Raw genomic sequence first — 57,671 nt, forward strand, 5'->3', positions numbered from 1 at the left:
AGTCAAAGCGCCCCTGGCGGTAGTGGTAATCCGCTTTCGGCAGCGAATCCGCCAGGTCCTTATCCGATGGCAACAGGAGCACCAGCGCCACCTTACCCAGCTTGCGGTGTGTGGCTAGCCAACCGGGGAACTCTTCCGTTGAGACAAACCGGCCTTTTGCATCCGCATAGCCGAGGCCATACTCGATCTCCCCTTTCTGCGACCAGAACATAATGTCGCTGCGTTGCAGATGCCAGGCTACCGTTGATCCCACGCCCGGATTGTTCACCAGGATATAGCGACTTCCAGCCAGATGGCTCGCCGTAGCTGCCACAAATTCCTGTGGCAGCTTCGAATCCCGCACCTTCTCAGGAATGGCTGAACCCACCACTAACGCCAACACCAGCGGGCAAAGTGCTGCCAGTTTCCAGTGTTTTTCCGGCTGGCGCAGGGTGAAGTACCCCACCAGCGCCCAACCCAGAAATGCCGCTGCCGCCAGCACCACTCGCCAGACTTCATTCTCGTGATAAACCGGGTGATGCGTTACGCCCCAGGGAGCCAGCACCACCAGAACCACCGCCGCAGTGAGCGCGCCAAAAAGCAGGTTAATCCAGCCGTTCCAGCGTAATACCGCAGTCCCGGTCAGATGGCGACCATAATGCGCTAACAGCAGTGCCAGCGGCGCGAAGCAAGGCAAGATGTAAGTCGGTAACTTGCCTTTTGCCACGCTGAAGAACAGCAGTGGCATCACCACCCAGCTCAGTAAATACAACCCGCCGCGCTGCTCCTGACGCTGCTGCCATGCCTGCTTTAATGCCCCTGGCAAGAAGGCAAGCCACGGCAGGGTGCCGCCAATCAGCACGGGCAGGTAGTACCAGAATGGCGCTTTGTGTTGCGCATCTTTTTCGGCAAAACGCTGGATATGCTCAACCCAGAAGAAGTAGTGCCAGAAGTCCGGTTCTTGCTGGTTTATCGCCAGCGCCCAGGGCGCACTGATTACTGCGGCGCTGACTATCGCCAGCGGGCCATAGCAGATCAGCTGTTTCATCCGCCCGCTCATCAGCGCCCAGGGCACAATCGCCAGTACCGGCACCGCCAGCGCCAGAAAACCTTTGGTCATAAAACCCATACCGCAGGCAAAACCAAACAGGACAAACCCACCCAACCGCCCAGCGCGGCTGCGGGCTTCCGTGGCTCCCCAGTAACAGCACATCGCCGCAGTCAGCCACAGCAGCAGCATGGGGTCCAACACCGCATAGGTGCCGATGGCATACACCAGTAACGACGTCAGGAAGATAACCGCACCCAACAGTGCAGTAGCACGATCCTGCCACAGGCGACGCGCCAGCCAGTAGATCAACAAGGCGCTGACACTGGCGCAGAATACCGATCCGAAGCGTACGGCAAAGTTGTTGTGACCAAAGATCCACTGGCTAATGTTGTTGATCCAGTAACCGGCGATCGGTTTTTCGAAATAGCGGAGATCGAAGAAGTGCGGCACGATCCAGTTGCCGCTTTGTAACATCTCACGGCTGATCTCCGCATAACGGGTTTCATCTGGCTGCCATAAGTCACGAAACGCTAAGGGCAGCAGATAATAGAGAACAAAAAGGACGCCGAGCAGCGTCCCCTTAGCAGCTTTACTCATGCAGACTCACCTGTAATGTGCTCACAGCCTAACCAACCCTCGCGGCCTGGGATTTCGCCGCGCACAATCTGCCCTAACGGGAGCTGGCTGATATCCTGCGGTAACAGCTCAATCAACGGACAGAAGGTCAGCCCCTCCACCGCCATGCGCTGTAGCAGCTCATCAAATGCCGCCAGCCCGCTGATCCCCTCCACTTCAGCATGGATGGTATACACAGGTGTGCCGGTATCGGCGTGCATTTTTGCGAGAATAAAATCGTTGAAATCCCGTGCACTGACCTGCTGCCCCACCACTTCATCCCAGGTGGGTAACGTTACCGGAATCTGTACGGTACCCGCGTGGCCGTTGGCGAGCAGGGGGCGAAAAGGCGTGGTGCCACGGCAGTCGCTGTTGTAATGGAAGGCGAAAGGCTGCTTGGCCGCGACCACTCGAGCATCTGCCCGCCAGCCCGCCACCGCTGAGCAGCGCACCGGTTGCTGAATGATCGCCTCTAGCGCCTCATGGCCGCGTTCAATCTGCTGGCGCAACTGCGCTTCAGACCAGACGCCCGCCCAGGTTTGCCAGGCAAAGTGATCCCACGCGTGCAGACCGACTTCATGCTCCTGTGCTGTTGCACGCAGCACGTCCGCCAGCCCCTGGCCAATTTGCCTGCCCGGCCACGCAGTGCCTGCCAGTAAAATATCCCAGCCATACAGCGAGACGGCGCGCGAGCGCAGCATTTTCCACAGGAAGCGCGGTTTTATCAGACGCCACAAGTGGCGTCCCATATTGTCCGGTCCCACACTGAAGAAAAAGCTGCCGCGTATCTGATGCTGGCGCAACAGCGTCAGCAGCGCGGGCACGCCTTGAGCCGTGCCACGCCAGGTATCTACATCAATGCGTAGACCGATTTTTTTCATTGATGCCCATCCTGCAGCTCAACCGTGCGCAGGAAGAAATCAAGGGTATTGTCGATAGTGGTTTCCATTGCCACATCGGGTTTCCACTCCAGCAGGCGGCGCGCATTACGGATGGAAGGCTTGCGGTGCTCAACATCCTGGTAGCCTTTGCCGTAGTAGCTGCTGCTCTCGACTTCACGGAAACCGGCAAACGGTGGGAAGCGATCGCGCAGAGGATGGCGCTCAAAGCTTGCCAGCAGCTGCTCCGCCAGTTCACGAATGCTGGCTTCGTTTTCCGGGTTACCGATATTGATGATCTGCCCGTCGCAGTTGTTACTGCGGTTTTCAATAATACGGAACAGCGCTTCAATGCCGTCTTTGATGTCGGTAAAGCAGCGTTTCTGCCGGCCACCGTCAATCAGTTTGATCGGTGAACCTTCCACCAGATTGAGGATCAGCTGGGTGATAGCACGAGAGCTACCGATGCGTGCCGCATTGAGGTTATCCAGACGCGGCCCCATCCAGTTGAACGGACGGAACAGGGTAAAGCGCAGACCCTCTTTTTCACCGTAAGCCCAGATCACACGGTCCAGCAGCTGCTTCGAAACCGAGTAGATCCAGCGCTGTTTATTGATCGGTCCCACCACCAGATTGGAGTGATCTTCATCGAAGTTGCTGTCTGTGCACATGCCGTACACTTCGGAAGTCGATGGGAAAATAATGCGCTTCTGATATTTAACGCAGTCGCGGATGATCTTCAGGTTCTCTTCGAAATCCAGCTCAAACACGCGCAGCGGATTACGGGTATATTCGATCGGCGTGGCGATCGCCACCAGCGGCAGGATCACATCACATTTTTTGATGTGGTACTCGATCCACTCAGAGTGAATGCTGATGTCACCTTCAACGAAGTGGAAACGGTTGTGCCCAACGAAACGGCTAATCGCATCAGAGCCGATATCCAGCCCGTAAACTTCGAAGTTATCATCCTGCAACAGACGCTCGGTCAAATGGTTACCGATAAAGCCGTTAACACCGAGGATCAGCACGCGCGTGCGACGTTTAATGGCCGCGACCGCCTGTGAATAGAGCAGTGCGCCCGGCACCAGGCCCAGGCTTTGCGCCAGCTGAACACCGTTCATGTAGACGCCGTTCTCAGTTTGCCCGGTTTGGATCTCCAGCGCACCTTCACCACAGGCAACCACTAAAGGATCAACCGACAGCACCGTACCTGCGCGTGCCTGGCTATTGTCCGCCTGGACTTTGCCACGCCAGACGATGAATTTCTGCGTACCGGCAAACGCAAACGCGCCCGGCCACGGGTCTGTCACTGCGCGTACCAGGTTATTGATGGTTTGCGCTGGCTTCTGCCAGTCGATACGGCCATCTTCAGCACTGCGACGCCCCACCACGGTGGCTTCGGCTTCGTTCTGCGCCTTACCGTGCAGTTCGCCCTGTTTCAGCGCTGGCAGGCTCTGCGCCAGCAGGCTTTCAGCGGCCTGGAGCAGCTTACGGTGCAGTGATGGTGCGTTATCGGTTTCTTCAATCGCGACGCGTTGCTGCGCCATGATCTCGCCTGCGTCCGCGCGCTTCACCATACGGTGTAACGTCACACCGGTTTCGCGTTCACCGTTCACCAGCGCCCAGTTCAGCGGAGCACGGCCACGGTATTTCGGCAGCAGTGAGCCATGCAGATTGAATGCGCCCTGCTTCGCGCTGTTCAGAATGTTGTCGCTTAACAGATTGCGGTAGTAGAAAGAGAAGATCGCATCAGGTTGCAGCGCTTTAATACGGTCAACCCACAGTGGGTGATTAACCTCTTCCGGCGCGTACACCGGAATGCCGTGATCCGCCGCCAGACGGGCAACTGAGCCAAAGAAGTGATTCTCAGCGGCATTATCCGCATGGGTAAAAATGGCACTAATGGTATAGCCGGCTTGCAGCAGCGCAGTAATGCCCACACAGCCCATATCGTGATAGGCGAAGACGACAGTTTTCATTGCTCAGTTTCCTCTACGGACAGCTTTTGTTGTTGTGGGTTAATCACACGCTGGATGAAGTAACGCGGGCGCGCCCGCACATCGTTATAAATTCGGCCGATATACTCGCCAAGCAGTCCCATACCGACGAACTGCGCACCAATAAAGATGAATAACACGGCAAACAGCGTGAAGACGCCGTTCTCGGCCCACTCAGACCCCAGGAACAACCGCAACACCAGCAGCACCAGCGCAAAAGCAAAACCGGCCAGCGCGATCATGCTGCCGACCACGCTCAGCAGGCGCAGTGGCGTGGTGGTCAGGCAGGTGACCAGATCAAACATCAGGTTGATCAGGCGCATGAAACTGTATTTCGATTCACCAAACTCGCGCTCTGCGTGGGTAACCGGCAGTTCAATGGTGCGACGGGCAAAGGTGTTCGCCAGAATCGGGATAAAGGTGCTGCGTTCGTGGCAGTTGAGCATCGCCTCAATGATGTGACGACGATAGGCACGCAGCATGCAGCCGTAATCCCCCATCGCTTTACCGGTCACGCGCTGAATCAGGTGATTGATGGTGCGTGAAGCACGACGGCGGAACCAGCTATCCTGGCGGTTCTGACGCACGGTGCCGACCACGTCATACCCCTGCTGCGCCGCAGCCACCAGGTTCGGGATCTCTTCCGGTGGGTTTTGCAGATCGGCATCCAGAGTGATGATCAGATCGCCGCTGACGTGGCTAAAGCCCGCCATGATCGCCGAGTGCTGGCCATAGTTGCGGTTCAGTAGTACCCCAACCACATGGCTGCCCGGTTCGCTGGCGGCCGCATCGATCATTTCCGCCGAACGATCCTGACTGCCGTCATCGATCAGCACGATCTCATACTGTAAAGCGACCCGTTCACAGGCCTCTGAAGTACGGCGGATCAGTTCCGGCAAGCTCTCCTGCTCGTTATAGACCGGGATCACCACCGAAATCTTTTCAATTGGTTTTTCATTTAACATGTCAGACTCCGGCCAGTTGGCGGAGCGCCGCAATAACGCGTTCAACATCATCGTCGCTCATATCAGGGAACAAGGGGATCGAGCAGATACGTGCAGAGTTCCACTCGCTGTTGGGCAACGACAGATCCGGGTAACGCTCGCGGTAATACTTGTGGGTGTGGGCAGCACGGAAATGCAGGCCAGTGCCAATATCCTGCGCTTTCAGCGCCTGCATCAGTGCATCGCGCGTGATGCCACAGCGGGCTTCATCTACGCGGATAATAAACAGGTGCCATGCGTGCTGATGCGGCCATTCCGGCTGCGTCAGCGGTAAAAATGGGGTGTCCGCCAGGGCTTCAAGGTAACGCTGGGCGATAGCAGCTCGCCGCTGGTTGATCTGCTCCAGCCGTGAGAGCTGCACCAGCGCAATGGCCGCGCTGATATCCGGCAGGTTGTATTTAAAGCCGGGGGTGATGACTTCCGCTTGCGGCTGGCGTCCGTGGGTATCGCGATCGTAGGCATCGACGCCCAGACCGTGGAATTTCAGGCTGCGGATTTTGTCCGCCAATGCGGCATCATCGGTGACGATCAATCCGCCTTCAGCACAGCTCATATTCTTAATGGCGTGGAAGGAGAAGATTGCGGTACCGCGATCGCCCACGTGACGGCCTTGGTAGTAAGTTCCGGCGGCATGAGCGGCATCTTCAATCAGGGGGATATTCTGCTGCTGTGCAAGGGCGCGTATCGGCTCAAGATCAACAGGAGCGCCAGCATAGTGAACCGGAATAATGGCTCGAGTACGCGGGGTGATAGCAGCGGCAATCTGCTCTGGCGTGACCATCAGCGTATCGCGATCAACATCAATCATGACTGGCGTTGCGCCGAGCAGCGTAATCATATTCAGGGTCGAAACCCAGGTCAGGGAGGGGGTAATTACCTCGTCACCCGGCCCAATGCCCAGCGCCATTAAGGTGACATGCATACCGGCTGTCGCCGAACTGACTGCAATGGCGTGCTGATTGCCGGTAAGCTGACAAAACGCTTTTTCCAGCTCCGCACACTTTGGCCCGGTGGTGATCCAACCGAAAGCAAATACCGTTTTTACCGCTTCAAGTTCTAACTCACCCAGTGAAGGGCGCGAAAAGGGAAGGAATGGCATTGTAAAGATTCCTTAATATTTGACGTCGATAATTTTAGCAAAAAGTGCGCACAGCAAAAGCCAGACATGTCTTTTTTATTATGTCGATCAAACCTTTATATAGCTAAACAAAAGCCAAATAAAAGTTCAATATGTAATCAGTAATTACTGCACATTACCGTTAGACATACCTTCGAAAAATCTTAAGTACGCCTACATGGTTTTGGTGCGTGAAGGGTAAATCACAAACCTTAAGGGAACATTAAACTGTAGTGAATGAGGCGGGAATTATGCGATTGATTGATGATGGGTTTAACTGTGGCGGGGAGCCGCAGGGCACGGTTCCCCGCCTGGAGCACTACCAGACGCGATACACTTTACCGGTTTCAATGCCTTCCAGGCTGCGGCGATAAGCCAGTGCCACGCGTTTGGCATCTGCACTTTCAAACCCTGGGAAGAAAGCGCCATATTTGCCCAATGACTCGGTGAGCACAGTAGGGCTGACGGCATTGATGCGCAGTCCAGAAAGCTCATTGGCCGCTGCCAGCACAAAGCCTTCCAGCGCCCCGTTGACCGCGGTGGCATTTACCCCGGTGCGGATCGGTTGTTGAGCCAAAATGCCGGTGGTCAGGGTGAACGATCCGCCAGGATTAAGGATTTTCTGCCCCAACAGCACCAGGCGCACCTGGCCCAGCAGCTTGTTCTGTAAACCACTGTTGAACTGCTCGGTAGTGGTTTCGCTTAGCGGGCCATAGTGCACACCGCCGGTGGTGGAGATAATCGCATCGACCTTGCCAGTTTGAGCAAACAGCGCAGCCACGCTGGCTTCATCGGTGATATCCACCTGAAAATCGCCCTGGGTTTTCCCCACGCGAATGATCTCGTGGTCTGCCTGTAACTGCTCAGCGACCGCTTTTCCGATGGTGCCGCTGGCACCAATAATGATCACTTTCATCTTAAAATCCTCGTGAATGGGTGTGAATCCATCCTCTCGTATTGCAATCCCGAGAAAAACAGGCCATTTATTAAGTCATTCCGAACTTTTGGTTTGTAATCATGAATAAACTGCGTGCTATGGAGATTTTTGTCGCGGTCGTGGAGGGGGGCAGTTTTACCGAAGCGGCAAAACGTCTGGAGATCTCAGCGGTGATGGTAGGCAAAAGCGTAGCCCAACTGGAACAACAGCTACAGGTGCGGCTGCTACAGCGCAATACCCGCAGCCAGACACTGACAGAAGCGGGACAGGCATGGTACGAGGAGAGCCAGGCGATGCTTCAGGCGCTGCGCAATGCAGAGGGGCGAATCGGCAGCTTGCGGCGTTTCCCGGCAGGCAGCCTGCGCATCAGCGCCCCCTTTACATTAGGGGCTTGTGTGGTCGCCCGCCTGTGCAGTGAATTTCAGCAGCAGTTTCCTGAAGTACGAATTGAACTCAGCCTGAGCGATCGCTTTGTTGATCTTCTGGCTGAGGGATTCGACTTTGCTTTACGCGTGGGCGAAATCCCGCCAGACAGCCCATTGGTTGCGCGTTATCTCGGCGAGTATCGCATGGTGATTGCCGCCGCCCCTGCCTACCTTGCGGCACACGGTGCCCCCGCTTCCATTGATGACCTGCCGCGCCATCGCTGCCTGCGTTACAGTAACTGGAACAAACGCAATGCGTGGCGCAGCGGCGAACAGCTGATTTGGCCAGAGAGCGTAACGTTCAGCTGTAACGATAGCCAGGCACTGCGCCGGGCAGCGCTGGCGGGCGCGGGCCTGATTCTGCAATCCGATTTGCTGTTGCAGGAAGATATTGCCGCAGGCAAGCTAGTCACCCTGCTGGACGACCAACTGCCCGATTCGCGCCCGGTCCATCTGCTGTGGCGACAGGATCTTCAGGCCAGCGCCAAATACCGCAGCTTTATCAGTTGGGTAAGCGAACAGTGCCCGCAGGCACTGCTATAAACACCACATTCAGGATTGTGTATGCTTCTGACCACGCTGGAATTCACCCTGTTAAACCCGGAAATTGCGCAGGTGACGCTGAACCGTCCGGCACAGCACAACGCCTACAATGCCGCGATGGTGGCAGAGCTCGCGCAGGTGGTTGATCACTGTGAACAACAGCCCGCACTGCGGGTGGTGATCCTGACTGGTAAAGGGGAAAAGAGCTTCTGCGCCGGGGCCGATCTCAACGAGGCCCTGGTGAACGGCGGCGATACCTTGCGTAATCGGCACGGTGGGTTTAGTCCGCTTCAGTATCTGGCCCGGCGTAAAATCTGGATCGCGGCCCTGAATGGCACTGCCGCAGGGGGTGGGCTGGAATTGGCGCTACAGTGCGAAATGATCGTCGCCGCCGAAGACTGCCAACTGATGCTGCCAGAGGTGCGTCACAATCTGCTGCCCGCAGGTGGCGGTATTGAACGGCTAATGACGCGGCTCCCGCCTGCTGTAGCCCGTGAAATGTTGCTCACTGGCCTGCCCATTTCCGCGACCCGCGCGCTGGCGTTGGGATTAATCAATCGGGTGGTGAGCGCAGAAAACGTCGCCTGGGAAGCACTGGCGCTGGCTCAACAGGTGGCGGCTAACGCGCCGCTGGCCGTGCAGGCCTGCAATGCGTTGGCAAACATCGTCTTAGACGGTGACCGCAGCAGCTTGCAGCAACAGCAGGAACAAGCACTGGCGCAGTTGGCCCAAAGTGAAGATGCGCAGGAGAGCCAGCAGGCCTGGCAACAACGCCGCAAGCCACAGTGGCGCGGACGCTAGCCCCCGCCACGCTTTTACACGGTGGGTGATAACTCAACGTGTTTAAACAACGCACTCAATCCCAGGCCACCGGCAATGCCGAGCATTGCCAGCGCATAACCGCTGTTTTCGCCTGACGCCGCTCGCTGGTGGAACAGCCTCGTCACCAGAATCGCCCCGGAAGCACCATAAGGATGGCCCAAAGCAATCGCCCCACCCTGCTGATTGACGCGCTGTTCATCGACGCCTAAGAGATCAAGGGAAGCCAATACCTGAGAGGCAAAAGCCTCGTTAAACTCGATCAGCCCAACGTCGGAGAGATCGGCCATTTTCTGACGCTGCATCAGCTTCTGCGTCGCGGGCACCGGGCCAATGCCGAGATAGTGAGGATCCACCCCTGCGCTACAACCATCAATAAACTGTAAGCCAGAGCTAAAACCCGCTTCCCGAGCCTTACGGCGACTCATGATCAGCACCAGTGCAGCACCATCATTCAGCGGACAGCAGTTACCCGCGGTAACGCTCCCTTGCGCCACAAAGGCCGCTGGCAGTGCTGCCAGTTTTTCCAGTGAGGTCGCAGGCCTTGGGCACTCATCCTGGTTTACCCACTGCTCGCCCGCCCTCAGTGGCACCAGCTCCGCGTTAAACAGGCCGTTTTGCTGAGCAGCAACCGCCCGCTGATGGCTACGCAACGCGAAGGCATCCTGGCGTTCGCGGCTAATACCGTACTTGCTGGCAACGTTCTCCGCCGCCACGCCCATTTCCGGATCGCCAATCTCCTCTGGCGAAAACTGCGCGCGGGAAAAAAAGCGCGGCAGCTGTTTCGCCGTGGCCGGTTTTTCCACCCGCCAGGGTGCGGTACTGACGCTCTCCACCCCACCAGCCAGATAACAGTCACCGGCCTGCGCCTGAATCAAACGGCAAGCCTGCATCACCGCTTCCAGCCCGGCACCACACTGCCGGTCTACCGTGACCGCCGGAATGCTCAGTGGCAACCCGGCACTTAACGCCGCCAGGCGGGCGATATTACCGCCGCCGCCCGTGGCATTGCCGATAATCACTTCGTCTACCTGATCTGCGCAGAACCGGGCATCCGCGCTTATTTTGCCGAACAGCGGGGCCAGTAGCTCGCTCAGGCTCAGGCTGGATAACGCCCCATACGCCCGACCGACCGGCGTACGATACGCAGCAACAATCACGGGCTGATTGTCTTCGGCGGGCTGAAAGTTATCGCGGTTCATGGGTGGAATTCCTGTAACAAGGCTCGACGATCAATCTTACCGCTGACGGTGAGTGGCCAGTGTGAAACAGCAACAAAATGATGGGGAATTTTATACTTCGCCAGCAGTTGGCGACTGCGCTGCGGCAGAGAAGCAAAGTCTGTGTGCTGACCACGAATAAACGCCAGCAGTTTTTTCCCCAGTCGCAGGTCATCTGCGGCCAGCACCACCACTTCCTGCACATCATCGAGGGTTTTCAACGCAGCCTCAATCTCCGCCAGATAGACATTGTTGCCCCCCACCGTGACCATATCGCCGCTGCGCCCCATCACCACCAGCCGTCCCTGCGCATCAAGATAGCCAAGATCCTGTACCGTAGCTCCCACGGCGGTGTGGCGGAACGCGTGACTTTCATCCCCCCACAAATAGCCGCCGCAAATTTGCGGGCTTTGCAGCCAGATAGTGCCCGTCTCGCCGGGTGCCACACATTCATCTTGTTGATTACGGATGCTGAGCGTTGTACCGGGGAAAGCTACGCCTACGGTCAGGAGTTGATCGTCGACGTTTTCATCCGTGAGACTGGAGACCGCAATAAAGCCCAATTCGGATGCGCCATAATATTCCTGTAGCTGTGCGGCGGGAAAACGGCTACGGGCGCTGGCAAAGTGGTGATACTGCATTTTGGCTCCGGCGCTCAATACCCGCTTCACCTGATTTAACGGCTGTTCAGGCAGCTCCGCAAAGGCCGCCAGCATGGTCGGCACCACAATCAGCCGGTCAATGTTCTGCTCCGCCAACAGAGCGAGCGTGCCCGCGCCAGACCATTTACTCAGAGAGTAAAAATGATGCCCGGCATCCAGCGCCTCATTCAGCGCATACAGCCCAATACCGTGAAACAGCGGTCCGGGAAACAGCGTGGAGGTGGTCTCACCCAGCCCAAACAGTCCGTAACCGTCCCGCAGGCTCTGCCACCAGGAGCGGCGATGGCGGGTAAAGGCTTTTGGCAGGCTGGTGGTGCCCGAGGTGAAGTTGATCAGAAACGGCGTGAGTGCATTTACCTCGGCACAGAATTCGGCATCATCCTCCACTTCTTGTTCACGCAAATCGTCGAGATAGCGGACGGCGATATCCAGCTGCTGCGCACGTTGTGCCAGTGCGGTTTGCTCGCGCGTGAGCAGCAGCTCATCGGGTTTGACTCTGCTGAGCAGCTCATCCAACCGCGCCGCGGGCAGATCCGGGTCAAACACCGCGCAGGTATGGCGTTTGGCAGTAGCCGCCAGCCAGCCGGGGACAAAAGCCAGATGATTACCACAGGCAAGACCAATCACCCGATCGTGCTCAGCGTGGGCGCGGATCTGCTGATACAGCGCCACTGACCAGCGCCACAGCTGCTGCCAGCTCAGGCAGCCCTCGTCGTGCGTGATGGCAATCTGGTGCGGTTTTTGCCGTGCATAGCCGGCGATTTTGTCATGAACGGGCACGCTATTCAGGCTCCGTCAGGCTGAAAACAGGCGATCAACTGCTGGCGAGTGGCCTCTGGAATCGGGCGTGGTTTGTGATCGTCGAGATCGACGCACACCCACACCAGTTTGCCGCTGGCACAAATTACCGTTTCATTATTACGTTGCAATTCAATCGCGAAGGTCAGACTGGAATTACCCAGTTTCTCCAGCATCACTTTTGGCGTGACAATATCATCCACCGCCAGCGGCAGGTGGTACGTTGCCTCACTTTTTTTCACATGATAGGATACGCCAGCTGTGGCCGGGCGAAATAACGGGATTAAATTAAAGGCGCGCAACTGTTCGACAACCGCATCTTCAAAGTAATCCAGATATACTGAATTATGAACATGTCCGTTTAAATCAATATCCCGCATGGATACCCGGAATGTTTTAATAATAACGTCACAAGTCACAAAAATACGACTCCAGAATAACCGAATGGCGGAAATTTTACATGAAAAATAATACCTGCACCAGAGCCATGGTCCGCGCATTTGGCGATATTAGCGAGGTGGTTGAACTGGAAAATGTTCCGTTGCCACCGCTGGCAGCGGGCCAGGTTCGGGTAAAAATGGTCTATGCCACCATCAATCCCTCTGATGTTATTACCCTTTCTGGTGCCTATCGCTCGCGTATCTCTTTGCCTTTCGTACCGGGCTTTGAAGGGGTGGGTGTGATTAGCGAAGCCCACCCAGACAGCCCATTACAACCCGGCCAGCGCGTTCTGCCGATTGGCAGCATGGGCAACTGGCAAACCCTTAAAGATACCGATGCCGCCTGGTGTTTTACCCTGCCCGATTTTATTAGTGATTTACAGGCCGTTTGTAGCTACGTTAACCCGATGACGGCCTGGTTAATGCTGACCGAGGCATTAACTTTCTCTCCTGATATGCGCATTCTGATTAATGCCGCCAACTCGGCCATCGGTAAAATGTTAATTGGGCTAGCTAACCTGCGCGGAATAAATCCGATTGTGGTCGTGCGTAAAAAAGAGAATATGAATCTGTTCTCTGAGTTTAATACTGAGGCCGTACTTAACTCCAGCGACGTTAATTTCCTTCAGCAGATGCAGTCAGTAAAAAATAGTGGTGGCGTGAATGCCGTACTGGATTGTATCGGTGGTGATGAGTCACTTATTTATGGCGATGTGATTCGCGCAAACGGCCAGTTTATTCATTATGGTCTGCTGTCAGGTAAACCGGTACCGCCACAGTTCTGGCGCTCACGACCGGATATTCGTTTCAGCAACTTCCACCTGCGGCAGTGGGTTCACAGCCAGCCGCGCGAGCAGGTGCAGGCGCGGCTGGATGAAGTGATGGCCCTGATCCGCGACGGCGTCATCTACACCGAACTGGGAGAGACATTCCCGCTGCTGGAGATTGATCGCGCCATTACTGCGCTGCGCGATCCTGACCATCAAGGCAAAGTGGTGATTGATCTGCGCTGATTACCAGCCCGGAAAGGCACGCCGCACCGGGCGAATAATCAGGATCGCCAGCACAATCTTCACGATATCGCCGGGAATAAATGCGGCGCTACCCAGCGCCGCTTTCGCCAGCGGCAGATGCGCTGCCACCGCAACCCAGGGAATGCCAATCGCATATTCCAGTACGATACCGCCCGCCACCATGATCAGAAACTCCTGCCACGGCGTGGGCTGCTTTAGCTTGCTATACAGCAGGCCTATCAGTCCGGCCACCAGCGGCCAGGCAAGGATATAGCCACCGCTTGGGCCAAGGAAAATCCCTAAGCCGCCTCGTCCACCGGACAGCAGCGGGAAGCCTACCGCCAGCAGCAAGACAAACAGCAACATCGCCAGTGCGCCCCGTTTGGCCCCAATCAGCGCGCCCGCCAGCATAAAGCCAAAGGTCTGGACGGTAATCGGCACGCCAATCATGGGAATATTAAACGCCGGGAACAGCCCCATTGCCGCAGTCAGTGCGGCAAACAGGGCAATCAATACGATATCTTTCGTGGTCACGCTTTTTCCTCAGGCTCGCGGATTATCATTAGAATCTGGCGCGGCATCATAGGCCCGCGCCTCAATAGCCTGGGAAATATCCTCAGCCATCTTTAACGTGCGCACCATCACCGGCACGGCGATGGCGATAATACTGTGGTCCAGCCCGCGCGCTTTTTGCGCTTCCCGCACGTCAACCGTGATCGCCGCCAGCACCGGAATAAAGCGCATCGCCAGCGCCAGCGCGAGGCTGACTTTCGCCGGATTAATACCAAGAAAGCGCAGCCAGCCCAGGCTTTTTTCCAGCGCGGCGATCATCGCCGAACTGCGCGTGGTGAGAGTGATTAATGCCGCAGCGAGGATCAGCGCTGCCAGCCGTACCACCACCAGCACACCTGCCGGCCAGCTCACTAATAAGCCCTGCACCACAAACAGCAGCAGTAGCACTGGCCACAGGGGTTTCACCTGACGCAGCAGCAAACGCCATGACAGCCCGGCCAGGGGATAGAGCAGCACCACCAGCAGCGCTACCGCCCCGCTCAGCCACAGCTGCGGCAGAAAGAACAGCGCAGTACCGGTACACGCCAGCAACAGCAGTTTGATGACCGGCGGCGTGCGATGTATCAGGGAGTGACCCGGTTGATAGTCGCTGCTGGTCATGACATGCGCGCCACATAAGCCGGTATGGCCACGGCCGGGACGTCATCCACTACCACCTGGCCGTGTTCGAAGACCAGCACGCGGTCAAAGTGTTGCAGGAACTCGAGATCGTGTGAAACCACAATAGCCTTCTGATCCAGCTCATCAATAGCCTGAGCGATGCGTCGTTTATTACGCAGGTCGAGCAGGGTCGTCGGCTCATCAAACACGATGTAATCCGGCTCCATCACCAGTACGCCAGAAATCGCCATCAGCTGTTTTTGACCGCCGCTGAGCAGATGCGCCGGATGCTGACGGAAGTCCTGCATATCGTAACGCGCCAGCACCGCCTCAATGCGCTGCTCAATCACCGCTTTGCTGAGGCCAAGATTTTTCATGCCGAAGGCGAGGTCTTCTTCCACCAGCGGCAGCACTATCTGGTTATCTGGGTTTTGGAAGACAAACCCCACTTTACGTCGTACCGCTTTGCCTGCTTTACGGGTGTTCAGACCATCCACCACCACATCGCCCTGCTGCGGCACCAACAGGCCATTGAGCAGGCGGACAAAGGTGCTTTTGCCACAGCCGTTGCTGCCGACAATGCCGACGCGCTTTTCATCGATATTCAGCGACAGGTTGCGCAATACGCTGCGCTCACCAAAGCTGTGGCTGACGTTTTTAATCTCAATCATTTCAGGATTTCTACTTTTTCACCGCTGGACGATAGACCCGTCCCAGCACTAATTTCTCGATGTGTGCCGCTGGCGACAGAGACAGAATAAAGGCGATAGATTTACAGATGTCTTCCGGTTGCAGCATCTCTTCTGCTGTTAGCCCGGAGCCTACGGACATGTCGGTATCCACCACGTCCGGGCACAGCACGCTGACTTTAATCCCCTGCCCAGCCAGTTCGCGACTGAGCGACAAACTGTAGCCCACCAGCGCATGTTTACTGGCCGCATAACCGGCGATGCTGCCATAGGCTTGCACTCCGCTCAGCGAAGAGAGATTGAAGATATGCGCCCGGCCAGCATGACGTAACGCCGGTAGGGCCAACTGGCACAGGTGATGTACCGCCGTGACGTTGACGTCAAGCATCGCGCTGAAATCGGGCAGCAGCGCCTTGCTCGATCCAGGCCGGAAAATCCCCGCCGCGTTAACCAGCACATCAATTTTGTGCAGCTGGCTCAGTACTGGCGTCAGCACCTCCGCCGTCGCCACCGGATCGCTGAGATCTACGGCCAGCAGGGTGACTTGCTGTCCCAACTGCTCATGCAGGCTGGCAGCAAAGCGCTCAAGCCGTTGTGCGTCACGCGCCACCAGCAGCAATGAATAGCCCTGCGCCCAAAAATGGCGTGCCACCGCAGCGCCAATACCTCGACTCGCCCCGGTTATCAGGGCCATTTTCTTACTCATCGCCCCTCCGGCGCTAAGTTGTCAACCAAAGTGGACCATAATACGTTAACCGTGGCGGCGATGCAGGGGGTTTTGGTAAAAATTAGGCAATGTGAACGGGGGATATTGATAAAATATGTGCGGAGAAAACCATAAAAAAGATGTGCCTTTTTGGCATGAACTGAGCAGTAAGTTAAGTAAAAACAGGATGTTTAATGCCCAGTACAGAATATTTGGATCAGATAATAGTAAAGAATAAGCGACTCTACGCAGAATTAGAACAGCTGAGAATAGTAGTCGAAAACAGAGTACTGTCTGCTCTGGAACAGCGTGCAGCAGAACGGGTGTTATACCTGGCAATCCTATCAGCTCTGGGCATAGCCAAACACTGGGCAAAGAAGCAAGCTGGGTTTGCTCCACAAGATGCTTACCAGGCTTTTGAGATACTGGTACAGAAAGGAAATCAGCCTATGGAGAGCCTGACGTCCTGGCGAAAAGTTATCGGTTTACGTAATGCGCTGGTGCATGACTACCTGAATACTGACCCGGAGATTGTGCGTAGCGTTATCGGACAGGGGTACTACGAACAGTTATTCACATTCGCTGAACAAGGGATAGACTGGCTGGCACAAGCTCAGTAGAGGAAGATTACGAGGATCAGTGCCTTAAATGTCGAGCAGGCACCCGGCAAGTTTGTTCGCTGGATGCCTTTCAGTTTTAAGCGGAAAGTCCCACCGCCACCGCCAGTGCTTTCTCCGCTGTGGCAAGGAAATCAGGAGCCGGTTTGTAAGAAGTATGAATCAGGTGGATTGCGCCATTAATGGTCGCCACTCCCACAGTTTGCTCCCCTTCCGTACCGATCAACACGCTTGGCCCCCACAGGGATTCCAGTTTGACGTGGCCGAACTCCTGCGCGAATGGCAACACGCCAAGATTCGAAATCAGAATGTCGGGCGCACAGATTTCACGGTCAAATTTCACCTTATCCGGCAGATGATTATTTTCCATGATCTCCTGCACCAGATGGATTAATGCCGCCATACCGGGCCGCTCACGGTAGGCATTGAGATCGTTCGTGACCGCGCGGGCGATGTTCCAAAACTCTGCCGCATTGCCCGCTGCATAATCGTAGGTCGGAAACAGTGCGAGGAAGCTCAATCCATAGTCGAGATCGGCATATTTACGCGCATCGATGGGTGTACAAATCCTTACCGGTAAACCGCTCCACCCTGGTGAGCTATGGAGTGCAATAGCCACCGCCGCAGACAGTGCGCCATGTACCGTCGTGTGTTCCTGTTTGGAACGAGCGCGAATTGCCTGAGACAATTCCTTCGACAGCTTCAGCCGTTGAATTTTCAGCTGCGCTAAGCTGCGCTCCGCATATGGCATCGGGCTTGGCAGCAGCGCTGGCGGATTAATATTTCCCGCAGGCTCATTGGGTTGCAGACAAATGTCTTCAATCGAAGGCAACAAGGGCAGCGCAGGCAGATTTTTTCCGGCTAATGTCTCCAGCACATCGTGAATGAAATACGTCAGCGAGCGGCCATCAGCAATAGCGTGATGCGCAGTCATAATCAATACGCAGCGGTCTTCGCTATATAACAGCGTTGCTTTCAATAACGCCACATCGCCAAAACCGAAAGGTGCGGCGAATTCGCGCTCCAGCTCACGCTCAATGGACGTGACTTTATTTAATCGTGCAACACGCAGGGGAATAGTGACGTGGGGATCGTGAAAGAAATGCAGCCGTTCGCCATTGTGCTTATCCACGCGAATATTCGCTAAGGGATGCCGGGCCTGGACTTTTTTCAGCGCATTGGCCCACTCCTCTACCGAGGTTTTCCCGCTGACCTCAGCGGTAATAGAGAAGTGTTTCGGGCTGGTGGTATCAACTTGCCAGGCATAATTTTCCAGTGCGCCGAGCGGGCGCAAAGGGTGAGAAATTAACTCGTCTTGCGATATATTTACCATTTATCTGTCCACATGAATGTTTAAATTTAAACATACAACAGCTGTATACAGAGATAACTGATATATGAGCTGTAACCCGTTGCAATACGAAATTTATACTAATCCTGTTTTGCACTAAGCGACAAGTTATTTTAATTTTTTTATTTGGTGATAATAACAATATCAAATCATTCATTATCTAATCAAGAGGTGCCTTATTAATTTCATTGGCTTGATATTTATAGGGTTTATATCTCAGACCGCTCCCTGATGTTAATAAACATTTCTTTGCTAATGAAATACAATTCGAATACCTACTGGCGTAACTGTTTATTTTAATAGAAGGTTTTATTCACATTGATAATGTTGGTATTAAAACCGGACTGTGTCGGTTGTAAGCAGATATTTTTCGGGTTTGAGCCGGCGTGGGTTCGGTTTTAGCGGGTTAGTGCCCTGTTCGACTTTGCTGGCTTGTACCTGTCAGGGCCGATGTTGTGGAAGTGCGATGAGCCAGCAGGCAAGCGAGCCAATTACAAACACGCCTGCAAGCATGAGAAAACGCATTATGCCAATCACCACGGTACGTAAAAACAACGACAGATCACGTCTTATGTTCTCCATTATTTTTCATGCCTTTAATCTGGTTAAGGTATTGCATATATTTCCCAGCCGGTTTCTTAATCGCGGTCTTTCTTATGCGCAATAAAATAGCAGCCGAAATATACAGCCAGGCCAAGCAGCGAAACCAGCATAGGTATGACAACGCGCATGAACCCGGTGCTGAGAAAGAACGCGGGGAACATGGCAAGCATAGTGATGAAAATCGTCAATGCCCCACCAATTTCGGAAAGGGCTTTTCGTAGCAATCTAATTAATTTTGACATCATCAAAAAAACTCACTTTTAGACGATGCTGTAATTTTTTCTTTATCAATGGTCATAGTTCCACCTCCCTACCCTTGCTGCTTCTACAATCATTTTTATCGTCAGTCGCTCAGGGGTTGAATAATCAGTTTTAAGACTACGCGGTAGAATAAAGTTAGGCAGAAATGGGATGCCTACCTGTGGAAAGTACTTGTGCCATTCGATATGAGTAAAATCAATGCTGTAAACATCCGCGATCTTTTCTAACAGATCCCAGACATCTTCTGGCACTGTAGCTTGCTTTCCGATATTGAGAGCACTGTCTAAGGTCAGATCTTTGGCAGAGAGTTCTTTTTGTATAAAGGCCAGTATTTCGTTATCCAGACTCATACTCTATGCTCCGGTTTTACGATGAGATTGAATCGTTTGATGCTATTCCAGGTAATTTTAGTTACGTCATATGCTGTTATAGCAACACCGAGCCATGGTAGCCAGCGCCCGATTAGTCCGCCAAGGCTGTTGGTCCTGGCCCATTGACCATTTAGCATAGTCTTCCATGTTGGTGATCTCCAGCTCGAACTTAAGCGGTGTTTAATCATTGTTCTCATTGCTAAAGATAACGCACTAGTACCTTTAGTTGTTCTCTTCGCATCGAGTTTCCCTCTGGTCTTTATTAACGGCATGCCGCCAATAATTAATGCTAATGCAAATACATCTTGAACATTGAGTTGTTTACTCGCCTCATCAACCACAATCCAGAATGCTAGTTCACCTTCCGTTAGATTAAACATACCAGCAAAAAAGTAACTACCATCTCCTAATCCTTCAAAAGTATCCATGTTATATCATTAGTAAATTACGGTGATTAACTATACTCGAATGAAGAATCATGTCTAGATTTAACGATGAAATATGATGGTAAAGTTTTGTATTTTTTTTAGGTGTTCTACTTAATAGTTTTCGTTAGATTTCTAGTGTTAATCGCAATTAAAATAACTATTATTTTATATCAAAAAAACATGGGATTCGTGATTGACAATCATAATAAATATACTAATTTAATTTTTAACTCTAAGTAGACATCATGATTTAAAAAACAGACGCATTAAAAGAAGTATATTTTACAAAGCTGAGAAAAATCTCAAACCCCGAAATGCAAAAAACCCCGCCGAAACAAGGGTTTCAAATTTTGGTGCCCGCCCCCAGAATCGAACTAAGGATACGGGGATTTTCAATCCCCTGCTGAGATAGCGGATGCTCTCAGTGAAATCACGCCGGAGCTTCAACTCCCGAAGTAACGAATACACCACCGGTCTGCGTGCAGGCCCTGAGCGCTGGCAATTTATGGCGATTTTTTATTCTCATCTCCGCAAAACTATTTTATCGCTGACATCTGCTTTTAGCGGTAGGAAACTGGTTCGGCATTATTATTGTTATCTCAACAACCAGCCAATGTTTCAGCAGCCTGAGAGAAATTCTAACGCGGTTGCCATCTAGAACTTAATGACTTGAGAGCACTCTTTCTTTTGAAGTGATCAATCCACTCAAACACTTAATGCGGATGTCACCTGGGTAATAAGGTGTTTTGTACAAACCAGCCAGCGCGGCATATCTATCTGCGCTTCCTGACGGAAAGCATTTATCCGTTAGGGATGAATGTTTCTCCGTCACTCTTTCCCCACTCCCGGAGTAAATACCATAGTGCTGCTTGGATTCACCCTCAGCAACCTGACGCCAGACATTTTCACGCTCAACAAAGATGATCATGCCGGTGTACAGCGGGTTAGCCTGAAAGAAAGACGGATTAAGATCGATTGGATCAGATTAGTCAGGCGATGGTTTATAAGGCTGAACTATACGAATCATCTCCTCCACAAAATTAGTTAAGTAATAAAAGTTATGCTACAAACTCATTCTAAAAAACCTCCCCTAATGGGGAGGTTATCTATTAATTATTCTTATTCAATTTATCCAAACCAATTTGCTTGGAAACAGAGTTATAGCTTATTTCAGCAACGGCGCATATTTGCTGAACTTCCACATCTGAACGTTCAAACATATAGAGATAATTTAATATGATACTCTTAACTAAGTTGTCAGATATTGGGTTTTTATCTAGGCTTTGCAATATTGTTCTTAAATGCTCAACTGATATTGAATTTCCTAACTCTAACATAGTAGCAAGCTTTAGTATTTTACCGGAATTAGAGTTATGAGCATCACACAAATCATCAATCACAGGTTGTAAATTATTACTCCCAATTGAAGATGAGATCTTCGTCAGGAAGGTATAACTTAACCCTAATACCAATTGAAAAAGAAAGTGCTTCGCCATCTCTTTTAATTGAAGCTGAGTGAGGTTGATGTTTTTCTCACCATTTTGCTCTGAAATTCTACGCTCAATAGCGTCTAAGACTATATCTGTCTCATCCTTTATATAATCAATAAAGAAGTCGAGAGATCGAAGGGGGGCATCAATTGCCTCACCAAGCAGTCTTTTTTTCTGAGGAACCTTTAAAGAACCATAGTAGTTTCTAGATAATTGGCCTAGAATCTCTAGAGACTTAAATGTTAAGTTCATTTCTTTAAGCAGATCAGTTCCAGCTTGCTCATCTTCCTTTCTATCACTTTGAAAATTATCATCATCAAATTTGTCAACGCTGTTGTTTTCTTCGATTATATCCTTGCGATCCTCATAAGCACGACGTAATTGAAATCGGTCTTGCTTTTGAAAATTTAACTTAGGAAGAGCATCAACAATGTCATTTATAAATTTGATATTAAGATCAAGTTTAGTTGGGGAGTTATCTTTGAATAGTTTCTTAGCTTGCTCAACTACTTTGTCGAGTATTGATTCGTCTCTTGAATGATGAGTTAAGAACATCAGGATGCTCATACTACGCCTTTTACCTAATGAACTAACAAGGCCATTAATTATCTCAATGGTTTTTTCATCTCTGATAGTTTCAGCCAAATGCTTGGCTATAAAAAAGTAATAGACATAAGGGTATTTGAATTTATAATATCCGCCATCCTTTTTTTCCATTATTTTCGCTTTAACTAGAAGAGATATTCTTGTTTCATAATCAATTCTAACACCATAATCTTGGCAGAAATTAAGGTTGAAATCCCATAAATTATCAGTAGTTTCCTCTTGGAGGTTATTAGTGAAATAATGGGATGACAGCTCTTTGACATAATTAAAGAACTCATCTAGTTCTTCTTTTCTAACAGAAGCGCTACCTAAACTGTGAGTAATTAAATACTCATAATAGTATCCATATGAGCCAGCATTCACATCCAAGGAGTTTCCATTTTCCATCGATTGAAGCATGGTCAGTAGGAAGAATGGTGTAGACGGAATGTAATTCCTTCCGATGATCCTCGATATGGTTTTAAATGCAAGATCATTTTTAGCTAGGAGGACTTTGTTTTCATTACTACATTCTTCTTTAAGGGAGTTCCATTTATGAACTAGATCATACCTAAGTTTATATCCAAGACGTAACATTTCATATTTTTCAAAACTCTCATCAAAGTAATTCTCACCTATAAGCTCACTCCCATTGAAGTCAAAACTATCACTTACTGAAATAATTATAATATCAAATACTCTTGCAGATTTATCTAAGAAGAGTTCAACAGACTTTCTATCACCTCTAATTAGATCAAAGCTATCGATAAGTGCAACCTTAGTTGCCGTGCTATTTACAAATTCAGTTAAGCTCAAGTTTTCATATTGGACTTCAAGGAAGCGCTGTAGAATTTTATCATATTCTAAACCTGCTCTTTTGACAGTGCTACAATCTATTGAAAGTGGAAGATATCCTTTTTTGACGGAATCTAAAAAATATTTTTTAAGCAGTGTAGATTTACCGCAGTACTCATCACCGATTAAAATAACTTTCTTGTTACCTCCAGATAGAATGCTATCCGAAGAAAATTTCTTCATATCAAGTTTGCTATTGCCATCAATTTTTTTCAGGTTCGGGTAAATAAACACATCTTCTAGAGTCAAATCATCCTTATCTGGATGTATAAAATTAACTCCAATATCTTTAATTGATTTTAAATAATCTATTTTTACAATGTAGTTATTTGTGCTGATTGAATTGCTTTTTATAATTTCACTTTGCTTAATCTGTTTTATTTCATGGAATTCTTCGTTTTGCCATTTGAAGTTTTTAATGAGCACGTCATTTTCTTCAAACTTGAAAGTTATAAATCCGTTATCATCGCTCCAGTCATCATCAAATGACATAGCTTCAAGCATAAGACATTTATTACTTTCGCTTTCAATTCTCAAACTATCTTCTACGTGTTCATGTCCGGTAATAACTATATTGCTTCTTTCCCTCAGGATATTTCTGAGTTGTTTATGATTATTAGGTTCTAACCAAGATAAAGGATGATGAAGCATTGTAATATTAATATCGCACTGCGGCGCATCTATTATATATTTTGTCGGGAAAGACATATCTCCGCCTTTCTCATTCCTTTGAGAACACCAAGCAGTATTAAATGTTGTGATGCCAATTTTTCTCTTACCTAAGTTCAAGACATAAGACTTTGAAAGTTTGTTGTAAGAGTCAGGTCTAAATGTGGTAAGTGATTCATCAAACTTATAATAGGCATCCATACCTTGAGTGATTAATTCAATTGAGCCGTCATCAAGAGAGTCAACCTCTGCTTTTAATAATTGGTTTCGCACAATGGAAGTGTATACGGAGAAATCGTGATCATGGTTTCCAGGGCACATAATTAAATGATATTTTGTGGCAAGCTCTTCAAAATAATCATACACATATTCATATTCTTCTTTGAGACCACTATATGCTATATCACCAGAAACCAAAATGAAGATATTTTCACTCTCAATGCTAAAAACGTTTAAATGTCGAATGAGAGCTTTTAGTTTAATTATTATCCTTTCTTTATTTTCATTTTTTACGTGAATATCACTTATATTTAGAAATAGTGCATTTTCCATTACGCATACCATTTATCATAGTTAGTGAATTGATAGTGTTATGCACATATAATCTATCTATATGCAAAATTAATCAATATGCTAAAGTATTTTTTTTCGCACCACATCCATCTAATTGATAATAAAGGGATTGTATGCTCACTCATTATAGCTCAACCTCAGCTACTTAAGATAAATTTATGATTTTGAGTTGATACCAACCCGTCATGTGTGCCCATAACATATCGTTGCTTACCATAGTATATTTTAAACTATTAATTTCATATTTATTTTCTTATTTTACTATTTCTTTCCTATTTATATTCAGTAATCCTAGCGTATATTTAAATTTATTTAATAGGTTAATTTTTTTCGATGTGTTATGAGGTTGTTTTTAATTTCATCTTCATTTCTCTTTATATTTTATTTTAATTCTAAGGCTGAAGTTAACTCCAAAGAAAAAATGACCACAAGAAACATATAAATGAAGATATACCTTTACGCGAGGAAATATCTGCGTTTGAAATGTCGCCTCATGAGAGCAATCGTTATGAGGGACTGAATAGTGGTATTAGAAAATTACAGTCACCTAATATAGATCCCATAACTCTTTTAGGAATTGAATCCCGCAGTGACTCCGAACGCCGTCACTACGCCGAACTCTGGGTAAAACAGGAATATGAGCACGCTGATCAAAAGCTCAAGTTCCAGCGCGAAGTAGATGAAGCTTGGAAGCGCCTCATGCCTAACATGCTGCTACTGAATATGGGCGACATAGCAAATATCACACATGATTCAGTTAGCTCAAAGCTTACGGAAAAAGAAGTCTTACAACCCAAACCCCGAAATGCAAAAACCCCCGCCGAAGCGAGGGTTTCAAATTTTGGTGCCCGAACCCGGAATCGAACCAGGGACACGGGGATTTTCAATCCCCTGCTCTACCGACTGAGCTATTCGGGCAACGGGGCGCATTAAACCCTAACTGGCCGGGAGCGTCAAACGCTTTTCGTCAGTTCTGCGCCGACTGCTCTCTTTTGCAGCAAACTGGCGCGAAATTGCTAAAAAATCCACCAGACCGCTCTACTGCTACACTCAGCGTAGCGCCCTCGCCTCTAGCCTCTAGCCTCTAGCCTCTAGCCTCTAGCCTCTAGCCTCTAGCCTCTAGCCTCTAGCCTCTAGCCTCTAGCCTCTAGCCTCTAGCCTCTAGCCTCTAGCCCTTAGCCCTTAGCCCTTAGCCCTTAGCCCTTAGCCCTTAGCCCTTAGCCCTTAGCCCTTAGCCCTTAGCCCTTAGCCCTTAGCCCTCAGCCCTCAGCCCTCAGCCCTCAGCCCTCAGCCCTAAAACTAATCAACCACCATTCCCCCAACAAACTCTATTGAACATTCGCCAGTGCCAGCCTGAGGGCGGGCATATAGCTCGCAGGCAGCGTGCCCATCACTGGGGATGTCGATTTTGGCTGGCCTTCACGGGTCGGAGCGATATCGAACCACTGGCGATTGAACGGCAGCTTAATCTCGCGGCTGACGTCAAACTTGGTATCCCACGATAAGCCGGCCTGGAGGAAATCGGTATCGCTTTTCCTGACCACAAACTCCGTTAGATAAAGGCGATCGGTCTTCTGGCTGGTACCAAAAACCACCTTAACGGCGTGATGTTCGCGTGAGACGGCGGTAACCAGGGCTGGACGTGGATAGGGGCCAGGTACACCTGGCAGATGTGGGAAGTGCACCCAAACCAGGTTGGCGACCTTTGGTAACACGGGATACAGCTGTGGTGTTTAAGGCTCAACTGAGGCCATCCTGGCGACTCCTGTTAAAAGAGCTTCTCATCAAAACTGTCGTCCGGTACATCCGTGGCCTTACTGGCCTCACGAATATGTTGATACTGCGCTTCCGTAAGCACGCCATCGTCTGGTTCATAGGCTGGCAAATAGCTGTTTGCCAGGTTACGTAGCGCCAGATGTGTCACTTCCGTTTTACTCAGGCCCGTCTCCTGCATCAGCTTGTCCAGCGTCTCGGCACTCACTCCGGTTGGAGTATCTTTACTGCGTAGCCGGAACAGGAAACTGCCTGCTTTATTTTCCGCGTTGAGAGGCATAACAGAGGTCTCTGATAAGGTGTTCATTAATGCAGCAAATGATATCAAATATATATCTTCTTTCAAGCAACGGGTATCTCCAGCCAGCCCACAAAAAACAACGCCACCGTGTTTCAACGGTGGCGTTGGTGACTAGCAGAACAGTGCTCAGTGCTGCGCAGAAGTTCGCTTACTGATCGCTGGTGGTGGAGTCATCTCCCGGCGTTGCGGGCTGGCTCGCATCCGCTGGCGCGGCCTGAGGCGGCAGGAAAATGTGGTCCATAATCTGACGCATCAGAGGTGCTGCGGTGACGCCATCGCTACCGCCGTTCTCCAGAATCAGGGCGATGGCGACTTTCGGGCTGTTAAACGGCGCAAAGGCGGTGTAGAAGATGTGGTCGCGCAGGCGAATCGGGATCATCTTCGCGTTATACACCTGGTTCTGTCGCAGGCTAAACACCTGCGAGGTTCCACTCTTCGCGGCAATGCCGTAAGGCGCGGTGTGGAAATACTTATAGCCGGTCCCGTTTGGCGCATTCGCCATGCCAAACATCGCATGACGCACCAGGGACCAGTAAGGCGATTTCGGATCGCCAATCTGCGGTTCAGCGGCTTTCGGCTGGTACATCTCCACACTGTTACCTAACTGCGCTTTCTCCAGCAGATGCGGTGTAATCACCTTACCGTTGTTGATTAACGCCACCATCGCTTTCACCATCTGGATCGGTGTGGCGATCCAGTAACCCTGGCCGATCCCCACCGAAACGGTATCACCCTGATACCAGCCCTTTTTATGTACCTTCATCTTCCACTCACGGCTCGGCAGCAGGCCATTATACTCCTCATGCAGATCGATACCGGTGGATTTACCATAGCCAAACTGGCTTAACATGGTGTGGATACGGTCGATCCCCATCATGTAGGCCACCTGATAGAAGAAGGTATCCGCTGACTCCTCAATCGCCCGGGTCACATCCAGCATGCCGTGGCCGCTCTTTTTCCAGTCGCGGTATTTACGATCGGTGCCCGGCAGCGTCCAGGTTGGCGCACCAAAGAAGCTGGTTTGTGGTGTGATCACGCCGGTCAGCAGCGCTGACATCGCCATATACGGTTTCACCGTCGACGCCGGTGGGTAGAGACCCTGCGTCACACGGTTGATCAGCGGCAGGTTCTTATCCTGCAACAGGCTCTTGTAATCCTTGTAGCTGATCCCCTTCACAAACGGATTCGGATCGTAGCTCGGCGCGGAAACCATCGCCAACACCGAAGCATCATGGGGATCTTCTACCAGAACCGCCGCACGCTGCCCAACCAGCAGGCTCTCAATATACTGTTGCAGATGCAGGTCCAGCGTCAGGGTGATGTTCTTCCCGGCCACCGGCGGCACCTCTTTCAGCACCCGAACTACGCGGCCATGGTTGTCCACTTCCACTTCTTTATAGCCGGGTTTTCCGTGCAGCAGGCTTTCGTAGTAGCCTTCAATGCCCTGCTTACCAATGTTGTGGTCCGCAGCATACTCCTCACCGATACCCTCAGCATTCAGGCGCTTAAAGTCGTTATCGTTGATCTTCGACACGTAGCCCACCACGTGTGCCAAATCAGCGCCGTAAGGGTACTCACGATCCTGATAGCTATCGATGCTGACGCCTTCGAAGCGGAACTGATTAATGGCAAAACGCGCCACCTCTTCATCCGTCAGCTCCTCTTTGAGCACCACAGGCTTATAGCGGCTGCTCTGCTTCAGGGTGTGCATAAAGGTATCGATCTCATCGGGCGTGAGATCGACCAGCGGCGTTAGCTGTTTCAGCAACGCCTGCATATCGGTGATTTTGTACGGCATCAGCGAAATGGCATACCAGGTGACGTTTTTCACCAGCGGGATGCCATTACGGTCGTAGATCAACCCACGCGTCGGCGCGATAGGGATCATTTTGATGTCGTTCTGGTTAGAACGGGTCTGATAATAGCTGTGATCGCGTACCTGTAACCGCCAGAGGTTAACGCCCAGAATAGTGAAACAGCTTACCACCAGCATAAAAGCCACCACCGCACGGCGGATGAACAGCTTTTCTTCGGCTTCAAAATTACGGAAATTCATTGGAATGTTTATTTGATTCTTCGTTGTCGCGCCAATGATACGGACTCAGGCCATCAGCAGACAGCAGGAAGATGCTTAAGCGCAGGGAAAAGTGTGACATTTTGTTGAGACGCAATATCAATGAGGGGGCAAAAATGCCCCCTGCGACGGATTAATCCTGCAACAACATATTGGCAACCAGGCGGATATGCCCCTGATCATCAGCCTGGTTATACACGCCCTGCAACTCCGGCGAGAAGCCAGGTAGCTGATTGATGCCCTCTTCCAGCGCGAGGAAGTAACGCTGCACCGCACCGCCCCAAACCTCACCCGGCACCACACACAGCACACCCGGCGGATACGGCAGCGCACCTTCTGCCGCCACGCGCCCTGCGGCATCCGCAATGGCGACCAGCTCAACATCACCACGAATGTAGGACTGATGCGCATCCTGCGGATTCACCTTAACCGCTGGCAGGCTCTCCTGGCGGAACATCGCCTTTTGCAGATCTTTCACGTCATGATTGACGTAGAGATCGTGCATCTCCTGGCACAGGCGACGTAATGTGTAACCCTGATAACGCGCCGCATTTTTGCGGTACACGGTCGGCAGCACCTCTTCCAACAGCGCATCGTCTTTCACGTGTTGCTCAAACTGCACCAGTTTCGCCACCAGTAGCGCCATTTTCTCGGCACTTTCGGCAGGGGTCAGCAGGAACAGGATCGAGTTGAGGTCGCACTTTTCCGGCACAATGCCGTTTTCACGCAGGTAGTTCGCCAGAATGGTAGCGGGAATACCAAACTCGGTGTATTTGCCGCTGGAGGCGTCAATACCCGGTGTAGTGAGCAACAGTTTGCAAGGGTCAACCAGATACTGATCGCGCGCATAGCCTTCAAATCCGTGCCATTTCGCCCCAGGTTCGAAGCTAAAGTACGCGGGATCGGCGGCGATAGTTTCTGTGTCCGCATCCTGCCACGGCTTGCCATGAACCTGCTCTGGCAAGAAAGGTTTGATCATTTCACAGCGGGAAAGAATCGCTTTACGCGCGCCAATCCCCAGCGTGACGCACTCATGCCACAAACGACGTCCTGCCGGGCCCTGATGCATTTTGGCATTCACATCCAGCGCGGCGAACAGCGGATAGAACGGGCTGGTGGAGGCGTGCAGCATAAACGCATTGTTCAACCGCTTGTGCGGGCAAAAACGTTTTTGGCCACGAATGTGGTTATCTTTTTTGTGGATCTGCGAAGTCTGCGAGAAACCTGCCAACTGTTTGTGTACGGACTGCGTCACAAAAATACCGGGATCGTTTTCATTGAGATCGAGCAGCAGCGGGGAACCCGCTTCCATCACCGGAATAAACTGCTCATAGCCCACCCACGCGGAATCAAACAGGATGTAGTCACACAGATGGCCGATGCGATCGACCACCTGGCGTGCGTTGTACACCGTGCCGTCGTAGGTGCCGAGCTGAATAATCGCCAGGCGGAACGGGCGAGCCTCGGTGGCGCGCTGTGGCGCTACCGCCTCAATCTGCTTGCGCAGATAGGCTTCATCGAAACAGTGCGCATCAATGCCACCAATAAAGCCAAACGGGTTACGCGCCGCTTCAAGATAGACCGGCGTAGCGCCTGCCTGAATCAGCGCACCGTGGTGGTTTGACTTGTGGTTGTTGCGGTCAAACAGCACCAAATCGCCACGCGTCAGCAGGGCGTTGGTCACCACTTTATTGGCGCTGGAGGTGCCGTTGAGCACGAAATAGGTTTTATCGGCGTTGAAGACTTTTGCGGCAAATTTCTGCGCATGCTTGGCGGAGCCTTCATGGATGAGCAGATCGCCCAGTTTGACATTGGCGTTGCACATGTCTGAACGAAACACATTTTCGCCGTAGAAATTAAAGAACTGGCGGCCTGCCGGGTGCTTTTTGAAAAACGCGCCGCCCTGGTGACCAGGACAGGCAAAGGTGCTGTTCTGCATCGCCACATATTTGGTCAGCGTGTCAAAGAACGGCGGCAACAGCGCACTTTCATAAGCATGAGCAGCCGCTTCCAGTGCGGCAACATCGGCCGCACTACCACTGTAAGCCTGGCAGCCTTCAGGCAGGGCTGGCCCCTGTTCCGGGTGAGCAATAGCAACAAATACCGGCAGATTAAAACCGGTATGGCGTAACAGCGCCAGCACGCCGCTGCGCGAATCGGCCAGAGAGACGACAACTGCCGCCACATCCGTGAAGTCGGTATTATCCAGCGTTACAACCTGGCGTGCAGTAATCAGTTCATGCGCCACCAGGACGCTGGCGGCAATTTTCAGTGGTTTCATAGCACAAATCCCTAGCGGTCAAGGATGAGTGGGTGCCAATGGCACAGCAATGAGGAAGATTCCCCGGCGAATAACGTCACAAGGCAGCGTGCGTAACAGAATGGCAGCCGCAACCGATAGACATCAGTAAAGCCAGAACAGCTCTGTCTTTACTCATGTCCAACAGAGAACGTCAGGCTGGCCTCACCGCATGGTGAGAAAGGGGATCGCTGGATAACAGCCAGAAGGACGCCCAATGCGCTTTCGAAGCACAGCTCGGCAACAAGTGCTGACAACAAGCATTGTACCGGACATAGCGGCGTCCTCTGTGAAGGGTGGATGACAGTAAAAAAACAGGCGCAATGATGTCATCTTTTTTTTAGTCGAACAACCCATTGAACGGCAAATAGTTATCACATCCCACAAAACGCAACGCATTGATAATTAAACACTTAATTTCAACAATGAAAACAAAAGTGTTTATTTATCTTTAACTTACGCAAAATTATGCACTTTTACCTGATTCAGTACTGCTGTGCAGCTGCACAAAACCCCACACTTGGCATTGCCGGGTCTCCCTTGAGTGAAAAGCGGACAATAATGATAATCGCTCGCATTCAATTAGTGAAATAATTACAGTTAAATCAATAATATATCGTGAATATTTTTTCTTATTTCTCTTTCTCTTTTTCGCTGTAATGGTGCATAATTCCACCACTGCTTACTGCACATAAAACAGACAAATTTGAGGAAATGCCCATGCTGACGCCTGACATGATTTCACGCCTGAACGCGCAACTGAATCTTGAGTTCTTCTCTGCCAACCTCTACCTGCAAATGAGCGCCTGGTGTGCTGATAAAGGTCTGGAAGGCGCAGCGGCATTTATGAAAGAGCACTCACGCGAAGAGATGCAGCACATGCAGCGTCTGTTCGACTACCTGAGCGATACCGGTGCGCTGCCACTGTTAGGCGCTATCGAAGCACCACCTATCGCATGGGACTCCATTAAGCAACTGCTGGAGCAGGCGCTGGATCACGAAAAGCTGATCACTGCGCGCATCAATGAACTGGCGCACGCCGCCATCACCACACAGGACTACTCAACCTTTAACTTCCTGCAGTGGTATGTGGCAGAGCAGCACGAAGAAGAGAAGCTGTTCAAAACCGTACTGGATAAACTGGCTATCGTCGGTAACAGCGGTGACGGCCTGTTCCTGCTCGACAAAGAGCTGGGCCGCATGGAAACCCATCAGGACGGCAGCGCCTCTTGATAGCAAAACCGGCCCTCTCAGGGCCGGTTCTCTTATTGCTTATTCACTTTCGTCGCTATCCAGCTTTTTTAAGCGCTGCTCCGAAGGCTGCGGGCGTCCAAACAGATATCCCTGAAACAGCGTACATCCCTCTTCCTGTAGCTTCGCAAACTGCTCACTGTTTTCAACCCCTTCCGCGGTGATCTGAATATCCAGACTACGGCTCATGCCGGTAATCGCCCGAATAATCGCTAACGCCTCGCGGCTATCGCCCATATCGTTGATAAACGACTTATCGATTTTGATCTTATCGAACGGGAATGAACGCAGGTAGCTCAGTGAAGAGTAGCCGGTGCCGAAATCATCCAGCGCAATTTTCACCCCCAGCGCTTTCAGGCTATTCAGCGTGCGGATATTGCCGAGGTTATCGTCCAGCAGTACCGACTCGGTAATCTCCAGTTCCAGGCGCTGTGGCTCCAGGCCCGATTCGCGTAACGCCCCTTCCACCACCGAGAGCAACGAACTGTTTTTAAATTGCAGTGGCGAGAGGTTGACTGAAACGGACTGCTGCCCTTCCCAACTGGCGGCTTCACGGCAGGCTTCATACAGCGCATAGGCACCAAGCATATGAATTAAGCCGGTCTCTTCTGCCACGTGGATGAAGTCATTCGGCATGATTACGCCTTTCACCGGGTGGTGCCAACGCATCAACGCTTCATAGCCTATAATGGTGTGCTGGTCGCCGTTGGTAATCGGCTGATAATAGAGTTTTAACTGGCGATTGCTCAGCGCATCGCGCAAGTCGTTTTCAATCAAACGGCGGCTGCGCGCAATATCATCCATCTCCAGCGTGAAGTGCTCGAAGCGGTTACGCCCATTGCGTTTGGCCTCATACAGCGCCATGTCCGCACAACGTAGCATCTGTTCTGGCGTATTGATATCCGGGGTGCTGAGCACAATCCCGACGCTCAGCCCCACCGAGAGGTTATTGCCTTCAATATTGACCGGTGGGCGGATCACCTCAATCAGACGTTGTGCGACCACGCTGGCTTCTGCTTCACTCTGGACAGAGGGCAGAACGATGGCGAACTCATCGCCGCCGATACGTGCCAGGGTATCCTGATCGCGTAGGGTATTGCGCAGGCGCTTCGCCACCGCGCGCAGCAGTTCATCGCCAACCTGATGGCCCAACGCATCGTTAACGTTTTTAAAGTTGTCGAGATCGAGGCATAACGTGGCGTTGCTGCGTCGATCTTCGCTGCGCAGCGCTTCGCTCAGACGCTGGCGGAACAGGATGCGGTTCGGCAGGCTGGTCAGGTTATCGTGGTGCGCCATGTGGTGAATGCGGGCATCTGCGGCACGCTGATCCGTCACATCTTCAACGATCAGCATCAGGTAGTTTTGCAGCGCATCTTCGCCATTGATGGAGGTGGCTTTGGTGTGCAGAATCCGCTCGCCTCGCGCGGTCAGGAGCAGTTGCTCACGCTCATGCACCCCTTCATTGCGCAACGCAACATCCCCGAGGCTGTTGAAATAGTCACTCAGTTCCGCGCTCATGCATTCATGAGGACGATGGTGCACAATCAGTGACTTTGGCACACTGAACAGCTGCAACGCTTTATCGTTCACCAGCAAAATCTCTCGCGTAATAGCATCTTCCACAATCACGCTGGAGGGAATGTTGGCGATGATATTGTCGAGAAATTTCGACAGCGCTGACATTTTGGCGCTCTGCTTTTCTGCCAGCTCTTTGGCCTTTAGCTGCTCCTGTTCCCAGGCGCGGCGCTCGGTAATATCACGGGTGATCTTGGCAAATCCAATCAGCGTGCCGTCGTCATCGTGAATGGCATCAATCACCACGTGCGCCCAAAAGGCGGAGCCATCTTTACGGTAGCGCAGCCCCTGAGTTTCGAAACGCCCCTTAGTAGCAGCAATCTCTAATCCGCGCTGTGGCACACCCTGTTGGCGATCCTCTGCGCTGTAAAACAGAGCAAAGTTTTTGCCGACGATCTCCTCAGCCACGTAGCCTTTAGCACGTTGCGCACCCGCATTCCAGTTCGCCACGGTACCATCAGGTTCCAGCATATAGATGGCATAATCAATCACGCTCTGAACGAGCATGCGGTACATAATATCAGCGTTTTTATCCATTATTTTTCTTGCCTGTTGCTGCGTAGCCCTTGATACCGACGATATGCATTAAGAATACTCCTAACTTACCGTCAGCATTAAGCATAACATTCACAAAAAATTAGCGTGATTATTAACCGTTATGCTAGTTTCATGCAGCAATTATCGGCACTGTTTAAAAAATATTCAGAGCCAGAAGACGGAAAAACAGGTGATTGCGGAGAGTCTTGTTGGAATCAGGCCTGCCAGGGCAGTATGCCTTGCGGCAGATGACGGGAAAGGCGCGCAGCCAGCCACATCAGCAGCAGCACGACGCCAATCATCAGGCAGCCCACCGCTGCTGCCAGTGGAGCAGAGCCACCCTCATCGAGGAAAATGATCATCGGGCCAAGGGTTTGTGTTGACGAAGTGACTAACAGCACCGACACCTGAATTTCATTCAGCGCGGTAAGAAACACCAGCAGCGCCCCTGCCAGCGCGGGAGGTGCCACCAGCGGCAGTAAAATATCCCACATCCGGCGCAAAAAACCGGCTCCCGCCAGACGCGCAGCTTCATCCAGCGCAGGTTCAATACGGGCAAATCCTGCCAGCGTGGGGCGAAGTACCAGCGCCAAAAAGTTCGCCAGATAGGCGGCCAGGATTATCCAGTAAGTACCGTAAAGCGAAACATTGAGCAGCGGCAGCGGGCGCAGGAAAAACAGCAGCGCCGCAACACCCGTCACGATCCCTGGCAGCGCATAGGTCAGTTCGCTGGCAAACCACAATCCGCGTACCAGCAGGGTGCGCTGCCAACTGAGGAAGAACGCCAGAAACAGCGCCATCACCGTCAGGATCACCGCCGCAACGCTGGTTAATGCCAGGCTGGTGAGAAAGGCCTGGCTGATCGCCGGATAGCCCCATAATGCCTGTTGGAAATTCTCGAAGGTCAACGTTTGCCAGTTGAGTGCCTGACCGAAGCCACGCGTCAGCGCCGTGGTCAGTAATGCAGAAAGCGGCAGCAATAGCGTCATCAGCATCCACAGCCAGGCAATGGCTTCACACGGCAGCCGCGCGCGTCCCAGCGGCTGGTGCCAGGGCCGTAACGACCCACTGACGCGCACATCGCGCCGCCCACCCAGCCAACCACTGATCCCCATGCCACCCAGGGTGATCACCGCGATCAGCAGCGAATAGACGGCGGTATTCGGCAAGGCAGTGGGACCAATAGCATTAAGCTGCTGATAGACCAGCGTAATCAGCGTTGGGATACGGGCCGGAATACCCAGCATCGCCTGAATACCAAAATTACCCACGCTGGCCACAAACGTCAGCGCGGCGGCGGCAAAAATCGTCGGACGCGCCAGCGGCAGGATCACGGTATACGCAATCTGCCACGGCGAAGCCCCGCTGATGCGCGCCGCCTCAACCAACTCCGCCGGAAGACGCCGCAGCCCGGCGCGTACCGTGATAAAGACCAGAGGGGCATTATGCAAACCGAGCAGCAGCACCATGCCCCACCATGAATACAGCGGTTGTTCACCAGGCGCAAACCACGGCAGCCCTAAAGAGTGAAACAGCGTTGCCAACAGGCTGCCCGGAGCCAGACCCTGCAACCACGCCAGCGCCGTCACCTGCGGCGGGATCATCAACGGCAGAATAAAGGCAAACACCCAAACCGTTTTGCCACGCAGATCGCTCAGGGCCACCAGCCAGGCGGCCAGCGTGCCGAGGAGCAGCGATAACAAGGTTGCCGCTACTCCCAAGCCTAGCGTGTTCAAAGTGGCAGTAACGACCCTGGGCGCGCTGAGCAAGCGCAGTAAATGCGCGACTTCAGGCGTGCCCTGGGGTGCCAGTGCCGTCCAGATCAAACGGAGAAAAGGCGCGACCGAGAGCAGAGCGATAATCACAATCAGCAGCGTCAACACCAGGGGTTCCGCCCGCGGTCGCCACCGCAGACACTTCACTGATTTTTGCCGCCACTCTACGCTCTGCACGCTCATCTTAGCCTCCAAACAGCGCGGTGAATTTGTCACGCACGCTGGCATCTTCCGCTATCGCTTTGGCGATATCCGGCGTCAGGAGCTTGATGTGATCCAACGGTGTAAAACCGGCTGGCGTAGGAATACGATCGTCCAGTGGACGGTTACCCTGCTCCACCACCAACTGTTGTCCTTTTTCTGACAGCAGGAAATTCACAAACGCTTTGGCCGCTGGCAGATTGTGGGCAGATTTCAGGATGGCGACCGGCTCAGTCACGTAGGAGACCCCTTCCTGCGGATAGACCAGATCGATGGGTGAGCCTTTTTTCTTCGCCAGAATAATATCGGCGTCAGTGACGATGCCGTACTTATCCAGCCCGCTAGCAACCGCCTTGATTGCCGGGCCATTACCACCTTGAGGAGCCACACCTAACGCCGCCAGTTGCTGATAGAAGTTCCAGCCAATGGCTGGGGTGTTGATATCGGTGTGGAGCTTATACAGCGCAGCCCCGGAGTAGAGCGGGCTGGGCATGGCGATCTGCCCTTTATTTTCCGCTACTGCCAGCGCTTTCCAGCTATTCACCGGTTTGGCGTGTTCGGTGTTGTAAGCAATAACGGTGGCGATAATTTTGGTGCCAAACCAGGTTTTATCCTTGTCGTAGAAAGAGGGATTGATATGGCTCACCGGCGCATCCGGATACGCATACAGTTGCCCTTCTGCTTTCAGCGAACCCAGGTTGATTGCATCTGCGACCAGCAGAACATCCGCTTTCGCGCCGCCGCTCAGCATCTCCGTGTGCAGCACATTCATCAGCTGAGTGGTGCCGTTGCGCGTCCACTCTACCTTGATATTCGGATAGGCCGCTTTAAACGCGTCCATCGTCTGTTGGGCTATTTCGGGAGCCTGTGAAGTGTAGACCACCAGCGTGCCCGCAGGTGCGTCATCAGCCATTACCGTGCCAGAGAGCAAGATGCCAGAGGTGATTAAAAGTGCATTAAGCGTTGTGCGCATCGCCTTTTCCATTGAGTAAACGATCGGTTAACAGGGAAGGATCCAGCCATCGCGCACGGCCACACCCAGTGTGGTCCCGGCGACGGGCAAAACAGTGTCGTTGAGCATCAGCGTCAGGCTGACGTCGGGGTGCGCCAATGGCGTCACATTGATCTGATAGCCGCTGCCTCGATAGATCACTCGCTGAACCAGAGCGGCAAATTGCGGCTCACCGGGCGCAGCCACGGCAAAATCCACCGCATGAAAGCTGGCCTGTGCTTCAGGTTGTACTTCCTGCTGTGGCGAGCAGCGCAGTGAAGTGCGTAAACCACACAGCGTGACAAAAGCGCGCCCGTTATGCTGTGGCTCTATTTCCGAGACCGGCAAGATACGGCCATCATCAATAAAACGGGCTACCATCGCGTTGGCGGGCTCGCGCCACAAGATCTGCGGCGTGGCGAACTGCATCACACGCCCGGCATCCAGCACCACGATGCGGTCGGCCAGTGCCATCGCTTCCTGTTGGTCGTGGGTGATGTAAATCAGCGTGGCATGGCTGTGTTGATGGAAGCGGCGAAACTCCTCTTCCATGGTGGCGCGTAGGTGGACATCCAGGTTGGCGAGTGGCTCATCCAGTAGCACCAGCGTTGGCTTTGCTACCAGGCAACGTGCCAGCGCCACGCGCTGCCGCTGGCCGCCGGAGAGATCGGCAGGCTGGCGTTGGGCAAACGGCTCCAGCCCGACCAACGCCAACGCCTGCTGAGTCCGCGTTTCACGCTCAGCACGGGCAACACCGCTGACTTTAAGACTGTAAGCCACGTTTTCCGCCACGGTCATGTGCGGCCACAGCGCATAGCTTTGAAAGACAACGCCCAGGTTACGCGCTTCAGGGGGAAGGTGATGTTTGTGTCCGGCAAACTGCCGCTCGCCAACGTGGATCTCGCCGCTGTCGAGCGTCTCAAAACCGGCGATCAATCGCAGCAACGTAGTTTTGCCACAGCCAGAGGGGCCAAGAATGGCGATGAACTCACCCGCATTGATCTGTAAGGAGATATCTTGCAGTACCGGCTGTGCGGCAAAAGATTTGTGCAGTGCGGTCAGGGTCATGCCTGCCATGCTTTGGGGCCTCTGGCGTCAGAATTCAGCGACAGAGGCTACCGAAAGCAAATGACAGTGCGGTGACAGATCACCCCTGTTCCGGCTTTTTCTCCGCCTGATGTACCTCGATGTAACGGGCATAGCGCGCAGGCTTCAGCCGTGTGATATCCACCAGCACCAGGCCATCAATGCAGTTGTTGAAATCAGGATCGCTCCCGAAATCAATAAACTGTACTCCGCCCGGCTCACACAGTTCGGAGTACTGTTTGTACAGCGTTGGGATCGCTGTACCGAGATTATTCAGCATCTGCTTTAATCGCGTCAGATCTTCCTGATAGTTATCACCGCTGAACTGCGCCAGCACTTCCGGCAGTGAAGCCGGATAGGGGCGACGTGACGTGGCCAGTGGGAGTTCGGTCGGGAAATAGAGGCGATAGAAAGCCACCAGCAAATCGCGCGCAGCGAGAGGTAAACCTCCGGAGATGGAGACCGGTCCAAACAGATAGCGCGTCTGCGGATATTTTGCCAGATAGGCACCAATTCCGAGCCAGAGATAATCCAGACCCCGCTTACCCCAGTAAGCCGGTTGGATAAAGCTGCGGCCCAGCTCAATACTGTGCTGCAAGATAGGCATCATCCGCTCATCGTAGTGGAACAGGCTGTGGCTGTAGAAGCCCTCCAGGCCACGGCGAGTGAGCTGCTCATCACCAGGAATAAAGCGGTAAGCCCCCACGATCTCCAGCGCAGCGTCATCCCACAAAATTAGGTGGTAGTAGTCGTCATCATAGCTGTCGAGATCGCGGCGTCGGCCACTGCCTTCCCCAACGGCGCGGAACGCAATTTCACGCAAACGCCCCAACTCACGCAGCAGCGGAACACGGGTCTCCCCGTTGCGACGCCAGAGAAAAATCTCTTTGCCGTCTGGCAGCGTACCCAGCTTTTCACTGGCTTTTAGCGCCTGTTTCAATTCGGCGCGATCTTCTGCCAGCGCAATCGCGCTTTCCGTCTGGAACAGACCCGGCTTATTTTGCCCGAGGCGATACACGTGCTTACGCAGCCGTTTGGCTAACTCTTTGCCCGGCGTGTGGCCATCGTGCCATGAGGAGAAAGGAATTTGCTCGCCAATACGTAAGTTGATTTCGCTGCCACGCTTGCGAAACATCTCGCGCACCAGCATCAAGAGTGCCATCGGCGGAATGATTTTCGCCACGGCATAGAACAGTGTGCTGTTGCGCCCGGCCACATGCACGGGCACCAGTGGCGCACGTGCTCGCGCGGCTAAACGCAGGAAACTGTGGTGCCACTTGTTGTCGCGTATTCCCTGGCTTCCCATACGGGATACTTCACCGGCCGGGAAGACAATTAGCACGCCCTGATTTTCCAGGTGATTTTGCATCTGCTGGAGCTGATCGCGACTGGTACGGCTGCTCATGTTATCGACCGGCAGCATCAAAGAGTTGATGGATTCCAGCGCCATCAGCACTCGGTTAGCGACAATTTTGGTATCAGGCCGCACTTTAGAGACGGCCAACAGCAGCGCCAGACCATCCAGTGCGCCCAGCGGATGGTTAGCCACGATAATCGCCGGGCCACGCGGGGGGATCTGTTCCCTGTCGCGGTCGGCCAGCTCACAGCGGACGCTGAGATGGTCCAGAATCTGCTCGACCATATCCACGCCTTTAAGATGCGGGTGACGGGCAGCGAAATCCTGAAACTCTTGTTCACGCAGCGCCCATTTTAGCAACCGGAGTTGCCAGGCCGCTGGAGTATGATTAGGGCGTAAATCTTGTAACACCTGTTCAATCGAAAACATAGAGAGCACTCACTCCATCACAGTTACGCTCCGAAAGTATCGTCTGCTGTTTTCAGTTTTATGAAGAGGACCACGTTTGGCAGGCGATAAAAACAATACAGCGCTTAACTCACCGCACCACGCGTCTGACAGCAGAATATCTTTTCGTTCAACCCCGTAATAATAGGCGCAGCGCTGGACCTTGCGCCACTTTATTCAACCGGTTGTTGACCGATCATAGAATGGTTACTGGCTCTCCTCCTCCGTCTGCATCAACACAGCCCATTACCACCCGTGCTCCCTGAATTTTTGCCTCTTCACTCCTCAAAAAAGTGCTTAATTTTTTGTCCGGCCTGTTTATTTATCTGGCAAACACGGGCTTCTGTCAGAGAGAGCATCCCTGCGATTTCGCGCAGATTGCGCCCATATTGGTAATAGAGGCTCAGCACCAGTCTTTCACGCGGCTGAAGCGTTGCAAGCGCCTGTTGCATGCTGCGCGATAACATAAATGCCTCATCCCATAAGGCGCTGTCCAGCAGCTGCGGCTCGAAGCTGTTTGGCAGCAACTCATCCAGACTCTCCATCTCTTTTGCGTTGATCTGCTGAACGTAATCGCGATAGGCCGCATGGCTGATCTTGAGATACTGACAGACTTCTTGTTCGCGCGGCTCACGGCCTAACTCACGCGTTAATGCGCGGACGCCATCGTTAATCTTGTGCGTGCGCTGACGCAAACGGCGCGGCCGCCAGTCATGCTGACGCAGATAATCCAGCACTGCCCCGCGCACGCGCATTTGCGCATAGCCGCCGAACTGTTCATCGGGATGACCGTAACGGCGGAGAGACTGCAGTAGACCGATCGAAGCCACCTGCTGCAGATCGTCACGATCAACGACGTTATCGGTTTGCGGCAGCAATTGTCGGACGATACGTTTTACCAACGGGGACCACTGCTGTAGATAACGGCATTCATCCGCTGGCGTCAGTGAAGCTTTGACCGGTTTCTTAATGGCGGTCAATGTGGAGGTCATTTTTTCCTGTTTCATCCAGGACATCGAGATAGCCTTATAAATAGTTCTTTGATCTATTCATAATCAGCAATCTGCATGCCAAAAAATAAACGCTTTAAATTCAATGTGATAAATTTAATCCCGGAATATATCTTTCCGCAAAGCGGAAAGCAGCAAGCCGTAGAAGCGGAAAAAATACGGCTAAAACGACGTTGCCATTTTTAGAGACAGAACGGATTTATCCCAGCATGCCGGTTTCCAATCCGCCTGTCTGGTTGGGATGCAGCAACATCTATTCATCCAGGCATGGGATGGTGCTCTCTTGATGAGTTAATAATCTTTATCTTTCTCATATTAAAATGAGAGGATTAATTATTAAATTAACAACAAGACTGGTCTTGAAATGACATTAATCCGGGCTAGATTAATGTTGCAGCACATAATTCGCGATGAAAAAAAATAGTGATTGATATCATTAACCCCCCTGGCAATAATAGTTCAATTAATAAAGTTCACTGACACTTCGGATAACATTTTCGAACAGCGTGAGATAAGCCATGACCAAATCTTACCGCGTGCACCACTGGCACCTTGATGCTGTCGCCAGAGCACTCATGCATGACCAGAGCGGCGAAATCCGTCGTCTGGGCGAATATCAGTTCCGTTTACTTTACGTCTTAGCCGAACATGCAGGCCAACCGATGACCCGCGAGGCATTACATGGGCTGGTGTGGGAAAATCGGGTGGTGGGAAATAACAGCTTACCTAATGCAATTCATGCATTACGTCACGCGCTAGAAGATGATGGTAGACGACAAAAAATCATAAAAACCATTCCACGGAAAGGCTACCTTCTGGATGATAAATATTGCCAATCCATTAATATTAAATTAGATACTGAGTACAGTAACGACGCAGATCAAACCATGGGTATAGTGCCCGCTTCCCCCTCGATGAGTACGATGGATGTCACACCTGAACCCTCGCCGGGTTCAACCGGTTCAATCATGGAAAATAAGAGTGGTGGTATGTGGAAAGGGCTCTGCCTGATTCAGTTTTTCCTCTGCGCAGCAATGATTGCGGCACTGATATAAACCCGCATCTGGCGTTGCTTGTGTTCTTATCTCCCTGAATTTAAACCCTCTTCCAGGCTTATTCCCTGCTGGCGCAGAGAAGCAAGACGGTAACGCAAGGCGCGCGTCGTGATGCCAAGGCTTTCGGCCGTTTTGGTTTTGTTACCCTGAAAGCGGCTGAGCAGATCGAGGATGTACTGGCTTTCCGCTGCACGACCATGCTCGCGAATCCGGCGAGCGCGGCGCTGTGGGACGGTATGAGAGAGGATGGCGTCTGCTGCGAAGACCCCACTTTTCTCATCTAGCCCTAACAGGGCAGCACTGATGGTGCCATCACTGCTCAGCACAATGCCGCGCTGTACACGATTTTCCAGCTCTCGCACGTTGCCAGGCCACGCATGCTCGAACATCTTGCGCTGTGCCTCGACGGTAAAGCGGGGTAACACCGACAACCCCTGACTGTAGCGTTGCAGGAAAAGGGTAGCCAACGGCAAAATATCCAGCCGTCGGGCGCGCAGAGGGGGAATTTCAAGATTAATGACCGCGAGTCGATAGTAGAGATCTTCCCGGAAGCGTCCCTGATTGACCTCTTCCAGGAGATCTTTATTGGTCGCCGTCAACAAACGCACCTGTAGCGCGATCGATTGATGGCTCCCGAGCCGCTCCACGGTCTTTTCCTGAAGTACCCGCAGTAGCTTAGCCTGTAAGGCGTAGGGTAAATCCCCGATTTCATCTAGCAGCAGCGTCCCGCCATTGGCCAGCTCAAATTTACCCGCCTGGCGATGAGTAGCACCGGTGAATGCCCCTTTTTCAAAGCCAAACAGCATGGCTTCCAACATATTTTCCGGTATCGCTGCACAGTTGACCGCGACATAAGGCGCAGGCTGATGAAATGCGTGTTGATGGATATGTCGGGCAATACACTCTTTCCCGGTACCGGTTTCACCCGAAATAATGACGGGCACGTTGAACTTCGCGACCTTTTCAGCAAAGGAGTAAAGGGCAACAGAAAGGGGATCATGGGAAATAAATTTCTTGAACGTGCTGAGCTTTACCGCCTCGATGGTATTCATCGCATCACCCTTTTAAGCTATAGGATTTAAGTTTTTCAAGTCAGTGAATGGTGTTAGGTTCAGCGTATGGCCGTTGCTGCTCGCTTGCCAGAGATAAAAGATTATTAAATAATAAAACCTTATTAAATAACAATATAGAGAGATCACGACTTACCATTAAGAAATTAATAATGATTAATATCTGGATGAAACCTGGAGGAATGGGATGGCGTTAATAATGAGAATCAGAAAGATAACAGCTTAATGTCGCTCAATAACAAAGACATCGGGTATATTTATCCCGTGAGACTGGAGCGGAGCTTAAAGAGGGAGGAGGCGATCCTGGTCCGGCCGCCTCCTCCCTCATCCATGCCCTATTGAAATATCCTGGCTTCTACTCAGGCCATCACATCCTCTTTACCGGGGAAATTGCGTAACTCTCCAACCCGCTCCGGTGGCAACGGTTTGCCCAGTAAATACCCCTGTAAAGTATGGCAACCCAGCCCGGTGAGAAACGCCTGCTGCTCTTCCGTCTCTACCCCTTCTGCTACCACGCGCAGTTCTAACGACTGTGCCAGCGCCACAATCGCCGAAACGATAGTGGCATCTTCAGAATGACTATCCAGTTCATTCACGAAAGCGCGATCGATCTTCAGCTCACTGGCCGGCAAACGCTTCAGATAGAGCAAGCTGGAATAGCCTGTACCAAAATCATCGATTGAGGCTTTCACCCCCAGTTGGGTCAACTCTGTCAGAATGCGCACGCTCTCATCCGGATTACGCATCGCCGTTGTCTCGGTCACTTCCAGCGTCAACTGGTGCGCCGGAATCTGATGGGTATTCAGTGCAGTCAGCACGGTCTCCACCAAGTTACTCTGTTCAAACTGCAACGCCGACAGGTTCACCGCTACTGACCACTCCTGGTGGCCCTGCTCATGCCAACAGTGCAGCTGCCGACACGCTTCATTAATCACCCAGTTACCGATTTGCACAATCATGCCGGTCTTTTCTGCCATGGGCAGGAACAGGTCGGGCGTCAGTAAACCGCGCTCTGGATGCTGCCAGCGCAGCAACGCCTCAAAGCCAATAATCGGCCCGCTGGGTGCGCAATATTTTGGCTGATAGAACAGGCGCAGCTCACCCTGCTCCAGCGCGTGCCACAGATCGTTATTCAGCTGTAACTGCGCCTGCGCCAGAATATTCATTGAAGGCTGGAAGAAGGTGTAGCCGTTACGGCCATTATTCTTGGTGTGATACATGGCGGCATCGGCGTTAAACATCAGCTCACGCTCATCTTCACCGTCGCCCGGATACACCGCAATACCGACACTGAGCGACACCACCAGTTCATAGCGAGAAATATCAAAGGGCCGATCAATAGCCTTGATCAAAGCATCTGCGGCGGCAGCGGCATCATTGGGATCGCCAATTTCCATTAACAGTACGAACTCGTCACCGCCCATGCGCGCCAGGGTAAAATGCCCTTTCATCTCTGCCCGCATACGCTCGCCCACCGCCACCAGCAGGTTATCGCCAATGTGATGACCAAAAGCATCGTTCACCGCTTTAAAACCGTCTAAGTCCATGAACATCAGGGCAAACTGGCTCTTTTCGCGCCGGGCTTTGCTGATCGCCTGCTCCAGCCGATCTTCCAGCAAAATACGGTTCGGCAAACGGGTCAGGTTATCGTGCAGCGCCAGTTGGGCTAACTCGCGGTTCGCTTCCGCCAGCGAGCGTGCCAGCAGTGACGTTCGGGCTTGCATGCGCGCATCCAACATAGAGACCAGCAGCGTAATGCTCAGCACCGAGAGCGTCACCACGGTCACCAATAGCGCCAGCCAGTTGCCATTTACCCCTGCGTGTGTGGCATGACTGCTCATCGGGAAATCCGCCGCCATCATACCGGTGTAGTGCATACCGGCGATGGCAATCCCCATGACGATTGCCGCCCCAATACGCCACAGGGTTAGCCGTCCACTGCCTTCACGCAGATGGAAAGCCAGCCACAGCGCAACGCAGGAAGCCACTAAAGCAATCAACACCGACAACGCCACCCAGCAGTAGTCCCAGGTGATGCCGGGAGAAAACATCAGCGCCGCCATGCCGGTATAGTGCATCGCCACAATGCCAGTGCCGAGCACCATCGCCCCGGACAGCAGCTTGCCAAGCGGCAACTCCCCCTGGCAGACCAACCACAGCGAAAAAATCGAGGCGCAGACAGCAATCACCATGGAAGCCGCAGTGAGCACTGGGTTGTAGCTCATCACCATATCGAGCTCCATCGACAGCATGCCGATGAAATGCATCGCCCAAATGCCGACGCCCATGGAGAAACCGCCGCCAAACAACCACACCAGGGCTACTCTTCCGGTAGAGGTGGTGACACGCCCCGCCATATCAAGCGCAGTATATGAAGCCAGAATCGCCACCAGTACCGAGACAATCACGGTAAAGGCGTCATAAGAAGTCACTAACATCATGAGGTTCCAGAAAGCAGCAGGGCCACCGCTGCTCAATAAGGGATGACAGAAATACCATTAACAGCAGCTGATCCTATCGGCAGCCGCTGCCATTAATGCAGATAAAACAGACAATGTTTGCCTGATTTTAATCCCGGTTCAGACGCTCACCTGTGGCTCCATCCTTGCGCTAGCGGGTGCCGGTTGCCAATCCAACTCGCTGATGCGCTCCGCCGGTTTAGGCATGCCTAGCAGATACCCCTGCATAGCATCAAAGCCCAGGCTTTTGAGTAAGTGCTGTTGCTCTTCCGTTTCCACCCCTTCCGCTACCATGCGCAGATTCAGGCTCTGAGCCAGATGCAACATGGCACTCACCACGCTGGCATCTTCACTGTCGGCGCGCAGACTGTTGATAAAACTGCGATCAATTTTCAGTTCAGACGCTTCAAGATGGCGCAGTTGTAGCAGGTTGGCATAACCGATACCGAAGTTGTCGATGGCGACGCTGATGCCCAGCCGCTGCAACTCACTGATACGCTGCTGGCTAAACGGGATATCGCGCATCACGATGTTTTCGCTGACTTCCAGAATCACCCCTTGCGGCAATAAACGGTGATGGCTCAGCGCCTGGCTAATCGTTTCGGTTAAGTCACGCTGCTGAAACTGTAGCGAAGACAAATTGATCGATACCGTCCAGTCTGAGTGCCCCGCGTCATACCATTCGCGCAACTGGCGACAGGCTTCATCAATCACCCAGTTACCCAATGCCACGATCTGGCCGGTTTTCTCCGCGCGCGGTAAAAAGATATCCGGCATCAGTAAGCCACGCGTAGGATGCTGCCAGCGTAACAGCGCCTCAAACCCCATTAGCGTATTGCTGCTGGATCGAAACTTCGGCTGATAGAACAGCCGCATTTCCTGACGTTCCAGCGCCAGCCACAAGTCGTTCGCCAACTGCAACTGATGCTGCGCTAACGTGCTCATCTCCGGCTCAAACAGACACCAGCCGTTACGCCCGCTGTGTTTGGTGTGATACATCGCCGAGTCGGCATTAAATAACAGGGTTTGCAGGCTTTTACCGTGCTGTGGGAACAGGGCAATACCGATGCTCAGTGAAACCCGCAGGCGGTAGCGTTCCAGCTCAAAGGGGTGATCAATCAAGCTCACGAGCTGCTGTGCAAACGCGATGGCCTGCTCCTCATCGCTTTCGGGATAGACCAGCACAAACTCATCCCCGCCGAGACGGGCCAGCAGCATGTCCGCTGACAGGCTCCCCGCCAGACGGCTTGTCACCGCCAGCAAGAGCCGATCGCCCACATGATGCCCCCAGCTGTCATTCACCGCTTTGAAGCCATCCAAATCCATATACATCACGCTAAAACGTTGGTCGTTAAGCGTGGCGTTGCGTAAGGTTGCGGTCAGGAACTGATCCAACTGCGCCCGGTTCGGCAAGCGGGTTAAGGTATCAAACATCGCCAATTGTTGAAGCTCGCTATTGGCGCGCTTGAGCCGGGTGGCCAACCGTGCTGCGCGCAATTGCGCGTCCAGCATTGATGCCAAAAGGGTAAGGCCGAGAATCGACAGCGTGACAATCGTTACCCAGACCGCCAGTCCTTCATCGCTGACGCCGGGTGAGGAAATCTGGCTCTCCAGGCTGAATGAGGCCGCCGCCATGCCAATGTAGTGCATACCCGCAATCGCACACCCCATCACCAGTGACGCCAATGCACGCATCAACAACAGCTTGCGTTCGCCCTGTCGTAGATGAAAAGCCAGCCACAGCGCCGCCGCAGAGGCCGCAAAAGCCACCACCACCGACAGCGCCACAAGCCAGACATTCCAGCGAGGATGTGGGGAAATCATCAGCGCGACCATCCCCAGATAGTGCATAGCCACTACCCCTAGTGCGAGCAAACCGCTACCCAGCAGCCAGCGCTGGCGATGTAATGCGGCCCCGCGTACCACTTGCGCCAGAGCCAGAATGGAAGCCACAACAGCAACCACCAGCGACAGTGCGGTAAGATGGGTGTCATAGTGCATACGCATTGGCATCATCAGCGCGAGCATGCCAATAAAGTGCATCGCCCAGACACCAATCCCCAATGCCGTTCCCCCCGCAACCAGCCACAGGCGCGCCAACCACCCCTGCGAAACCGCAACACGACCCGCCGTGTCCAATGCGGTAAAAGACGCAATAAATGCCACAATCAGCGAAACGCTAACCAGAACGGTGTCCCAGCTAACCTGCATTATTTGTACTCCTCAAAAACCGTGATGAGTCATAGCCCACCCGGTAACAAACCAGCACAGAAAAATAGTCACCACGTTCCTGTGCTAAAAATTTTTTACCGCCGCTGACAATCCCTCTCAGCCGGAGCCAAATTGCGCTGATTTGTCTTAAAAACATCAGAAAAGTGCGTCAGAGTGGCGGCCCGTGTGAAGAATGCACGAACATACCATTGATGCAGGTGTGGCGGTAGAGGCAGGAATAATTCACGCTTTGTTTTTTTCTTTACACTGCAAGCCATTGGTTAAAAACAATTTATTTTAACTACGCGCAATTAATAAGTGAAAAGTGAACTTTCTGCTAACCAGACGATAAGAGCTTGATCTATAGTAAAGAAAACTGATACAAAATATATACAGCACTACTAAGAATTATCCTGTAAATCATAGGAAAGTGAGATATAAACAGTATAAATACTTAGGCTTATTTTGGTTGTTTTTATCAATGTATCACCAGGTGAAAAAGCAAAGACTCCGTATAATCAGTAAGGATTGATTATGAAACTTAAGCTTTTTCTGCTGGCAACCAGCCTGAGTATCGCTATACCTGTTGTCACTCAAGCCGCTTCCACCACCGGGACCATCGCTGCCACCCTGACGCTGACTACTGGCTGTCTGGTTAATGGCCAGTCTGCTACCACTGGGGTTAACTTCGGTGCCCTTAACTTTGGTACTAGCGCTGCTACTTTTGACACTCTGGGAGCAACACTGGTGGGGTCATCGGGTAACGGTATTTATGTTCGCTGTACCACGGGCCAAACCTTCAACGTGCAGGTGACCGGCAGTAACACCGCACCAGCAACCGTCTATGGCACAGCAAGTACCCAGCCACGTTACCTACGTCTTGCCTCGGACAATACCCAAGGCATCGCCTATACCCTGTATAGCGATTCTGCCTATACCACCGCTATCGCCAACAATACCAATATTGCAGCCAGTGGCGTCACTGATGCGACATTGGGGACCAACTACGCCATTTATGGCCGTATCGTGGGTGGCGGTTATAACCCGGTGATCCCGGCGGGCACCTATAACGACACGATCAACGTCTCAGTAAACTATTGAGTCGGTTGCCTGAGTGGAGTTAGTCCGTCGGCGATTAACGTTGACCGCAGTTCTACTGCTGTGTAGTGCATCGGCCTGGGGGTTGCCAACCGCAACCTTCCAGGTCACTGCCTCCATTGTGGCCGGTTGCGTCATTTCGGGCACCAATACTGGCGTATTCGGTACGCTCGATTTTGGCACGCAGTCCGGACTTTCCAGCAGTAGCGTCAGTGCCAGCTTTGTACAGAACAGTGCCATCACGCTCGCCTGTACGCCCGGCACCAGCCTGACGATGAGCATCAACGGGGGGAGTAACTACACCACCACCCGTAACCTGAAACTGGCTAGCTTTACCAATACCGTCGCTTATTACCTTTACAGTAATGCCGCCCACACCACAGCAATTCCGGTCAACCAGGCCGTGGCACTGAGTTTTAGCAATGCCAATAATATTACATTGCCGATCTACGGCTTATTACAGTTACCTGGCCCCACTCGAGCCGGGAGTTATACCGATACTCTTACCGTGACCCTGAGCTGGTAAATGAAGGATTCAGACCATGCGCGTGCTAGCAACCCTACTCTACACCCTGTTCATTTTCCTGACCCCGCTGGCCCATGCGGCCAATTCCGTGATGATTTGGCCTATCGACCCGGTCATCAACCCCGATGATAAAGCCACCGAGCTGTGGCTGGAAAATCGGGGCAACGCCACCACGATGATGCAGGTACGTATTTTTGGCTGGCAGCAAGTTGCCGAACATGAGCAGTACCAGACCCAACAAGGCGTGGTGGCTAGCCCACCTGTGGTACGCATTGATCCCGGCCAAAAACAGCTGATTCGCCTGATTCGCCTTAACCCAACGCCAGCCGGGCAAGAGCTGGCCTACCGTGTGGTGTTAGATGAGATCCCCACGCCCAAAGCGCCTGCGCCTAATCAGGCCGGGCTGAACTTCCAGATGCGCTATTCGGTGCCGCTGTTCACCTATGGCAGCGGCGTGACGGCTGACAGTGCCAAGCCACAGCTGAGCTGGCAGCAGGTAAGCAGCGGGGGTCGCCACTGGCTCCAGCTTAATAATCAGGGTAACGGCCACGCGCGTTTGAGTAATCTCACCATTGGTGGACGCGCACTCGGCCAGGGCCTGTTTGGCTATGTGTTGGCACACAGCAGTAACCGCTGGCCGCTGAACAGCACGGTGAGCGGAGAGCTACAAGCGGAGATGAATAAGAGCCACTGGCGTAGCTTATCCAGTCAGTAAGCGCACACTTATGCGCCTAACTCTCTCACCCTGTGCCCTTGCCGTTGGCAGCGTACTCAGCTGCCTGACGCCCGCTATCGCTATGGCAGAGTCCTTTTCGGAACTGCCCCCACCGCCGACGCTGGAAAATAACGCCAATGGGCAGCAACTGCTGCTGGAGCTGGTGGTTAACCAACAGGCGCGTGGGCAAATTGTGCCGGTCAATCTCCAGCGCGGGGATTACTGGGTACGCAGTGCCGATTTACAACAGGCGGGTATCGCGAAGGAGAAGCTAAGCGGCCAGACGTTAGTGGATGTTAACCAACTGGCCGGAAGTAAAGTGGTTTATGACGATCAGCGCCAGCGCCTGCTGCTGGATGTTCCACCCGCATGGTTGCCAGACCAGGCGCTCGGTGGCGTGAAAAACGGCCCACGATATCCAGGCCGCACCAGCAGCGGCGTGCTGTTTAACTACGATCTCTATGCCACCCGCACCGGCTCCAGCGGTTCACGTCTTTCCGGCTGGAATGAGCTGCGTTTCTTTGGCAGCCACGGCCAGCTTTCCAACACCGGTATCTGGCAACAGCAGTTAGAGGGAGAAGCCAGCGCGTCGAATAAAGGCTACACCCGCTACGACACCTGGTGGAGTAATGAAGATGAAAATAATGTGGTCAGTTGGCGTGTGGGCGACCTGACTACTGATGCACTCAACTGGAGTAACAGTGTACGTCTTGGTGGGGTGCAGTTTGGCCGTGATTTTGGCCTGCGTCCTGACCTGATCACCTATCCACTGCCGGTCTTCGCCGGGCAGGCCGCCGTTCCTTCTACCGTGGACCTGTTTATTAATGGCTATCGATCCAGCCAAAACCAGGTACAAGCTGGCCCCTGGTCCATCACCAATGTGCCGTTTGTTAACGGTGCCGGTGATGCCGTTGTCACCACCACGGATGCACTGGGCCGTCAGGTTACGACCACGCTGCCGTTCTACGTTGCCAGCACGCTGCTAAAAAGCGGTCTGTCCGATTACTCCGTAGCCGCTGGGGCACTGCGCCGGAATTACGGTTACCGCAGTTTTGATTACGGTGCCGCGGCCGCCAGTGGCTCCTGGCGCTATGGTCTGCTGGATTGGCTAACGGTGGAAGGCCACGCGGAAGGCAGTAACGATATCGCCGCCGGTGGTGCGGGCAGCGTGGTGCGCATCGGCAGTCTTGGGGTGGTGAACGGCTCGGTCGCGCAAAGCCAGATGTCTGGCAAAGCCGGTACCCAGTACAGTTGGGGCTATCAGTACAACAACAACTGGCTCAACCTTGGCATGCAACAAACGCTGCGCAGCACCGGTTACCGCGATCTGGCATTGACCAGCAGCCAAGGCTATGACAATACCAACAACAGTTACACCCTCGCTCGCCGCAGTAGTCAGTATAACGCCAGCCTTTCACTGGCTGATTATGGCAGCATCGGTGCCGCCTACATTGATATCTCCTCTTCTGACGGTGAGCGTACGCGTCTGTTGAACCTGTCATGGAGTAAAAACCTGTGGGGCAACAGCAGCATTTACGTCTCTGCCAGCCGCGACCAGAGCAACGGCGAATGGAGCGGAGCCATTTCACTGATGATTCCATTTGGCGAGCGTTCGTCTGCCGCCTTCAGCGTTGAGCACGACCAGCAAGGTGGCAATTCACAGCGCGTTTCTCTCTCGCGCGCCATGCCAAGCGATGGGGGCTTCTCGGCTGATGCTTCGTGGGCTAATCAGAGCAGCGACCGTGGTGACTATCGCCAGGCGAGCCTGCGCTATCGCAATAACAGCATAGACACCTCAGCCGGTTTCTATGGCGACCGGACTTACACCACCGAGTGGGCGGATGTGACGGGCTCTGTGGTGTGGATGGATAACAGCCTGTTCGCGGCGAACAATATTAATGATGCCTTTGTGTTAGTGAAGACTGACTATCCTGACGTCACCGTGAGCTATGAAAACCAGCCCATGGGGCGCACCGATAAACATGGCTATTTGCTGGTGCCCTCCATCAGCAGCTACTACGCCGCCAGATATGCTATCGACACGCTCGACCTGCCCGCCGATATGACGGCGCCGAAAGTGGAACAGCGCTTTGCCGTGAAGCGCCAGAGTGGGTATCTGCTCAACATGCCTGTTGAACGGCTGCGTGCCGCCAGCGTAATTTTGCACGATCAAAACGGCCAGGCATTACCGCTCTCCAGCCAGATTTTACGTCCGGATCATGCCACTGCATATGTCGGTTGGGATGGTATTGCCTGGCTGGAAGATTTAACCGCAGAGAACCCCATTGAGGTGGTCACGCCGGATGGGCGTAGCTGCCATACCGCTTTACAGATTGCCAATGGCCAGCCCAAAGCGCTGCAAACCTATGGCCCGGTGATCTGCGCGCTGCCGCCATTGCCTGCGGGATCGGCGGTGCCTTCGAGTGATAACGCCATGTCAGGGATTACGCCATGAAAAACCTGGTTCTGATGCTTCTGCTGTTTCTGTTTCCCGCTTTAGGCTACGCCGCCTGCACCACGGCCGCCGCCAGCGGAACCTTCCCGGCCACCAGCACCCTGACAGCAGCTTCTGCCGCCAATCCTACGTCTGCCACCACAGCCGTCAACTGCGGGGGCGGTTCACTGCTCTCACTCGGCAGCGATAACTACATCATTTATCAGTTCACCACCGCGACCAATCTGTCGGGAACGCAGGCCACGCTAAAAAAAGACACCACCACGGACAACATCCCGGTAAAAATGTGTATTGATAGCGGCTGCGTCACCGAACTGAAGTACGGTGCCAGCTACACCTATAACTACAGTGCACTGAGTTTATTAGGCATCGGCGGCAACTCTAACTTCTCCATCCCGCTCTACTTCACCACAGTGACCGGCCAAACCGTGGCAGCAGGCACTTACACCGTACAAATTACGCTGACCGCGACCTATCGTGTCTGCACGCTCATCGGCATCGGCAGTTTATGCATCGGCCTGCAAACCGGGACGCTGAGCATTCCCATCACGCTGACCTACATATTGAGTAACGACTGTTCAACCATTGCCGCGCCTGCGCTGAGCTTTGGTAGCGCACCGCTGGTGAGCAGTTTTTCCAGCGTAAGCCAGACCATCAACGTGACCTGCAGTAAAGGCAGTACTTATACCGTGGGGCTGAGCAATGGCAGCTACTACACCACCACGCGCAATATGGCATCCGGCACTAACCGACTAGCGTATGAGATTTACAAGGGGACCACCGGCACCAGCCGCTGGGGGCCGCTGGGAACCGAACGCTGGAGCAGTGCATCCGCAACCACGCCAGCCACAACCGGGACGGTGAGCGGCTTTACTTACACCGCCCAGATTTTGACTTCACAGACCACGCCAGCGGCGGGAAGTTACACCGATAGCGTGACTGTGGATCTCTCGTTCTGACTACATTGAGGCGCTGGCCGGTGAACCGGCGTGGCGCACTTTGTACTGTTTTACCATCCGGCCAATCAGCAGGGTGCCAATCAGGCCACACACCGCCGCAAAGGTCAGCCAGACACCCGGCATCGCTTTGTCACCCGTGGCGTGGATCAGGTAGCTAGAGATCGCCGGGGTGAACCCACCAAACAGCGCGGTTGCCAGGCTGTACGCCATAGAGAAACCGGAAGCCCGGACTTCAGCAGGCATAATCTCAGCCAGGTAAACCACCATCGCACCGTTATAACTGCCGTACAGGAAGGAGAGCCACAGCTCAGCTTCCAGCAGATGAACAAAGCTAGCATTGCCCACCAGCCAATGCAGCACCGGCCAGGTGGTCAGAATCATCAGGATGGTAAAGGTGATCAGCAGGGGGCGACGGCCAATACGGTCAGACAGTGAGCCCATCAGCGGCAGCCAGATCAGGTTAGAAACCCCAACCGCCAGCGTCACAAGGAAGCTCTCTTTATCGCTCATCATCAGCACGGTTTTGCCGAAAGTCGGGGTAAACGCGGTGATCATGTAGAACATCACCGTAGTGGTGACCACCATCAGCATGCCTGCCAGTATCAGTGTCCAGTTGCTGGCCACTGAACGCATGATCTCACCCATGGAAGGGTGGTGCTTACGCTGGCTAAACGCTTCCGTCTCTTCCAGCATACGACGGATCCAGAACAGGAACGGCACAATCATACAGCCGATAAAGAACGGGATGCGCCAGCCCCAATCGCTGACCGCTTCTTTATCTAACAGGTGGTTGAGCAGCAGACCTAACAGCGCCGCGAAGATCACCGCAACCTGCTGGCTACCAGACTGCCAGCTCACAAAGAAGCCTTTACGGCCTGGAGGTGCCACTTCGGAGAGATAAACAGATACCCCGCCCAGCTCAACGCCTGCGGAGAAGCCTTGCAGTAAACGGCCAAGCAGAATCAGCACCGGTGCAGCCGCGCCGAGGGTGGCGTAACCCGGCACCAGCGCAATGGTCAGCGTACCGATCGCCATCAGTCCCAGCGTCAGCAGTAATCCCTTACGACGGCCATGATGGTCGATATAAGCACCCAGCACGATGGCACCCAGAGGACGCATCAGGAAGCCTGCACCAAAGGTCATGAGCGTCAGCATCAACGACGCAAAGGGGTTATCTCCAGGGAAAAAGGTTTTGGCAATGGCGGTGGCGTAGTAGCCAAACACCATAAAATCATACATTTCGAGGAAGTTGCCACTGGTGACATTGAAGATTGTCCTCGCGGCGCTTTTTTGTGGCTTAGGCACGGTCTCACTTTGGCTCATATTGGCTTTCCTTATATTTTTTCCCCCTTGTAGCCTGCTATTTGCCCTATTACCGTGACCACCCTCACTGTTCGCCGCACTCCCACCCTGCCAAAAGTAACAAGAAATTAACAGTTCATCTCAGCCAGCATGAACCACTGGCATTTACAGCAATTAACATTTTTAAATACCAAATGAAGTTTCTTTACGAGAAACCACAAATCCACCGAACCGCAGGCATAAAAAAAGCCCCCATAAGGGAGCTTTTTCTGGCGGATGCGAGCGTTATTTCTGCACGCTCTCCATGCCCATCAAACCAATCTTCAGGTAGCCTGCACCACGCAGCTCATCCATCGCTTTCATCAGGGTTTCATAACTCACTGACTTATCTGCCTGGAAGAAGATGGTGGTTTCTTTATCGCCCTGTGTCTGTGCGTTCAGCACACTCACCAGGTTATCGCTCGTGACCTGATCGTTGCCCACGTAGAGCTGATTATCTTCCTTGATAGAGAGATAAACAGGTTTATCTGGGCGCGGCTGTGGCGTGCTGGTCGAGGCAGGCAGATTGACACGAATATCAACCGTTGCCAGCGGCGCAGCCACCATGAAGATAATCAGCAGAACCAACATCACATCGATAAACGGTGTGACGTTTATTTCATGCATTTCACCATCACTTTCGGTGCCGTCGTTGAGATGCATCGCCATGAGATCAACCTACGCGTAATTTCTGAGCCGCTGCGTGCGGAGCCTCAGTTTTGGAGTTACCCAGGTCGAGATCGCGGCTTTGCAGCAGCAGAACCTGTGCCGCTACGTCACCCAGAGAGGCTTTGTAGTTGGCAATCATACGTGCGAACACGTTATAGATAACCACGGCCGGAATTGCCGCTACCAGACCAATGGCGGTTGCCAGCAGTGCTTCTGCAATGCCCGGTGCAACCACAGCAAGGTTAGTGGTCTGCGTTTTAGCAATACCGATAAAGCTGTTCATGATGCCCCACACCGTACCGAACAGGCCGATGAACGGGGAAACAGAACCGATAGTGGCGAGGAAACCGTTGCCGCGGCCTGCATGGCGGCTGAAGGCAGCCACACGACGCTCAAGGCGGAAACTGGTACGTTCTTTAATACCGTTGGTGTCTTCGGCACCGGCGGAAAGCTCCAGCTCATTCTTCGCATCATTCAACAGCACCAGGCTGTGGCTGTTTGCACTGAATTCCGCTGAAATACGCTCTGCTTCTTTCAGCGAACGTGCTTCACCAATCGCTAGTTGCTCACGCTTCAGGCGACGTTTAGCAGCGCTCAGCTCAGCATACTTACCGAAGAAAATTGCCCAGGTAACAACTGAAGCCAGTAACAGGCCAATCATTACCACTTTTACCACGATATCCGCATGTTGATACATGCCCCAAACGGAGAGGTCCGTTTGCATCAAATCACTGGCTACCACGCTGCGTCTCCAACCTTGTCATGCACAGTTCCCGAATCAGGGCAAAATAATAGCAGACTGACAGCGAATTGATAGTCGTTCTCATTACTATTTACAATCAAATGCTGCGCTTTTCCTTCTCAATTCTCTGCATTTGACATTTTTTGTGGAGGGTAGCCATAAAAGGCATGCGGTTGAGAATGAATCAGACTCACGTCAGGCGGGGTTTCATGATAACGTGAAGACTTTGTGAGTAGCGGCAAAAGCAGGCAGTGATGACAACCAAAAAACTTGATACGACGCTGGTCAGTGCAGGACGCAGCAAGCGATATACCCAGGGCTCGGTTAACAGCGTCATTCAACGCGCATCTTCTCTGGTATTTGATACCGTAGCGGATAAGAAACGGGCCACTGCCGGTCGCGCTAAAGGTGAACTCTTTTATGGTCGCCGTGGCACGCTAACCCACTTCGCCTTGCAGGATGCGATGACCGAGCTGGAAAACGGTGCCGGTTGTGTTCTCTACCCTTGCGGTGCTGCCGCAGTTTCCAACGCCATTCTGGCTTTTGTTTCTGCAGGCGATCACATTCTGGTTAGCGGCGCGGTGTATGAACCCACGCAGGATTTTTGTAGCAAAATCCTCAGCAAAATGAACGTCAGTACCACCTATTTCGACCACTGCATCGGCAGTGAGATCGCGGAGCTGATCCAACCTAATACCCGCGTCGTGTTCCTTGAATCACCCGCTTCCATCACCATGGAAGTGCAGGATATTCCTGCCATCGTTGCAGCCGTCAGAGCCAAAGCGCCAGAAGCCATTATCATGCTTGATAATACCTGGGGCGCAGGTGTGCTGTTTAACGCTTTGGAGCATGGCATCGATATCTCGATCCAGGCAGGAACCAAATACCTTATCGGCCATAGCGATGCCATGATCGGCACCGCCGTGGCCAACGCCCGCTGCCTTGAGCAACTGCGTGAGAACTCCTACCTGATGGGCCAGATGGTCGATGCAGATACGGCTTATATGGCCAGCCGAGGTCTGCGTACCCTGGCCGTGCGTCTGCGTCAGCATGAAGAGAGTGGCTTACAAGTCGCTGAGTGGCTGGCACAGCAGCCGGAAGTGGCGCGCGTCAATCACCCGGCTCTGCCGCAGTGTAAAGGGCATCAGTTCTGGCAGCGCGATTTTAGCGGTAGCAGTGGGTTGTTCTCCTTTATTCTTCATCAGAAGCTGAGCCGTGAGCAGCTCGCTCACTACCTCGATGGCTTCCATCACTTCAGCATGGCCTATTCATGGGGCGGCTATGAGTCACTGATTCTGGCGAATCAGCCGGAAGAGTTAGCCGCTATCCGTCCTGCGGGGGGTGTGGATTTCACCGGCACGCTGGTGCGCGTACACATTGGGCTGGAGCACGTAGACGATTTGATTGCCGATCTGGCGGCCGGGTTTGCCCGACTAAAGCATTAAACATCAATATTAGCTCAACCACGGTCAGGGCCGTGGGCGGTCAATCCGCTGCATAAGCCCTGTGCCGGTTAAAATAGAATCCTTGAAACTCGATGGAATAACAGATGGGTGTTTTACACGAGATTGTGCGCGCGTTGTGGCATCAGGATTTCGCTGCGCTGGCCAATCCAGAAGTGGTTTGGGTTGTTTACGGCGTGATGTTCCTGACGCTGTTTCTGGAAAATGGTTTACTGCCGGCCGCCTTCCTGCCGGGCGATAGCCTGTTGCTGTTGGCGGGCGCGATGATCGCCAAAGGCGTCATGGAATTTGTGCCGACCATGATAATCCTCACCGCTGCCGCCAGTCTTGGCTGCTGGCTGAGCTATCTACAGGGGCGC

At 52.7% G+C, this 57,671-nt stretch carries 47 protein-coding genes, 1 tRNA gene and 1 pseudogene (2 of these 49 only partly in view); 15 read left to right on the plus strand and 34 right to left on the minus strand.

The window, feature by feature from the left end; translation table 11 throughout:
- The 6 genes from arnT to F3J40_RS06560 form a co-directional block, all read right to left on the minus strand.
- A protein-coding gene (gene arnT / locus F3J40_RS06535; RefSeq protein ID WP_167013100.1) for a lipid IV(A) 4-amino-4-deoxy-L-arabinosyltransferase crosses the window boundary here: on the minus strand, positions 1 to 1,627 show its 5' portion. 26 nt of this gene lie to the left of the window's left edge; 1,627 of the gene's 1,653 nt are visible here — the first part of the coding sequence; the start codon lies at positions 1,625 to 1,627; its stop codon lies off the left edge, out of view.
- Positions 1,624 to 2,526: a 4-deoxy-4-formamido-L-arabinose-phosphoundecaprenol deformylase gene (gene arnD, locus F3J40_RS06540; protein ID WP_167013102.1), complete on the minus strand. Its 903-nt coding sequence runs from the start codon at positions 2,524 to 2,526 to the stop codon at positions 1,624 to 1,626. Before arnD ends, arnT begins: the two co-directional genes overlap by 4 nt.
- The gene (arnA, locus tag F3J40_RS06545) at positions 2,523 to 4,505 is read right to left on the minus strand and encodes a bifunctional UDP-4-amino-4-deoxy-L-arabinose formyltransferase/UDP-glucuronic acid oxidase ArnA (protein WP_167013104.1); all 1,983 of its coding nucleotides are present in this window, start codon (positions 4,503 to 4,505) and stop codon (positions 2,523 to 2,525) included. The genes arnD and arnA overlap by 4 nt, the downstream gene beginning before the upstream one ends.
- Positions 4,502 to 5,488 (minus strand): undecaprenyl-phosphate 4-deoxy-4-formamido-L-arabinose transferase, encoded by a 987-nt coding sequence (gene arnC / locus F3J40_RS06550; RefSeq protein WP_017347608.1) that lies wholly within the window; start codon positions 5,486 to 5,488, stop codon positions 4,502 to 4,504. Before arnC ends, arnA begins: the two co-directional genes overlap by 4 nt.
- A 1-nt stretch (position 5,489) precedes the next feature.
- Positions 5,490 to 6,626 (minus strand): UDP-4-amino-4-deoxy-L-arabinose aminotransferase, encoded by a 1,137-nt coding sequence (gene arnB, locus F3J40_RS06555; protein ID WP_167013106.1) that lies wholly within the window; start codon positions 6,624 to 6,626, stop codon positions 5,490 to 5,492.
- Between the two features lie 337 nt (positions 6,627 to 6,963).
- Complete coding sequence (locus F3J40_RS06560; RefSeq protein ID WP_167013108.1) at positions 6,964 to 7,560, minus strand: short chain dehydrogenase; 597 nt, start codon at positions 7,558 to 7,560, stop codon at positions 6,964 to 6,966.
- Between the two features lie 101 nt (positions 7,561 to 7,661).
- Here F3J40_RS06560 and F3J40_RS06565 point away from each other — a divergent pair, with 101 nt between their 5' ends.
- On the plus strand, positions 7,662 to 8,549 hold the full coding sequence (locus F3J40_RS06565) for a LysR substrate-binding domain-containing protein (RefSeq protein ID WP_205297237.1): 888 nt from the start codon (positions 7,662 to 7,664) through the stop codon (positions 8,547 to 8,549).
- Between the two features lie 21 nt (positions 8,550 to 8,570).
- A complete protein-coding gene (locus F3J40_RS06570) occupies positions 8,571 to 9,350 on the plus strand; it encodes an enoyl-CoA hydratase/isomerase family protein (RefSeq protein ID WP_167013110.1) in 780 nt (259 codons plus the stop codon).
- 14 nt (positions 9,351 to 9,364) lie between these two features.
- On the opposite strand, the gene F3J40_RS06575 is transcribed toward F3J40_RS06570, so the two are convergent.
- From F3J40_RS06575 to F3J40_RS06585, 3 genes are read right to left on the minus strand one after another with little or no spacing between them, the layout of a single operon-like run.
- Positions 9,365 to 10,570 carry a thiolase family protein gene (locus F3J40_RS06575; protein WP_167013112.1) on the minus strand — a complete coding sequence of 402 codons (1,206 nt, stop codon included), beginning with the start codon at positions 10,568 to 10,570 and terminating at the stop codon, positions 9,365 to 9,367.
- Positions 10,567 to 12,030: a class I adenylate-forming enzyme family protein gene (locus tag F3J40_RS06580; RefSeq protein ID WP_167013114.1), complete on the minus strand. Its 1,464-nt coding sequence runs from the start codon at positions 12,028 to 12,030 to the stop codon at positions 10,567 to 10,569. The genes F3J40_RS06575 and F3J40_RS06580 overlap by 4 nt, the downstream gene beginning before the upstream one ends.
- 5 nt (positions 12,031 to 12,035) lie before the next feature.
- Positions 12,036 to 12,452, minus strand: coding sequence for an acyl-CoA thioesterase (locus F3J40_RS06585; RefSeq protein WP_026042594.1), 417 nt, complete (start codon positions 12,450 to 12,452; stop codon positions 12,036 to 12,038).
- 56 nt (positions 12,453 to 12,508) lie between these two features.
- Here F3J40_RS06585 and F3J40_RS06590 point away from each other — a divergent pair, with 56 nt between their 5' ends.
- Complete coding sequence (locus F3J40_RS06590; protein WP_167013118.1) at positions 12,509 to 13,501, plus strand: zinc-dependent alcohol dehydrogenase family protein; 993 nt, start codon at positions 12,509 to 12,511, stop codon at positions 13,499 to 13,501.
- Here F3J40_RS06590 and F3J40_RS06595 read toward each other — a convergent pair whose 3' ends face one another.
- The 4 genes from F3J40_RS06595 to F3J40_RS06610 are packed head-to-tail and all read right to left on the minus strand — an operon-like array spanning position 13,502 to position 16,069.
- Positions 13,502 to 14,035, minus strand: a complete 534-nt coding sequence (locus tag F3J40_RS06595) for a biotin transporter BioY (protein ID WP_167013120.1) — start codon at positions 14,033 to 14,035, stop codon at positions 13,502 to 13,504.
- A 9-nt stretch (positions 14,036 to 14,044) separates the two neighbouring features.
- Positions 14,045 to 14,674, minus strand: coding sequence for an energy-coupling factor transporter transmembrane component T family protein (locus F3J40_RS06600; RefSeq protein ID WP_167013121.1), 630 nt, complete (start codon positions 14,672 to 14,674; stop codon positions 14,045 to 14,047).
- Positions 14,671 to 15,345: an energy-coupling factor ABC transporter ATP-binding protein gene (locus F3J40_RS06605; RefSeq protein ID WP_167013122.1), complete on the minus strand. Its 675-nt coding sequence runs from the start codon at positions 15,343 to 15,345 to the stop codon at positions 14,671 to 14,673. Before F3J40_RS06605 ends, F3J40_RS06600 begins: the two co-directional genes overlap by 4 nt.
- 10 nt (positions 15,346 to 15,355) lie before the next feature.
- Positions 15,356 to 16,069 carry an SDR family oxidoreductase gene (locus tag F3J40_RS06610; protein ID WP_167013123.1) on the minus strand — a complete coding sequence of 238 codons (714 nt, stop codon included), beginning with the start codon at positions 16,067 to 16,069 and terminating at the stop codon, positions 15,356 to 15,358.
- 194 nt (positions 16,070 to 16,263) lie between these two features.
- On the opposite strand from F3J40_RS06610, the gene hepT reads away from it, so the two are divergent.
- Complete coding sequence (gene hepT, locus F3J40_RS06615; RefSeq protein ID WP_167013124.1) at positions 16,264 to 16,689, plus strand: type VII toxin-antitoxin system HepT family RNase toxin; 426 nt, start codon at positions 16,264 to 16,266, stop codon at positions 16,687 to 16,689.
- Between the two features lie 76 nt (positions 16,690 to 16,765).
- Here the strand turns inward: hepT and F3J40_RS06620 are convergent, their stop codons facing one another.
- Positions 16,766 to 18,019, minus strand: a complete 1,254-nt coding sequence (locus F3J40_RS06620) for a condensation domain-containing protein (protein WP_167013125.1) — start codon at positions 18,017 to 18,019, stop codon at positions 16,766 to 16,768.
- 484 nt (positions 18,020 to 18,503) lie between these two features.
- Between F3J40_RS06620 and F3J40_RS06625 the strand changes: the two genes are divergently transcribed.
- Complete coding sequence (locus tag F3J40_RS06625) at positions 18,504 to 18,704, plus strand: hypothetical protein (RefSeq protein ID WP_167013126.1); 201 nt, start codon at positions 18,504 to 18,506, stop codon at positions 18,702 to 18,704.
- A 223-nt stretch (positions 18,705 to 18,927) separates the two neighbouring features.
- Here the strand turns inward: F3J40_RS06625 and F3J40_RS06630 are convergent, their stop codons facing one another.
- Together F3J40_RS06630 and F3J40_RS06635 are read right to left on the minus strand one after the other, a co-directional pair.
- Entirely contained in the window at positions 18,928 to 19,251 is a 324-nt protein-coding gene (locus F3J40_RS06630) for a DUF1493 family protein (RefSeq protein WP_167013128.1), read from the minus strand.
- Positions 19,248 to 19,700 carry an STM2901 family protein gene (locus F3J40_RS06635; protein WP_017347591.1) on the minus strand — a complete coding sequence of 151 codons (453 nt, stop codon included), beginning with the start codon at positions 19,698 to 19,700 and terminating at the stop codon, positions 19,248 to 19,250. Before F3J40_RS06635 ends, F3J40_RS06630 begins: the two co-directional genes overlap by 4 nt.
- Positions 19,701 to 20,562: 862 nt before the next feature.
- On the opposite strand from F3J40_RS06635, the pseudogene F3J40_RS06640 reads away from it, so the two are divergent.
- Positions 20,563 to 20,744, plus strand: a pseudogene (locus tag F3J40_RS06640) (DUF3577 domain-containing protein); the annotation flags it as partial.
- 65 nt (positions 20,745 to 20,809) lie between these two features.
- Here F3J40_RS06640 and F3J40_RS06645 read toward each other — a convergent pair.
- The 6 genes from F3J40_RS06645 to F3J40_RS06670 form a co-directional block, all read right to left on the minus strand.
- Positions 20,810 to 23,851: an anti-phage protein gene (locus tag F3J40_RS06645; RefSeq protein WP_167013130.1), complete on the minus strand. Its 3,042-nt coding sequence runs from the start codon at positions 23,849 to 23,851 to the stop codon at positions 20,810 to 20,812.
- 863 nt (positions 23,852 to 24,714) lie between these two features.
- Positions 24,715 to 24,790, minus strand: a tRNA-Phe gene (locus F3J40_RS06650).
- Positions 24,791 to 25,200: 410 nt separating this feature from the next.
- Positions 25,201 to 25,587 carry a hypothetical protein gene (locus F3J40_RS06655; protein WP_240155329.1) on the minus strand — a complete coding sequence of 129 codons (387 nt, stop codon included), beginning with the start codon at positions 25,585 to 25,587 and terminating at the stop codon, positions 25,201 to 25,203.
- A gap of 53 nt (positions 25,588 to 25,640) precedes the next feature.
- Positions 25,641 to 25,925, minus strand: coding sequence for a hypothetical protein (locus F3J40_RS06660; RefSeq protein ID WP_167013132.1), 285 nt, complete (start codon positions 25,923 to 25,925; stop codon positions 25,641 to 25,643).
- 169 nt (positions 25,926 to 26,094) lie between these two features.
- Entirely contained in the window at positions 26,095 to 28,002 is a 1,908-nt protein-coding gene (mrdA2, locus tag F3J40_RS06665; protein WP_167013134.1) for a peptidoglycan DD-transpeptidase MrdA2, read from the minus strand.
- 151 nt (positions 28,003 to 28,153) lie between these two features.
- The gene (locus F3J40_RS06670) at positions 28,154 to 30,301 is read right to left on the minus strand and encodes an ornithine decarboxylase (protein WP_167013136.1); all 2,148 of its coding nucleotides are present in this window, start codon (positions 30,299 to 30,301) and stop codon (positions 28,154 to 28,156) included.
- Positions 30,302 to 31,039: 738 nt separating this feature from the next.
- On the opposite strand from F3J40_RS06670, the gene ftnA reads away from it, so the two are divergent.
- A complete protein-coding gene (gene ftnA, locus F3J40_RS06675) occupies positions 31,040 to 31,552 on the plus strand; it encodes a non-heme ferritin (protein ID WP_167013138.1) in 513 nt (170 codons plus the stop codon).
- Positions 31,553 to 31,591: 39 nt separating this feature from the next.
- Here the strand turns inward: ftnA and F3J40_RS06680 are convergent, their stop codons facing one another.
- The 6 genes from F3J40_RS06680 to F3J40_RS06705 form a co-directional block, all read right to left on the minus strand.
- Positions 31,592 to 33,682, minus strand: coding sequence for a sensor domain-containing protein (locus F3J40_RS06680; RefSeq protein WP_167013141.1), 2,091 nt, complete (start codon positions 33,680 to 33,682; stop codon positions 31,592 to 31,594).
- Positions 33,683 to 33,897: 215 nt separating this feature from the next.
- Positions 33,898 to 35,640 carry an ABC transporter permease gene (locus F3J40_RS06685; RefSeq protein WP_167013143.1) on the minus strand — a complete coding sequence of 581 codons (1,743 nt, stop codon included), beginning with the start codon at positions 35,638 to 35,640 and terminating at the stop codon, positions 33,898 to 33,900.
- A 1-nt stretch (position 35,641) separates the two neighbouring features.
- Complete coding sequence (locus tag F3J40_RS06690; protein ID WP_167013145.1) at positions 35,642 to 36,631, minus strand: ABC transporter substrate-binding protein; 990 nt, start codon at positions 36,629 to 36,631, stop codon at positions 35,642 to 35,644.
- A 27-nt stretch (positions 36,632 to 36,658) separates the two neighbouring features.
- Positions 36,659 to 37,726, minus strand: a complete 1,068-nt coding sequence (locus F3J40_RS06695; protein ID WP_167013147.1) for an ABC transporter ATP-binding protein — start codon at positions 37,724 to 37,726, stop codon at positions 36,659 to 36,661.
- A gap of 70 nt (positions 37,727 to 37,796) precedes the next feature.
- Positions 37,797 to 39,521: a bifunctional ornithine lipid synthase OlsF gene (gene olsF / locus F3J40_RS06700; RefSeq protein WP_167013149.1), complete on the minus strand. Its 1,725-nt coding sequence runs from the start codon at positions 39,519 to 39,521 to the stop codon at positions 37,797 to 37,799.
- A gap of 296 nt (positions 39,522 to 39,817) precedes the next feature.
- Complete coding sequence (locus F3J40_RS06705; RefSeq protein WP_240155365.1) at positions 39,818 to 40,546, minus strand: FliA/WhiG family RNA polymerase sigma factor; 729 nt, start codon at positions 40,544 to 40,546, stop codon at positions 39,818 to 39,820.
- A 521-nt stretch (positions 40,547 to 41,067) separates the two neighbouring features.
- On the opposite strand from F3J40_RS06705, the gene F3J40_RS06710 reads away from it, so the two are divergent.
- Positions 41,068 to 41,604, plus strand: coding sequence for a transcriptional regulator (locus F3J40_RS06710; protein ID WP_167013151.1), 537 nt, complete (start codon positions 41,068 to 41,070; stop codon positions 41,602 to 41,604).
- Between the two features lie 26 nt (positions 41,605 to 41,630).
- On the opposite strand, the gene F3J40_RS06715 is transcribed toward F3J40_RS06710, so the two are convergent.
- The 3 genes from F3J40_RS06715 to F3J40_RS06725 all read right to left on the minus strand — a co-directional run bounded on the left by F3J40_RS06715 (position 41,631) and on the right by F3J40_RS06725 (position 47,347).
- Positions 41,631 to 42,647 carry a sigma-54 interaction domain-containing protein gene (locus F3J40_RS06715; protein WP_370659858.1) on the minus strand — a complete coding sequence of 339 codons (1,017 nt, stop codon included), beginning with the start codon at positions 42,645 to 42,647 and terminating at the stop codon, positions 41,631 to 41,633.
- A gap of 386 nt (positions 42,648 to 43,033) precedes the next feature.
- Positions 43,034 to 45,112 (minus strand): putative bifunctional diguanylate cyclase/phosphodiesterase, encoded by a 2,079-nt coding sequence (locus F3J40_RS06720; RefSeq protein ID WP_167013806.1) that lies wholly within the window; start codon positions 45,110 to 45,112, stop codon positions 43,034 to 43,036.
- Between the two features lie 141 nt (positions 45,113 to 45,253).
- Positions 45,254 to 47,347 (minus strand): putative bifunctional diguanylate cyclase/phosphodiesterase, encoded by a 2,094-nt coding sequence (locus F3J40_RS06725; protein WP_167013809.1) that lies wholly within the window; start codon positions 47,345 to 47,347, stop codon positions 45,254 to 45,256.
- A 531-nt stretch (positions 47,348 to 47,878) separates the two neighbouring features.
- Between F3J40_RS06725 and F3J40_RS06730 the strand changes: the two genes are divergently transcribed.
- The 5 genes from F3J40_RS06730 to F3J40_RS06750 are packed head-to-tail and all read left to right on the plus strand — an operon-like array spanning position 47,879 to position 53,097.
- Positions 47,879 to 48,445, plus strand: coding sequence for a spore coat protein U domain-containing protein (locus F3J40_RS06730; RefSeq protein ID WP_167013155.1), 567 nt, complete (start codon positions 47,879 to 47,881; stop codon positions 48,443 to 48,445).
- Positions 48,446 to 48,485: 40 nt separating this feature from the next.
- Positions 48,486 to 48,968, plus strand: coding sequence for a Csu type fimbrial protein (locus F3J40_RS06735; protein ID WP_205297240.1), 483 nt, complete (start codon positions 48,486 to 48,488; stop codon positions 48,966 to 48,968).
- A gap of 16 nt (positions 48,969 to 48,984) precedes the next feature.
- The gene (locus tag F3J40_RS06740; RefSeq protein WP_167013159.1) at positions 48,985 to 49,683 is read left to right on the plus strand and encodes a fimbrial biogenesis chaperone; all 699 of its coding nucleotides are present in this window, start codon (positions 48,985 to 48,987) and stop codon (positions 49,681 to 49,683) included.
- Positions 49,684 to 49,693: 10 nt separating this feature from the next.
- Positions 49,694 to 52,138, plus strand: coding sequence for a fimbria/pilus outer membrane usher protein (locus F3J40_RS06745; protein WP_167013161.1), 2,445 nt, complete (start codon positions 49,694 to 49,696; stop codon positions 52,136 to 52,138).
- A complete protein-coding gene (locus F3J40_RS06750) occupies positions 52,135 to 53,097 on the plus strand; it encodes a Csu type fimbrial protein (protein ID WP_167013163.1) in 963 nt (320 codons plus the stop codon). Before F3J40_RS06745 ends, F3J40_RS06750 begins: the two co-directional genes overlap by 4 nt.
- Here F3J40_RS06750 and F3J40_RS06755 read toward each other — a convergent pair whose 3' ends face one another.
- The 3 genes from F3J40_RS06755 to exbB all read right to left on the minus strand — a co-directional run bounded on the left by F3J40_RS06755 (position 53,098) and on the right by exbB (position 55,831).
- On the minus strand, positions 53,098 to 54,420 hold the full coding sequence (locus F3J40_RS06755) for an MFS transporter (protein WP_167013165.1): 1,323 nt from the start codon (positions 54,418 to 54,420) through the stop codon (positions 53,098 to 53,100).
- A gap of 264 nt (positions 54,421 to 54,684) precedes the next feature.
- Positions 54,685 to 55,107, minus strand: a complete 423-nt coding sequence (exbD, locus tag F3J40_RS06760) for a TonB system transport protein ExbD (protein ID WP_167013167.1) — start codon at positions 55,105 to 55,107, stop codon at positions 54,685 to 54,687.
- Positions 55,108 to 55,111: 4 nt separating this feature from the next.
- Complete coding sequence (gene exbB / locus F3J40_RS06765) at positions 55,112 to 55,831, minus strand: tol-pal system-associated acyl-CoA thioesterase (RefSeq protein WP_026042580.1); 720 nt, start codon at positions 55,829 to 55,831, stop codon at positions 55,112 to 55,114.
- A 272-nt stretch (positions 55,832 to 56,103) separates the two neighbouring features.
- On the opposite strand from exbB, the gene metC reads away from it, so the two are divergent.
- Together metC and F3J40_RS06775 are read left to right on the plus strand one after the other, a co-directional pair.
- Entirely contained in the window at positions 56,104 to 57,294 is a 1,191-nt protein-coding gene (metC, locus tag F3J40_RS06770) for a cystathionine beta-lyase (protein WP_167013169.1), read from the plus strand.
- 104 nt (positions 57,295 to 57,398) lie between these two features.
- Positions 57,399 to 57,671, plus strand: partial view of a DedA family protein gene (locus F3J40_RS06775; protein WP_017347530.1) — the 5' portion only. Its footprint extends 390 nt past the window's final position; only the first 273 of its 663 coding nucleotides appear in the window; it begins with the start codon at positions 57,399 to 57,401; its stop codon lies off the right edge, out of view.

Source organism: Candidatus Pantoea multigeneris (genome assembly GCF_011752615.1).
GTDB lineage: Bacteria > Pseudomonadota > Gammaproteobacteria > Enterobacterales > Enterobacteriaceae > Pantoea > Pantoea multigeneris.

What these genes read in the sequence shown, in the direction of transcription:
- arnD (WP_167013102.1), bottom strand. Translation starts at nt 2,526, where the DNA reads ATGAAAAAAATCGGTCTACGCATTGATGTAGATACCTGGCGTGGCACG.
- arnA (WP_167013104.1), bottom strand. Translation starts at nt 4,505, where the DNA reads ATGAAAACTGTCGTCTTCGCCTATCACGATATGGGCTGTGTGGGCATT.
- arnC (WP_017347608.1), bottom strand. Translation starts at nt 5,488, where the DNA reads ATGTTAAATGAAAAACCAATTGAAAAGATTTCGGTGGTGATCCCGGTC.
- arnB (WP_167013106.1), bottom strand. Translation starts at nt 6,626, where the DNA reads ATGCCATTCCTTCCCTTTTCGCGCCCTTCACTGGGTGAGTTAGAACTT.
- F3J40_RS06560 (WP_167013108.1), bottom strand. Translation starts at nt 7,560, where the DNA reads ATGAAAGTGATCATTATTGGTGCCAGCGGCACCATCGGAAAAGCGGTC.
- F3J40_RS06565 (WP_205297237.1), top strand. Translation starts at nt 7,662, where the DNA reads ATGAATAAACTGCGTGCTATGGAGATTTTTGTCGCGGTCGTGGAGGGG.
- F3J40_RS06570 (WP_167013110.1), top strand. Translation starts at nt 8,571, where the DNA reads ATGCTTCTGACCACGCTGGAATTCACCCTGTTAAACCCGGAAATTGCG.
- F3J40_RS06575 (WP_167013112.1), bottom strand. Translation starts at nt 10,570, where the DNA reads ATGAACCGCGATAACTTTCAGCCCGCCGAAGACAATCAGCCCGTGATT.
- F3J40_RS06590 (WP_167013118.1), top strand. Translation starts at nt 12,509, where the DNA reads ATGAAAAATAATACCTGCACCAGAGCCATGGTCCGCGCATTTGGCGAT.
- F3J40_RS06600 (WP_167013121.1), bottom strand. Translation starts at nt 14,674, where the DNA reads ATGACCAGCAGCGACTATCAACCGGGTCACTCCCTGATACATCGCACG.
- F3J40_RS06605 (WP_167013122.1), bottom strand. Translation starts at nt 15,345, where the DNA reads ATGATTGAGATTAAAAACGTCAGCCACAGCTTTGGTGAGCGCAGCGTA.
- F3J40_RS06610 (WP_167013123.1), bottom strand. Translation starts at nt 16,069, where the DNA reads ATGAGTAAGAAAATGGCCCTGATAACCGGGGCGAGTCGAGGTATTGGC.
- hepT (WP_167013124.1), top strand. Translation starts at nt 16,264, where the DNA reads ATGCCCAGTACAGAATATTTGGATCAGATAATAGTAAAGAATAAGCGA.
- F3J40_RS06620 (WP_167013125.1), bottom strand. Translation starts at nt 18,019, where the DNA reads ATGGTAAATATATCGCAAGACGAGTTAATTTCTCACCCTTTGCGCCCG.
- F3J40_RS06625 (WP_167013126.1), top strand. Translation starts at nt 18,504, where the DNA reads ATGAGCCAGCAGGCAAGCGAGCCAATTACAAACACGCCTGCAAGCATG.
- F3J40_RS06630 (WP_167013128.1), bottom strand. Translation starts at nt 19,251, where the DNA reads ATGAGTCTGGATAACGAAATACTGGCCTTTATACAAAAAGAACTCTCT.
- F3J40_RS06635 (WP_017347591.1), bottom strand. Translation starts at nt 19,700, where the DNA reads ATGGATACTTTTGAAGGATTAGGAGATGGTAGTTACTTTTTTGCTGGT.
- F3J40_RS06645 (WP_167013130.1), bottom strand. Translation starts at nt 23,851, where the DNA reads ATGGAAAATGCACTATTTCTAAATATAAGTGATATTCACGTAAAAAAT.
- F3J40_RS06660 (WP_167013132.1), bottom strand. Translation starts at nt 25,925, where the DNA reads ATGCCTCTCAACGCGGAAAATAAAGCAGGCAGTTTCCTGTTCCGGCTA.
- mrdA2 (WP_167013134.1), bottom strand. Translation starts at nt 28,002, where the DNA reads ATGAATTTCCGTAATTTTGAAGCCGAAGAAAAGCTGTTCATCCGCCGT.
- F3J40_RS06670 (WP_167013136.1), bottom strand. Translation starts at nt 30,301, where the DNA reads ATGAAACCACTGAAAATTGCCGCCAGCGTCCTGGTGGCGCATGAACTG.
- ftnA (WP_167013138.1), top strand. Translation starts at nt 31,040, where the DNA reads ATGCTGACGCCTGACATGATTTCACGCCTGAACGCGCAACTGAATCTT.
- F3J40_RS06680 (WP_167013141.1), bottom strand. Translation starts at nt 33,682, where the DNA reads ATGGATAAAAACGCTGATATTATGTACCGCATGCTCGTTCAGAGCGTG.
- F3J40_RS06685 (WP_167013143.1), bottom strand. Translation starts at nt 35,640, where the DNA reads ATGAGCGTGCAGAGCGTAGAGTGGCGGCAAAAATCAGTGAAGTGTCTG.
- F3J40_RS06690 (WP_167013145.1), bottom strand. Translation starts at nt 36,631, where the DNA reads ATGCGCACAACGCTTAATGCACTTTTAATCACCTCTGGCATCTTGCTC.
- F3J40_RS06695 (WP_167013147.1), bottom strand. Translation starts at nt 37,726, where the DNA reads ATGGCAGGCATGACCCTGACCGCACTGCACAAATCTTTTGCCGCACAG.
- olsF (WP_167013149.1), bottom strand. Translation starts at nt 39,521, where the DNA reads ATGTTTTCGATTGAACAGGTGTTACAAGATTTACGCCCTAATCATACT.
- F3J40_RS06705 (WP_240155365.1), bottom strand. Translation starts at nt 40,546, where the DNA reads ATGAAACAGGAAAAAATGACCTCCACATTGACCGCCATTAAGAAACCG.
- F3J40_RS06710 (WP_167013151.1), top strand. Translation starts at nt 41,068, where the DNA reads ATGACCAAATCTTACCGCGTGCACCACTGGCACCTTGATGCTGTCGCC.
- F3J40_RS06720 (WP_167013806.1), bottom strand. Translation starts at nt 45,112, where the DNA reads ATGTTAGTGACTTCTTATGACGCCTTTACCGTGATTGTCTCGGTACTG.
- F3J40_RS06730 (WP_167013155.1), top strand. Translation starts at nt 47,879, where the DNA reads ATGAAACTTAAGCTTTTTCTGCTGGCAACCAGCCTGAGTATCGCTATA.
- F3J40_RS06740 (WP_167013159.1), top strand. Translation starts at nt 48,985, where the DNA reads ATGCGCGTGCTAGCAACCCTACTCTACACCCTGTTCATTTTCCTGACC.
- F3J40_RS06745 (WP_167013161.1), top strand. Translation starts at nt 49,694, where the DNA reads ATGCGCCTAACTCTCTCACCCTGTGCCCTTGCCGTTGGCAGCGTACTC.
- F3J40_RS06750 (WP_167013163.1), top strand. Translation starts at nt 52,135, where the DNA reads ATGAAAAACCTGGTTCTGATGCTTCTGCTGTTTCTGTTTCCCGCTTTA.
- F3J40_RS06755 (WP_167013165.1), bottom strand. Translation starts at nt 54,420, where the DNA reads ATGAGCCAAAGTGAGACCGTGCCTAAGCCACAAAAAAGCGCCGCGAGG.
- exbD (WP_167013167.1), bottom strand. Translation starts at nt 55,107, where the DNA reads ATGGCGATGCATCTCAACGACGGCACCGAAAGTGATGGTGAAATGCAT.
- exbB (WP_026042580.1), bottom strand. Translation starts at nt 55,831, where the DNA reads ATGCAAACGGACCTCTCCGTTTGGGGCATGTATCAACATGCGGATATC.
- metC (WP_167013169.1), top strand. Translation starts at nt 56,104, where the DNA reads ATGACAACCAAAAAACTTGATACGACGCTGGTCAGTGCAGGACGCAGC.